Annotated in this window: 49 protein-coding genes (2 of these 49 cut by a window edge); 22 read left to right on the forward strand and 27 right to left on the reverse strand. The window is 70.8% G+C overall.

Annotated features, from left to right (window positions below):
- The 5 genes from G4D86_RS09670 to G4D86_RS09690 form a co-directional block, all read left to right on the forward strand.
- Nucleotides 1-251, forward strand: partial view of a CheR family methyltransferase gene (locus G4D86_RS09670; RefSeq protein WP_163991857.1) — the 3' portion only. 571 nt of this gene lie to the left of the window's left edge; the window shows 251 of its 822 coding nt (coding positions 572-822); its start codon lies off the left edge, out of view; its stop codon occupies nt 249-251.
- Nucleotides 248-1297, forward strand: coding sequence for a chemotaxis-specific protein-glutamate methyltransferase CheB (gene cheB, locus G4D86_RS09675; protein ID WP_163991859.1), 1050 nt, complete (start codon nt 248-250; stop codon nt 1295-1297). The genes G4D86_RS09670 and cheB (G4D86_RS09675) overlap by 4 nt, the downstream gene beginning before the upstream one ends.
- Before the next feature lie 173 nt (nt 1298-1470).
- The gene (locus G4D86_RS09680) at nt 1471-2388 is read left to right on the forward strand and encodes a fatty acid desaturase family protein (RefSeq protein ID WP_240360145.1); all 918 of its coding nucleotides are present in this window, start codon (nt 1471-1473) and stop codon (nt 2386-2388) included.
- Nucleotides 2389-2630: 242 nt separating this feature from the next.
- The gene (locus G4D86_RS53745; RefSeq protein WP_163991861.1) at nt 2631-3758 is read left to right on the forward strand and encodes a PilZ domain-containing protein; all 1128 of its coding nucleotides are present in this window, start codon (nt 2631-2633) and stop codon (nt 3756-3758) included.
- A gap of 14 nt (nt 3759-3772) precedes the next feature.
- Nucleotides 3773-4141 (forward strand): response regulator, encoded by a 369-nt coding sequence (locus G4D86_RS09690; protein ID WP_163991863.1) that lies wholly within the window; start codon nt 3773-3775, stop codon nt 4139-4141.
- Between the two features lie 5 nt (nt 4142-4146).
- On the opposite strand, the gene G4D86_RS09695 is transcribed toward G4D86_RS09690, so the two are convergent.
- The 16 genes from G4D86_RS09695 to G4D86_RS09770 all read right to left on the reverse strand — a co-directional run bounded on the left by G4D86_RS09695 (nt 4147) and on the right by G4D86_RS09770 (nt 25227).
- Nucleotides 4147-5643: a sensor histidine kinase gene (locus tag G4D86_RS09695; RefSeq protein WP_163991865.1), complete on the reverse strand. Its 1497-nt coding sequence runs from the start codon at nt 5641-5643 to the stop codon at nt 4147-4149.
- A gap of 63 nt (nt 5644-5706) precedes the next feature.
- Nucleotides 5707-7116, reverse strand: a complete 1410-nt coding sequence (locus G4D86_RS09700; protein WP_163991868.1) for a glycoside hydrolase family 1 protein — start codon at nt 7114-7116, stop codon at nt 5707-5709.
- Nucleotides 7113-7808 (reverse strand): hypothetical protein, encoded by a 696-nt coding sequence (locus G4D86_RS09705; RefSeq protein WP_163991869.1) that lies wholly within the window; start codon nt 7806-7808, stop codon nt 7113-7115. The genes G4D86_RS09700 and G4D86_RS09705 overlap by 4 nt, the downstream gene beginning before the upstream one ends.
- Nucleotides 7809-7998: 190 nt before the next feature.
- Entirely contained in the window at nt 7999-8760 is a 762-nt protein-coding gene (locus tag G4D86_RS09710) for a hypothetical protein (protein WP_163991871.1), read from the reverse strand.
- 29 nt (nt 8761-8789) lie between these two features.
- Nucleotides 8790-9803 carry a type VI immunity family protein gene (locus G4D86_RS09715; RefSeq protein WP_240360146.1) on the reverse strand — a complete coding sequence of 338 codons (1014 nt, stop codon included), beginning with the start codon at nt 9801-9803 and terminating at the stop codon, nt 8790-8792.
- Nucleotides 9800-11584: a monovalent cation:proton antiporter-2 (CPA2) family protein gene (locus G4D86_RS09720; RefSeq protein WP_163991873.1), complete on the reverse strand. Its 1785-nt coding sequence runs from the start codon at nt 11582-11584 to the stop codon at nt 9800-9802. The genes G4D86_RS09715 and G4D86_RS09720 overlap by 4 nt, the downstream gene beginning before the upstream one ends.
- Nucleotides 11585-11620: 36 nt before the next feature.
- Nucleotides 11621-11995 carry a response regulator gene (locus tag G4D86_RS09725; RefSeq protein WP_163991876.1) on the reverse strand — a complete coding sequence of 125 codons (375 nt, stop codon included), beginning with the start codon at nt 11993-11995 and terminating at the stop codon, nt 11621-11623.
- A gap of 105 nt (nt 11996-12100) precedes the next feature.
- A complete protein-coding gene (locus G4D86_RS09730; RefSeq protein ID WP_163991878.1) occupies nt 12101-13582 on the reverse strand; it encodes a potassium/proton antiporter in 1482 nt (493 codons plus the stop codon).
- Nucleotides 13583-13909: 327 nt separating this feature from the next.
- Entirely contained in the window at nt 13910-15613 is a 1704-nt protein-coding gene (locus G4D86_RS09735) for an ATP-binding protein (RefSeq protein WP_163991880.1), read from the reverse strand.
- A gap of 99 nt (nt 15614-15712) precedes the next feature.
- Nucleotides 15713-16777 (reverse strand): chemotaxis-specific protein-glutamate methyltransferase CheB, encoded by a 1065-nt coding sequence (cheB, locus tag G4D86_RS09740; protein ID WP_163991881.1) that lies wholly within the window; start codon nt 16775-16777, stop codon nt 15713-15715.
- Nucleotides 16774-18933, reverse strand: a complete 2160-nt coding sequence (locus tag G4D86_RS09745; protein WP_163991883.1) for a hybrid sensor histidine kinase/response regulator — start codon at nt 18931-18933, stop codon at nt 16774-16776. Before G4D86_RS09745 ends, cheB (G4D86_RS09740) begins: the two co-directional genes overlap by 4 nt.
- A complete protein-coding gene (locus G4D86_RS09750) occupies nt 18933-20576 on the reverse strand; it encodes a methyl-accepting chemotaxis protein (protein ID WP_163991885.1) in 1644 nt (547 codons plus the stop codon). Before G4D86_RS09750 ends, G4D86_RS09745 begins: the two co-directional genes overlap by 1 nt.
- Nucleotides 20573-21172 carry a chemotaxis protein CheW gene (locus G4D86_RS09755; protein ID WP_163991887.1) on the reverse strand — a complete coding sequence of 200 codons (600 nt, stop codon included), beginning with the start codon at nt 21170-21172 and terminating at the stop codon, nt 20573-20575. The genes G4D86_RS09750 and G4D86_RS09755 overlap by 4 nt, the downstream gene beginning before the upstream one ends.
- Complete coding sequence (locus G4D86_RS09760) at nt 21172-22791, reverse strand: CheR family methyltransferase (protein WP_163991889.1); 1620 nt, start codon at nt 22789-22791, stop codon at nt 21172-21174. The genes G4D86_RS09755 and G4D86_RS09760 overlap by 1 nt, the downstream gene beginning before the upstream one ends.
- Entirely contained in the window at nt 22788-23261 is a 474-nt protein-coding gene (locus G4D86_RS09765) for a chemotaxis protein CheW (protein WP_163991891.1), read from the reverse strand. The genes G4D86_RS09760 and G4D86_RS09765 overlap by 4 nt, the downstream gene beginning before the upstream one ends.
- 136 nt (nt 23262-23397) lie before the next feature.
- Nucleotides 23398-25227 carry a CHASE domain-containing protein gene (locus G4D86_RS09770; RefSeq protein ID WP_240360147.1) on the reverse strand — a complete coding sequence of 610 codons (1830 nt, stop codon included), beginning with the start codon at nt 25225-25227 and terminating at the stop codon, nt 23398-23400.
- Between the two features lie 196 nt (nt 25228-25423).
- Between G4D86_RS09770 and G4D86_RS09775 the strand changes: the two genes are divergently transcribed.
- Nucleotides 25424-26998, forward strand: a complete 1575-nt coding sequence (locus G4D86_RS09775) for a phytoene desaturase family protein (protein ID WP_163991895.1) — start codon at nt 25424-25426, stop codon at nt 26996-26998.
- A 9-nt stretch (nt 26999-27007) separates the two neighbouring features.
- On the opposite strand, the gene G4D86_RS09780 is transcribed toward G4D86_RS09775, so the two are convergent.
- Together G4D86_RS09780 and G4D86_RS52710 are read right to left on the reverse strand one after the other, a co-directional pair.
- Nucleotides 27008-27601 (reverse strand): head protein, encoded by a 594-nt coding sequence (locus G4D86_RS09780; RefSeq protein WP_163991897.1) that lies wholly within the window; start codon nt 27599-27601, stop codon nt 27008-27010.
- Entirely contained in the window at nt 27598-28236 is a 639-nt protein-coding gene (locus tag G4D86_RS52710) for a hypothetical protein (RefSeq protein ID WP_163991899.1), read from the reverse strand. Before G4D86_RS52710 ends, G4D86_RS09780 begins: the two co-directional genes overlap by 4 nt.
- A gap of 151 nt (nt 28237-28387) precedes the next feature.
- On the opposite strand from G4D86_RS52710, the gene G4D86_RS09790 reads away from it, so the two are divergent.
- Nucleotides 28388-29236, forward strand: a complete 849-nt coding sequence (locus G4D86_RS09790; RefSeq protein ID WP_163991901.1) for a hypothetical protein — start codon at nt 28388-28390, stop codon at nt 29234-29236.
- Nucleotides 29237-29279: 43 nt separating this feature from the next.
- On the opposite strand, the gene G4D86_RS09795 is transcribed toward G4D86_RS09790, so the two are convergent.
- Nucleotides 29280-30110 carry an SDR family oxidoreductase gene (locus G4D86_RS09795; RefSeq protein ID WP_163991902.1) on the reverse strand — a complete coding sequence of 277 codons (831 nt, stop codon included), beginning with the start codon at nt 30108-30110 and terminating at the stop codon, nt 29280-29282.
- Between the two features lie 113 nt (nt 30111-30223).
- On the opposite strand from G4D86_RS09795, the gene G4D86_RS09800 reads away from it, so the two are divergent.
- Nucleotides 30224-31135, forward strand: a complete 912-nt coding sequence (locus G4D86_RS09800; RefSeq protein ID WP_163991904.1) for a LysR family transcriptional regulator — start codon at nt 30224-30226, stop codon at nt 31133-31135.
- 12 nt (nt 31136-31147) lie between these two features.
- Here G4D86_RS09800 and G4D86_RS09805 read toward each other — a convergent pair whose 3' ends face one another.
- Nucleotides 31148-32923, reverse strand: a complete 1776-nt coding sequence (locus tag G4D86_RS09805; protein WP_163991906.1) for a methyl-accepting chemotaxis protein — start codon at nt 32921-32923, stop codon at nt 31148-31150.
- Between the two features lie 310 nt (nt 32924-33233).
- On the opposite strand from G4D86_RS09805, the gene G4D86_RS09810 reads away from it, so the two are divergent.
- The 4 genes from G4D86_RS09810 to G4D86_RS09825 all read left to right on the forward strand — a co-directional run bounded on the left by G4D86_RS09810 (nt 33234) and on the right by G4D86_RS09825 (nt 38544).
- Nucleotides 33234-34619 (forward strand): M57 family metalloprotease, encoded by a 1386-nt coding sequence (locus G4D86_RS09810; protein ID WP_163991908.1) that lies wholly within the window; start codon nt 33234-33236, stop codon nt 34617-34619.
- A gap of 105 nt (nt 34620-34724) precedes the next feature.
- On the forward strand, nt 34725-34916 hold the full coding sequence (locus G4D86_RS09815) for a CsbD family protein (RefSeq protein ID WP_163991909.1): 192 nt from the start codon (nt 34725-34727) through the stop codon (nt 34914-34916).
- A 797-nt stretch (nt 34917-35713) separates the two neighbouring features.
- Nucleotides 35714-36652, forward strand: a complete 939-nt coding sequence (locus G4D86_RS53750) for a universal stress protein (protein ID WP_163991911.1) — start codon at nt 35714-35716, stop codon at nt 36650-36652.
- A gap of 35 nt (nt 36653-36687) precedes the next feature.
- Nucleotides 36688-38544 (forward strand): ABC transporter ATP-binding protein, encoded by a 1857-nt coding sequence (locus G4D86_RS09825; protein ID WP_205519512.1) that lies wholly within the window; start codon nt 36688-36690, stop codon nt 38542-38544.
- 4 nt (nt 38545-38548) lie between these two features.
- Here G4D86_RS09825 and G4D86_RS09830 read toward each other — a convergent pair whose 3' ends face one another.
- On the reverse strand, nt 38549-39355 hold the full coding sequence (locus G4D86_RS09830; RefSeq protein ID WP_205519513.1) for a Uma2 family endonuclease: 807 nt from the start codon (nt 39353-39355) through the stop codon (nt 38549-38551).
- A 178-nt stretch (nt 39356-39533) separates the two neighbouring features.
- On the opposite strand from G4D86_RS09830, the gene G4D86_RS09835 reads away from it, so the two are divergent.
- The 3 genes from G4D86_RS09835 (at nt 39534) to G4D86_RS09845 (ending at nt 44561) form a co-directional block, all read left to right on the forward strand.
- On the forward strand, nt 39534-41108 hold the full coding sequence (locus tag G4D86_RS09835) for an ATP-binding protein (protein WP_163991915.1): 1575 nt from the start codon (nt 39534-39536) through the stop codon (nt 41106-41108).
- A gap of 121 nt (nt 41109-41229) precedes the next feature.
- Nucleotides 41230-41601 carry a DUSAM domain-containing protein gene (locus G4D86_RS09840; RefSeq protein WP_275899101.1) on the forward strand — a complete coding sequence of 124 codons (372 nt, stop codon included), beginning with the start codon at nt 41230-41232 and terminating at the stop codon, nt 41599-41601.
- A 5-nt stretch (nt 41602-41606) separates the two neighbouring features.
- Nucleotides 41607-44561, forward strand: coding sequence for an NACHT domain-containing protein (locus tag G4D86_RS09845; RefSeq protein ID WP_163991919.1), 2955 nt, complete (start codon nt 41607-41609; stop codon nt 44559-44561).
- Nucleotides 44562-44570: 9 nt separating this feature from the next.
- On the opposite strand, the gene G4D86_RS09850 is transcribed toward G4D86_RS09845, so the two are convergent.
- Nucleotides 44571-44915 (reverse strand): thioredoxin family protein, encoded by a 345-nt coding sequence (locus G4D86_RS09850; RefSeq protein WP_163991921.1) that lies wholly within the window; start codon nt 44913-44915, stop codon nt 44571-44573.
- Between the two features lie 41 nt (nt 44916-44956).
- Nucleotides 44957-46588 (reverse strand): CotH kinase family protein, encoded by a 1632-nt coding sequence (locus G4D86_RS09855; RefSeq protein ID WP_163991923.1) that lies wholly within the window; start codon nt 46586-46588, stop codon nt 44957-44959.
- 396 nt (nt 46589-46984) lie between these two features.
- On the opposite strand from G4D86_RS09855, the gene G4D86_RS09860 reads away from it, so the two are divergent.
- On the forward strand, nt 46985-48553 hold the full coding sequence (locus G4D86_RS09860; RefSeq protein WP_163991926.1) for an SMI1/KNR4 family protein: 1569 nt from the start codon (nt 46985-46987) through the stop codon (nt 48551-48553).
- A 332-nt stretch (nt 48554-48885) separates the two neighbouring features.
- Here the strand turns inward: G4D86_RS09860 and G4D86_RS09865 are convergent, their stop codons facing one another.
- The 3 genes from G4D86_RS09865 to G4D86_RS09875 all read right to left on the reverse strand — a co-directional run bounded on the left by G4D86_RS09865 (nt 48886) and on the right by G4D86_RS09875 (nt 50421).
- Nucleotides 48886-49158, reverse strand: coding sequence for a hypothetical protein (locus G4D86_RS09865; protein ID WP_163991928.1), 273 nt, complete (start codon nt 49156-49158; stop codon nt 48886-48888).
- Nucleotides 49159-49272: 114 nt separating this feature from the next.
- Nucleotides 49273-49950 carry a SanA/YdcF family protein gene (locus tag G4D86_RS09870; protein WP_163991930.1) on the reverse strand — a complete coding sequence of 226 codons (678 nt, stop codon included), beginning with the start codon at nt 49948-49950 and terminating at the stop codon, nt 49273-49275.
- A gap of 48 nt (nt 49951-49998) precedes the next feature.
- Complete coding sequence (locus tag G4D86_RS09875) at nt 49999-50421, reverse strand: response regulator (RefSeq protein ID WP_163991931.1); 423 nt, start codon at nt 50419-50421, stop codon at nt 49999-50001.
- A 225-nt stretch (nt 50422-50646) separates the two neighbouring features.
- Here G4D86_RS09875 and atpG point away from each other — a divergent pair, with 225 nt between their 5' ends.
- The 4 genes from atpG to G4D86_RS09895 all read left to right on the forward strand — a co-directional run bounded on the left by atpG (nt 50647) and on the right by G4D86_RS09895 (nt 54316).
- Entirely contained in the window at nt 50647-51534 is an 888-nt protein-coding gene (atpG, locus tag G4D86_RS09880; protein ID WP_163991933.1) for an ATP synthase F1 subunit gamma, read from the forward strand.
- Between the two features lie 301 nt (nt 51535-51835).
- On the forward strand, nt 51836-53281 hold the full coding sequence (atpD, locus tag G4D86_RS09885) for a F0F1 ATP synthase subunit beta (protein WP_163991935.1): 1446 nt from the start codon (nt 51836-51838) through the stop codon (nt 53279-53281).
- Nucleotides 53282-53314: 33 nt separating this feature from the next.
- The gene (locus G4D86_RS09890) at nt 53315-53884 is read left to right on the forward strand and encodes a hypothetical protein (RefSeq protein WP_163991937.1); all 570 of its coding nucleotides are present in this window, start codon (nt 53315-53317) and stop codon (nt 53882-53884) included.
- Nucleotides 53885-53905: 21 nt separating this feature from the next.
- A complete protein-coding gene (locus tag G4D86_RS09895; RefSeq protein ID WP_163991940.1) occupies nt 53906-54316 on the forward strand; it encodes a F0F1 ATP synthase subunit epsilon in 411 nt (136 codons plus the stop codon).
- Nucleotides 54317-54331: 15 nt separating this feature from the next.
- Here G4D86_RS09895 and G4D86_RS09900 read toward each other — a convergent pair whose 3' ends face one another.
- A complete protein-coding gene (locus G4D86_RS09900; RefSeq protein WP_163991942.1) occupies nt 54332-55009 on the reverse strand; it encodes an ArsR/SmtB family transcription factor in 678 nt (225 codons plus the stop codon).
- A gap of 86 nt (nt 55010-55095) precedes the next feature.
- On the opposite strand from G4D86_RS09900, the gene G4D86_RS09905 reads away from it, so the two are divergent.
- Both G4D86_RS09905 and G4D86_RS09910 read left to right on the forward strand, forming a co-directional pair.
- The gene (locus G4D86_RS09905; RefSeq protein WP_163991944.1) at nt 55096-55725 is read left to right on the forward strand and encodes a flavin reductase family protein; all 630 of its coding nucleotides are present in this window, start codon (nt 55096-55098) and stop codon (nt 55723-55725) included.
- Between the two features lie 131 nt (nt 55726-55856).
- Nucleotides 55857-56069: the 5' portion of a group I truncated hemoglobin gene (locus G4D86_RS09910; protein WP_240360148.1), read on the forward strand. 171 nt of this gene lie beyond the right edge of the window; 213 of the gene's 384 nt are visible here — the first part of the coding sequence; the start codon lies at nt 55857-55859; its stop codon lies beyond the right edge, outside the window.

The following is a 56069-nucleotide window of genomic DNA, read 5'->3' on the forward strand; positions in this document are numbered from 1 at the left end:
GGCGCCGCGTCAACCTGGTGGACGCGGCGGCGGTGGCGGCGCTCGGCACCTTCGACGCCATCCTCTGCCGCAACGTGCTCATCTACTTCCAGGACGACACCGCGCTGCGGGTGGTGGAGTCGCTCGGCAAGGCCCTGGTGCCCGGTGGCCACCTGGTGGTGGGCACCTCCGAGTCGCTGATGCGCTTCGGCACCGCGCTGACCTGCGAGGAGCGGCGCGGCGCCTTCTTCTACATCAAGGCGGGCCCATGACGGCGACGGCTACCCCCCCCATCCGCGTGCTGGTGGTGGACGACTCCGCCTTCGCGCGCAAGGTGCTGCGGCAGGTCCTCTCCAACGCGGAAGGGCTGGAGGTGGTGGGCACCGCCCGCGACGGCCTGGACGCGCTGGAGAAAATCGCGGAGCTGTCCCCGCACGTGCTCACCCTGGACCTGGTGATGCCCGGCCTGGACGGGCTGGGCGTGCTGCGGGCGCTCGCGTCCAACCCTTCCGCGCCGCGCGTGGTGGTGGTGAGCAGCGCGGGAGAGGAGAGCGAATTGGCGGTGTCCGCGCTCCATGCCGGCGCGGTGGAGTTGGTGAACAAGCCCACCGCGCTCGCCACGGACCGGCTCTACGAGCTGGGCGCGGAGCTGGTGGAGGCGGTGCGCACGGCGGCGGCCGCGGTGCCGCACCCCGCTCCGGACGTCGCCCCGGCCGCCGCGCCCGCGCCGGCGGGGGTGTCCGGGCCGTCCCGGAAGCTGGTGGTGGTGGGCACCTCCACCGGAGGCCCGCAGGCCCTCACCCGGTTGCTGTCGTCGCTGCCCGCGGACTTCCCCGCGCCGCTCGCGCTCGCGCTGCACATCCCCGTGGGCTACACGCTCGCGGTGGCCCGGCGCCTGGACGCGCAATGCGCGCTGGAGGTGCTGGAGGCGGAGGACGGCGTGGAGCTGCGCCCGGGGCGCGTGGTGCTGGCGCGCGCCGGGCACCACCTCAAGGTGGAGCGGCACGGCGCGGTGAGCCTGGCGCGGTTGGACCGGCAGCCGCTGCGCATGCCGCACCACCCCTCGGTGGACGTCCTCTTCGAGAGCGCCGCGAAGGCCTGGGGACCGGACGCGGTGGGCGTGGTGCTCACCGGCATGGGCGAGGACGGCCGCGAAGGCGCGCGCGCCATCCGCGCCGCGGGCGGCACCGTCCTCACCGAGGCCGAGTCCTCCTGCGTGGTCTACGGCATGCCCCGCGCCGTGGAGGAGGCGGGCCTGGCCACCGCCACCGCCCCCCTGGAGAACATGGTGGCGCTGCTGGAGCGCCACCTCCGCTGAGGGCCCGTGTCCTCGGGTGGGTGAGCGGCGCCTGGGGGCCTACACACCAGGCGTCCGGGCGACCCGTCTCCCAAGTCGCCAGGATGTTTTGATCCTTGAACTGCGGCTGGGGCAGTATCCGCCCCATGCTTCGATACTCCGCTGACCGCAGGACCATGCTCTGGTGCCTGGCCATGCCCGTGGTCGCCCTTTCGATGTATGCGGCGCCCGAGCTCATCCCGTTCCTCTGCCCGGTGTCCTGCTACCTGGCGCTGTCCGCGGGAGTCATCGCTCACAACCACAACCACAGCCCCACCTTCCGCAACCGGAAGATGAACGAGGCGATGGGCATGTGGCTGTCGCTCTTCTACGGCTACCCGACGTTCGTGTGGATTCCCACGCACAACCTCAACCACCACAAGTTCGTGAACAAGGCGGGCGACGCGACGATTACGTGGCGCTACTCCAAGAAGCACAACTTCCTGGTGGCCTTCCTCTTCCCGTTCGTCTCCACGTACTGGCAGCAGGAGCCGACCAAGGCCTTCATCGAGAAGGCCAAGGAGCGCAACCGCCCGCTGTTCCGCCAGATTGTCCTCCAGTACATCATCTGGGGCGGCACGCACGCGGTGCTGCTGGGGCTGGCCATGGTGCTGCACGGCGTGGCCGGCGGCGCGCGCATCTGGGCCTTCGCCTTCCTGATTCCGGCGTTCTTCTCGCTGTGGACCATCATGTTCTTCAACTACATCCAGCACGTCCACTCGGACCCCTGGAGCGAGCACGACCACAGCCGCAGCTTCACCGGGAAGCTCATCAACTTCTTCCTCTTCAACAACGGCCTCCACGCCGCGCACCACGAGATGCCGGGCCAGCACTGGAGCCTGCTGCCCGAGGCCCACGCGAAGATTGCGTCCGAAATCCACCCGGACCTCAAGCCGGTGAGCTTCTTCGGCTGGTGCTTCCGCGTGTACGTGCTGGCGCCCTTCTTCCCCCGCTTCGGCACGAAGCAGGTGGGCCGCGCGCCCTACGACCCGCCCACCGGTGAGACGGTGAACGTGGCCTTCGGCGACGAATTGCAGGCCGTGGACTCGGGCATCAACGTCGCCCGCGTCTGAAGTCCGCGGTGCGCGTGCGCGGCGCGCGCGCCCGGTCCGGAAGGCTTGGAGCGGGGGTCCCGGGAGGCGTTCTCCTCCCGACCCCAGGCTCGCCTCCGTGTCCCCCTCTGTGTCGTGTATTCCCCATCTCTCCCTGGAATCGGCCCAGGGGGAGTATTCGTCGTGTGTCTGTTTCTCATATCTCGGAACATCTAAGAGACAGACGGGCGTGCCGGGGGGAAGCAACGACACGGAGGCACCGCATGATGACGGCATCAGGACGCATCCGTCCGCCGCCCGCCGTGGTGACTGCATCGCCGCGCGTGCTGTGGGTGGGGCCCTCGGGTGAGCCGTGGCTGGCGCTGTCCCGGGTGGTGCGGGCGCTGGGCGGTGAGCCCCTGCATGTGTCCTCGCTGGATGCCGCCGTCCCGGAGATGGCGCGCGTGCGCCCGGCGCTGGTGCTGGTGCACTGGCGACTGGTGGCCGATTCGCGAGGCCCCGCGCTGAGCGCGCTGCGGACGCGCTCCGGCGCGGCGCCGGTGGCGGTGGTGGCGGAGTCGAACACGCCGGTCGAGGTGCTGGAGGCGGGCGAGGCCGAGGGCGTGGAGGACTGCCTGCTGGCGCCCCTGCGCCTGCACGAGCTGCGGGCCCGGCTGGCGGTGCTCACCGGTGAGCCGGCAATGGCCCCGGCGCGCCCGGTGGAGCGCTACACCCCCCGGGTGGTGCTGATGGCGGGGTCGAGCGGCCCGCGCGCATGGGGCGGGCTGGGCGCGCTCCTGGAGGCGTGCGGCCACCACCTCATCTACAGCGCCAGCGTGGAGGGCGCGGCGGTGCGGCTGGTGGAGGGCGGCGTGGTGCCGCACCTGGTGCTCGTCTCGGGCGAGGGGCCGCTGGCGGCGCTGAAGCTGCTGTCCACGCTGCGCTCGCGGGCGGTGCTGGAGGGCGTGCCGGCGCTCACCGTGGCGGTGGGGCCGGGGACGCGGGCGCCGGGGCTGGCGGCACTGCTGCCGCGCATCGACGCGCTGTTGGGACGGGACTCGGGCTCGCTGCACGTGGAGGAGCGGGTGCCCTTCTGCTGCCCGGTGGAGTTCGGCGAGGGCGGCTCGCGCGAGACGGAGTGGACGTCCGGCTTCTCCAGCGCGCTGAGCCCCGGAGGCCTCATCATCCGCACGCTGGTGCCCCCGCGGCCGGGGACGCCGGTGCGGCTGCGCATCCTGCTGCCCACCACGCGCGAGCGGCTGGAGACGCACGGCGTGGTGGCGTGGTCCAACCCCTTCGTTCCGCGGACCGGCCTGGCCTTCCCGTATGGCATGGGCGTGCGCTTCCTGGGCATGGGCCCGCCGCGGCTCATGCACCTGCGCCAGCTCTGCCAGCCGGTGGCCTCACTGTGAAGCCGGGAGGCACCATGCGACGCAAGAAAGTGCTGCTCGTCGACGACTCGGCCACCGTGTTGCTGTTGCACCAGGGCATGTTGCTGGAGCTGGGCTACGAGGCCGTCACCGCGCGCAACGGGCTGGAGGCCCTGGCGCGAGCCGAGACGGAGCGGCCGGACCTGGTCTTCCTGGACGTCGTCATGCCGCACCTGGACGGCCTGGAGACGTGCCGGGCGCTGCGCACGCGCGAGCCCACCCGCAACACGCCCATCATCCTCTGCAGCACCCGCGCCGAGCCGCGCAGCGTGCAGGCCGGCTTCGACAGCGGCTGCACGGACTACCTCGCCAAGCCCTTTGACGGCGCGGAGCTGACGGCCCTGTTACGCCGCTACCTGGACTGAGTTGCTCACGGCGGTGGCCGCTGCGGCCCGTTGGGCTTCGTCGGCATCGAGCGGCGCGGCAGCGTCACCGTGAAGGCGGTGCCCTCGTCCTCGCTGGAGGTGACCTCAATCGTCCCTCCGTGCGCCTGGACGATTTCCCGGACGATGTAGAGCCCCAGGCCGTAGCTCATCTTCAGCGTGCGGGCTGTCTGCGGGCCGCGGCGGAAGGGCTCGAAGAGGTGGGGCAGCAGGTTGTCGGGAATGGGGCGGCCGGCGTTGCGCACCTCCAGCACCACCTTGTTGCGCACGCCGCGCACGGCCAGGCGCACCGGCGTCTCCGTCGGGCTGTACTTCAGCGCGTTCTCCACCAGGTTGGACGCCACCTGCCCCAGCCGGTCCGGGTCCCACGTGCCCTGCGTGTTGCCCTTGTGCTCCACCTCCACGAGGCGCTGCGGGAAGGCCACGCGGAACTCGTGGGCCACCTTCGCGGCCAGGTCGTTCAGGTCCATGGCGCGCGGCTCGATGGCCACGCCGCCCACCAGCCGGGTGCGCGTGAAGTCCAGCAGCAGGCGGGTGAGCCGCTCGATTCGCACCGCCGCGGTGGCGATGCGCTTGCTGGTCTGCTTCGCCTCCTCCGCGGTGCCGCTCTCGGCCAGCACGCGGGACCAGTTCATGATGGCGCCCAGCGGGCTGCGGATGTCATGGCTGACGATGCCCATGAGCTGCTCCTGGAACTCCGCGTGCCGGCGCGCTTCCTCTTCCGCCCACTTGCGCTGGGTGATGTCGCGGCTGATGCCGAAGAGGCCGGACACCTTGCCCTCCGGGTCTCTCAGCACGCCCTTGGTGGACAGCCATACGCGCGGGCCCTCGGCGCCCGGCTGCGCGTCCTCGTAGGTGACGGTGCGGCCGAAGGCGAAGACCTCCCGGTCGTTGGCCATGTTGGCGCGCGCCACCTCGGGCGCGAAGAGCTCCGCGTCCGTCTTGCCGATCATCGCCTCCGCCGAGTAGCCCACCGCCTTCGCGCCCGCGGAGTTGATGAGCTGGTACCGGCCCTGGAGGTCCTTGGTGTAGACGGCGTCTGTCGTCCCCTCGAGGATGGAGCGGAAGATTTCGCTGGTGCGCCGCAGCTCGTCGCGCGCCCGGCGCTCGCCGGTGATGTCGCGGCAGTGCACCAGCAGGCCGCCGTCCACCGGGCGCACGCGCACGTCGAAGCACAAATCCCGGTCCGGCCAGCCATGCTCGAAGCGCGCGACGGCCTGCTCGGTGGCGGGGATGTCGAAGCGCAGGTGGCGGCGCAATTCCAGCAGCGTGGGGCACGCGCGGCGCAGGTCGTCACCCGGGCCGCCGCAGCCTCCCAGCAGCTCCGTCATGCGGGGGCTGATGTAGAGGAAGCGCCACCCGGCATCGAGCAGGAAGAAGGCGTCCGGCAGGCCCTCCAGGAGCGCGTGGAGCGGCACGGCGGGCGCCTCGGAGGGGGGCGCGGCCGGGGTGCGCTGGCGCTTCTTGGCGGAGGTGGGAGCCATGCGTCGTCGGTGGGGAGGTGGGCCGGAGGCCCTCAAGGGGTGAACACGGGGTGGGGTGCGCCTTCAGGGCATGGGCGTGAGGCCGAGGTTGCGGGCGACGTCCTGGAAGCTCTCCACGGCGGCGGTGGGGACGCGGGCCTTGTCCGGACTGGCGAAGTCCACGCGGAAGAGGCCGAAGCGGGGCGTGTAGCCCTCGGCCCACTCGAAGTTGTCCATGAGGCTCCAGTGGAAGTAGCCGCGCACGTCCGCCCCCTCTCTGACTGCCTGCTCCACCGCGTACACGTGGCTACGGAAGTACTCCGGCCTCCGGTTTCCTTCCGCGTCCGCCATCCCATTCTCCGTCACCAGGAGGGGGATGCCCAGATCGCGGAAGCGGAGCAGGAAGAGATACAGTCCCTCGGGGTAGATGTCCCAGCCAAGGTCACTCACCGGACGCCCGGAGGGGACGTACTGGTTGGAGAGCGACGCCTCGCGGAAGTCCTGCCGCACGTAGTCACGCGAGTAGTAGTTGAGCCCGAGGTAGTCGCTGGAGCCCTTCAGGTCCGCCACCTCGCGGTCGATGCTCGCGCTGCCGGGCACGGACAGGCGGATGCGGCCGGTGCGCAGTGCCAGGGGGACGCTCTCGTTGAAGAAGGCGTCGGTGAGGCCCGCGGCGGTGACGTCCGCGGTGGAGCCGGTGGCGGGCTGGAAGATGCGCACGTGGTGCGCCAGGCCCACGCGGGTGGCGTGCCCGTCACCGTCGGCGTCCACCGTGTCCAGGGCGCGCAGCTGCCGGGCCGCGCGCGCGTGGCCCTCGATGAGGTGCGACAGCGCGGTGGCCATGGCCTTCGCGTCCTTCTTCCCCGGAGGCCACACGCCGTCGAGGTAGCCGAACACCGCGAGCACGTTGGGCTCGTTGACGGTGCACCACCAGTCCACCTCGCCGCCCAGCTCCGCGGCGACGCGGGAGGCATAGGCCTCGAAGTCGTCGAGCGTGGCGGGGTTCTCCCAGCCGCCCGCGTCGGTGACCCACTGGGGCAGGGTGAAGTGGTACAGCGTGACGAGCGGGGTGATGCCCTGGGTGCGCAGTGCGTGGGCCTGCTCGCGGTAGCGGGCCAGGGCGTCCTCGTCCCACTCGCCGCGCGCGGGCTGGAGGCGGCTCCACTCCAGGCTGAAGCGGTAGGCGTTGGTGCCCAGCTGGCGCATCAGCGCCACGTCGGTGTCGAAGCGCTGCCACGACTGGGCCGCGTCGCCGGACACGCTGCCGTCGTGGATGTGGGGCCGGCCGTCGGGGAAGGAGCCCTGCTCCCACGCGCTCCAGTCGTTGGTGGTGCCGCCCTCAATCTGGTGGCTGGCGGTGGCGGTGCCCAGCAGGAAGCCCTGGGGCAGGCCGGTGCCCAGCGTGGCGCGGCGGATGTCCTCCGCGTCGAAGGCGGGCCTGTCGCTGCACGCGGCCAGCGCCAGCGGGAGGGCGACGAGGGCGTGGCGGCTCATGTCGGGCCTCCGACGCGCTCGGAGGCGGTGGGGCGGCCGACGATGCCCACGGTGACGAGCGACGTGCGCACGTCGCCGTATTGGAAGACGAAGCCCTCCAGGCGCACGCCGGCGCGGGGGGCCAGGGGGATGTCCACGCGCGCACGGCCGCCGAGCGGGAAGACGTACGCGAGGCCCACGGGCCCGTAGGAGGCGCCGAGGTGCGCGGGCACCTGTCCATTCGCATCGAAGATGCCGGCCTCGAGGTCCACGCGGCCCACGCGGTAGAGGCCCTTCACGGAAGGCAGGACCTGGAGGAGCGGCCGGGAGGTGTAGCCGAGGCCGATGACGGCGCCGCCCACGACGCTCCAGCGCTCACCGGTGTAGCCCAGGCGCGCGGTGACGGCGGTGCTGCCGCCGGGGCCACCGCGCTCCAGCGGCAAGAGCGACAGCAGGCCGCCGTCCAGCGTGAAGCCGCCGAGCAGGAAGCGCGCGGAGGAGGTGTTGGCGAGGTACGCGTCCTCCCAGCGTCCACCGTCGAAGGCGTAGCCGCCGGTGAAGAGTCCGACGCTGGTACCCAATTCCGCGGCGAGCGCTCGAGGAGTCTCCACCCCGGACGGAGCCGTGCCCGTCTCGTGCGCGGGGCCGGGCGCGCTGGAGAGTGTGAGGACGAGGAGTGCGGGGAGCGAGAAGCACATCCGGGGCTGAACCATACCCCGCTCCTCGTTCCGCGCGAGGCCGGCCGGTCTCCTGTGCACTGCGCGTCACAGGAGGAAACGCGAGGAGCGGGGCTCGTGCGCCATGGGGTCCACCTGAGACGGAGGAATGCGGCTGGGTTGAATGCGGGGTTCGGTGAAACAGGGATTTCCTGTGCCTCACTCCTCCCTGGCACGGCACGGCTGCTCACTCCCGGTTGATTCCGAGTTGGGGCGTGACGATGGCGGGCGGGCAGTTGCCGCCGAGCTCCTGGTACTTCGCCAGCTGAGCACTCACCCCCGAGCTGCCGAGCGGGTCGCTCTTGTTCGCGGCGGAGCAGGGGAACTTGAAGTCGTAGACGCACTGGATGCGGGTTGGGTCGCGAGCGGCGTGAAGGACGACATCGGGCTTGAGCGAGTCTCGCCACTGCTGGGTGAGCACGTACCGGGCCGTTGCGGAATCCAGTCCGTAACGCGGCTCGATGGAGACGTTGTCCGGGAACAGCTTGAGGATTTCGCGTCGGACGCAGGCAAAGGCCACGTCGTGCTTCATCGTTCCCAGATCCATCCGGCGCAACACGGGCTTGCCATTCTCGTAGCGGACCACCCGTTCGCACTCGGCATCGTCCGGTCTCTTGCCGCGCCCGTACTCGCGCTCGTTGACCTCGAAATCTGCTTCCCGGGCGCACTGCACGAGCAGGTGCTCGATGCGCGCCACCTCCGCGGCCTCCAGTGTTTTCAGGGCGGTCAGGACGGCGCCCGTTGCCCGCGCGGCGCTCGACAGCCAGGGGATGACCGCGTCACTTCCCTCCTGGGTGGCGCAGGCAAGGCTGCGGAGGCAACCACTTGTCGCTGAGTCCAGGCTCTGCTCGTACCGGCCAGGGGTGCCACGTTCGGCATGCGTCGTGGCGCAGGCGATTTGAAGCAGCAGGGGGCCGAGGAAGAACGTCCATCTGGAGAGACGGCTCAAGTGCATCCCGGCGAGAGGAGTGGAACGGCTCAATCGAGGAAGCGGCGCCACCAGCGCCTGACTTCCTCTTCCGTGTACCCCGTCCATGAGCGGGCCTGGCGGGGCTCGAACGCGTTCAGGCGTGACTCCAATGCCCGAGCCAGCTCACGGTATGCGGGAAGGTCTTCGCCCCGGGCTAGGTCTCCTGCTTCGGGCCACGTGCCCAGCGCAACCACCGCTCGCTCGGTCTCCACCGGCTGCACGTGCGTACGTGACGAACCCAGCTGACCCCGCAGTGCCTCCACGCCACCCACCTCGGCCAGTACGGGAGGGCCCAGGAAGTTCAGCCAGTGCACGCCATCGACTCGCGTGCCCAGGTTCGACTCCACGCTGACTTGTGGCAGGTCCATCGCCGGGTATCGGAAGAGCGCCTCGCGAATCAGCGGCAGCGCGCGGCTCCTCCTCCCGTACAGCTCGAACGCCAGCCCGACATGCCCCGAGGAGAAGCTCAGCAACGAGGCCCACTCCATCGCGAGTTCCCGCACCCTGCCCGGGCCGTGTTCCTCCAGATACTCGCAGGGAAGGGTGGCGCTCAGCACGCTCATGCTTCCTGCTGGCGGAGTGCGCCATGGAAGGCGGGCCCGGTAGTTGAACGAGAATCCGTTGGGCTGGGGCTCCAGCCCGATGAGCAGGACGGACGTCTCGTTCTGCGTCTTGAGCTGGGTTCGGAGGAAGGGGGTGTCGTCCTCGCTCGCGAATTCGTCCATGAAGCGGTAGCCCTCGAAGGGGCGCAGCAGGCTCCGGACATGGGACCACCCTTCCTGGCCGAGCGGGAACCGCTCGCCCTCCAGGTCTTCGCCATGCGAGAGGATGCCCGGCGCCGCGCCTACGGCCTGGACGTAGAGGTCGAGCGCGCGGCGGACCTGGGGCGCCAGGTCGTGGTGGTCATGCGGCATGTAGAACGCGAGCCGGACGACCTCCCGGACGAGCAGCCCCGCGCCGTCGGCCTCGGATGCATGGTGGCGGATTCGCGGGACGTGCTCGCCCATGTTGGGGCCGCTCATGCGGACTTGGACTGCTCCTTGTCATCCTGCTCGAAGAGGCTCTCCAGCTCCTTGCGCGCCTTGGCGGCCATCTCGACGAGCTTCGCCTCGTCCGTGTGGAACTTCGCCGTCTCGCGCAGCAACTCCTCGTCGTGGTCCCTCAGTCGCTCCAGCGCGCGGTGGCTCTCCGAATAGGTGAGTCCCATGACCATGAGCACGTCCTGCGCCATCTCCAGGCTGCCGGCGAACGTCTCGCGCATCACCCGCTGGATGCCCATGTCCAGCAGCCGGTATGCATGCACGCGGTTGCGCGCGCGGGCGAAGATGGTCAGGTGCGGGAAGTGCTCCTTCACCGCCTGTGCCGTGCGCACCGACGCCTCGATGTCGTCGATGGCGAGCACGAACACCTTCGCCTTGTCCGCGCGCGCGGCCCGCAGCAGGTCCAGCCGTGACGCGTCGCCGTAGAAGATCTTGCTCCCGAAGCGCTTCATGAAGTCGATGTGCTCGGGGCTCGCGTCAATCGCCGTGAAGCCGATGCGCTTCACACGCAAGAGGCGGCCCACCACCTGACCCACGCGCCCGAAGCCGGCGATGATGACCGGGTTGTCCTCCTCGGGCGCCACGTCGAACTCGCGCGCCGCCGCCTTCTTCGCGAAGCGCGGCCGCAGCCACCGCTCGTGCGCGGCGTACAAGAGCGGCGTGGTCGCCATCGACAGGCCCACCACCACCACGAGCAGGTCCGCGAGCGCGCGGTCCATGACGCGGAAGGAGACGGCGAGCGCGAAGAGGACGAAGGCGAACTCGCCGCCCTGGGAGATGACGACGCCCAGGCTGAGCGCGGGCTCGTCCTGCTTCAGGCTGAAGCGGCCCAGCCCGTACAGCACCGCGCCCTTCACCACCACCAGCGCCACCACCAGCCCGCCCACCAGCAGCGGCTTCTCCACGATGAGCCCCAGGCTCACCGACATGCCCACCGCGATGAAGAACAGGCCCAGCAACAGGCCCTTGAAGGGCTCGATGTCCGCCTCCAGCTCGTGGCGGTACTCGGACTCGGCGAGCAGCACGCCGGCGAGGAACGCGCCCAGCGCCATGGACAGCCCCACCGCGCTGACCAGCGAAGCGGTGCCCACCACCATGAGCAGCGCGGTGGCGGTGAACAGCTCCTGGCTGTGGAAGGACGCCACCGCGCGGAACACCGGGCGCATGAGGTAGCGGCCCGCCACCACCACGCCCACCAGCACACCCACGACCTTGAGGCCCGTGAGCCAGCCCGGCTCCGTGGAGACGCTGGCGCCGTCACCCAGCAGCGGCAGCAGCGCGAGCAGCGGAATCACCGCCAGGTCCTGGAAGAGGAGGATGCCGAAGGCCAGCCGCCCGTAGCCCGTGGTGAGCTGGTTGCGCTCGGCGAGGAGTTGGAGCGCGAAGGCGGTGGAGGACAGCGACAGGCCGAAGCCGGCGATGATGGCCGCGCCCGGCCTCAAGCCGAGGGCCATGGCCACGCCGGCCAGCACCGCGCCGGTGATGAGCACCTGGGCGCCGCCCATGCCGAACACCGAGCGGCGCAGCTCCCACAGGCGCGAGGGCCGCAGCTCCAGGCCGATGACGAACAGCAGCAGCACCACGCCCAGCTCGGACACGTGGAGGATGTTCTCCACGTCGGTGACGAGCTTCGCGCCCCACGGTCCGATGACCGCGCCCGCCGTGAGGTAGCCCAGCACGGACCCCAGCCCGAGCTTCTTGAAGAGGGGCACCGCCACCACCGCCGCGGCGAGGAAGACCAGCGCCTGATGCAGGAAGGACATGGCCCTTCCTCGCATGGACGGCGCGGCGGCGGCAAATCAGGTGTGAGTGCAGAAGCGCGCCACCGCCTGGAGCAGGTGCGTCATCTCCACCGGCTTGCGCAACAGCCCCACGGCGCCGTTGGGCAGCTCCGTGACGTGGCTGGCCGTCATGATGAGCACCGGCACCAGGGACTGGGCGCCGGTGATGCGCAGGCGCTCCAGGAACTCGTAGCCCGTCAGCACCGGCATCATCAAATCGAGCAGGACGAGACAGGGCTGGCGGAGGGTCGCCAGGACGTTGAGTCCTTCCTGACCGTTGCTGGCGCTGGAGACGGCGTAGCCCTCCAGCTCGAGCAGCTCGGCGACCGCTTCACGAATGTCCTGGTCATCCTCGACCACGAGGATGGAGTGCTGAGCGTGCTCGCGGCGCATGTTCCCACCCTAACCGGGCCGAGAGGTTGAGGCCTTGAATGTACCTCCATTCCGGGGGCTCTGTCCTGCGTAGCACCCTGGTCCTCCGGGCCCGAAGCGCAAGGGCTACTCGTCCTCTTGCTGGCCGAAGAGCAGGCGCAGCAGTGGCAGGTCCTCGGAGTGGCAGAAGACGTAGACGTGGTCTCCCGTCTGGAAGACGGTGTCGCCGCGGGGCGCCATCAGCTCCTGTCCGCGCACGAGCAGCATGGCGGCGGAGCCGGGAGGGAAGGGCAAATCGGAGATGCGCTCACCGGCCACGGCCGAGGCCGAGCCGATGTAGAAGGCGCTCAGCTCGCCATTGAGGAGCTGGGTGGAGGCAATCTCCAGCACGGCGGGGGGAGGCTCGGGCGCGTTGGAGGCCAGCCCCAGCCGGCGCGTCACCCAGGGCACGGTGGCGCCGGGGATGAGCCCGTTCACCACCACGATGAAGAAGACGATGGTGAAGACCTCGCGCGCGCCGTGCGTGCCGGATAGGACGGGGAAGGTGGCGAGGATGATGGGCACCGCGCCGCGCAGGCCCACCCAGCCGGTGAAGAGGATTTCCCGCGCGGGAAAGCGGAAGGGCCACAGGCACAGCAGCGCCGCCAGGGGGCGCGCGATGAAGGCGAGCACCAGCGCCAGCCCCAGTCCCTCCCACGCCACGTCGAGCAGCCGCCGGGGGAAGACGAGCAGCCCCAGCACGAGGAACATGCCCACCTGGGACAGCCACGCCAGCGCGTCGTGGATGCGCAAGAGGCCCGTGCGGTAGCGGATGGTCTCATTGCCCAGGGCGATGCCCACGATGTACACGGCGAGGAAGCCGCTGCCGTGCAGGAGCGTGGGCAGGCCGTAGGCGAGCAGCGCGAGCGACAGCGTCATCACCGGGTAGAGGCCGGCGACGCGCAGGCGCAGGCGCTTGAGCAGCATCCGCCCCGCCCACCCGAGGCCCAGGCCGAGCCCCGCGCCCACCGCCATCTGCACCACGGCCTCCCACAGCAATTCCCAGCCGGGGGGCTTGCCGCTCGCCACGCTGTGCGTGAGGGCGGTGGTGAGGATGACGGCCATGGGGTCATTGAGGCCGGACTCCAGCTCCAGCGTGGTGCCCACGCGCCGCTTGAGGGTGAGGCCGCTGCCGCGCAGCACGGCGAAGACGGCGGCCGCGTCCGTGGAGGAGACGATGGCGCCGAGCAGCAGGGCCTCCGTCCACGCGAAGCCGAAGAGCAGGTGCGCGGCCGCGCCCACGATGGCCGCGGTGGCGACCACGCCCACCGTGGCCAGCACGGCCGCGGGGCGCAGCGCGTGCTGGATGGCGTGCAGCGGCGTGTTGAGGCCACCGTCGAAGAGGATGAGGACGAGCGCCACCGTGCCCAGCCGGAAGGCGAAGCCGTAGTCGCTGAACTCGATGCCGCCCGGGCCGTCGGTGCCGGCCGCCATGCCGACGCCGAGGAAGAGCAGCGCCACGGGGACGCCGAAGCGGCCCGTGGCCCGGCTGAACAGCACGCTCAGCGCCAGCAGGACGCCGCAGAGGGTCAACAAGAAGGCGGTGGGGAGCGGCTCCGCGCTGAGCATGACTGCGCGGGACTCTACCGGGCCCCGGCGCCGCGTCCTCCGGCTGTTACGGCTCCTTCCCGCGCAGTGTCCGCCACCACATGCGGAACAGGCCCGGGCCGTCGCCAGGACGCGCGGGCGGAGGACGGCAGTCGTGCGCGGGGTGTCAGGTGTTGAGTACCGGGCGACGGCGGCGCGGGGGCGGTGTCACGTGAGTGTTTCGTGAGTCACCGCGCGGACGGAGGCGGGCCGGCAAGGACCGCGTCGTTGGCGGCGCGGGGGAGTCAGCCGTGGGGGGCCGCGCGCGGACGGCGGTGCGGGCCGTGCCGGAGGCGAAGCCCGTGTGCCTCAGTCGTGAGACACCGCGCGCGCGCCCGGCGTCGCCGACGCCATGACGGCGCCGGTGGAAGCGGGCAGCGTGAAGGTGAAGGTGCTGCCCTCGCCCAGGGTGCTCTGCGCCTGGATGGTGCCCCCGTGCGCCTCCACCAGGCCCTTGGCGATGGCGAGCCCCAGGCCGGTGCCCCGGCTGGCCGCGTCGCGCGCCTGCCAGTAGCGGTCGAAGATGTGCGGCAGTGCTTCGGGGGCGATGCCGGCGCCGGTGTCGCGCACGTGGAAGGCCACCGCGAGGCCCCGCGTCCGCGCACCCACCGCCAGCTCTCCGCCGGCCCCGGTGAACTTCACCGCGTTGCCGAGCAGGTTCCCCAGCACCTGGAGCACCCGCACCCGGTCGCACCGCGTGCGCACGTCGCCCGCGGGCAGCTCCACGTTCAGGTGCAGCCCCTTGGCCTCGGCCAGCGGGCGGATGGACTCCACCGCCTCGGTGAGGAGCGCCGCCACGGTGTGCTCGCCCAGCTCCAGCGGCAGCCCGCCCGCCTCCAGCCGGCCCCAGTCCAGCAGGTCCGAGATGAGCCGCGACATCCGCTCCGTCGCGTCCTGGATGCGCGTGGCCTGCTTCGCCACGCTCTCTCCACCGGGCTTGCTCCCCGCGCCGCGCAGGAGCAGCGCGGCGCCCAACTGCACCACGCCCAGCGGGTTCTTCAAGTCGTGCGAGACGACGGCCAGCAAATCCTCGCGAGCCCGGGCGGCGCGGCGGGACTCGCCCACCAGCCGCGCGTTGTCGATGGCGAGGCTGGCCCGCAGGCACAGGTCCTCCGCCAGCGCCAGGTCATCCGGCCCGTAGCGGCGCCCGGAGCCGGACGCCACGAAGGTGACGGCGCCCAGCGTGTGCCCGCGCGCGCGCAGCGGGACAATCATGTACGAGCGCGCCTGCAGGGCCCGTAGCAGCGCGGGGTGCGCGGGCTCGGCGGCGGCGGCGCGCAGCAGCGAGTCCGTCACCGCGGGCACCAGCTCCGACTCGCCGGTGCGCAGCACGCGCAGCAGGCCCACTGGCGCGTCGTCACGCAGCTCCGTGCGCGTGGGGAGCGAGCCCGCGCGCTCCTGCTGCATCGGGTCCAGGCACGCCGTCGCCATGCGCGACACCCACGGGCCCTGCTCCAGCGCGTCCACCAGGCACCAGTCCGCCAGGTCGGGCACGGCCAGGTGCGCCAGCAGCGTGTACATGCCCTGCGGGTCCGGCGGATGGGTGAACAGCGTCGTCATCGCCTGGTAGAGGAACGAGCGCCGCCGCTCGGCCTGCTCCACCTCCGAGCGCGCCGCCTGCTCCAACTCCAGCGCGCGCGAGTACACCGCCTCCGCTTCGATGAGGGGCCGCGCCGTCACCAGCACGGTCGCCGCGCGCCCCCCTTCCGCAGGCAGCGGGGTGAGCACCAGCACATGCCGGCGCGGGCCCAGGTCCGTGGGCCAGGACAGCTCCATCGTGTCCGTGACGCCGGTGCTCAGCACGCGGGCGCGCGCCGCCTCCAGCAGGGCCACGTCCTGCGCGGCCACGCCCAGCTCACCCCAGGACCTGCCCGTCAGCTCGGCGGGAGTGCGCTCCAGCGCTCGCGCGCCCGCGACGCTACAGGCGTGCACCCGCCCCAGGCCGTCCAGGACATAGGTGGGCTCGGGGAGGGCGGTGAAGGCGGCGGCGAGTGAGGGGGAGAGGGCTTCCATGCGGAGCTGGGCGGGGCCCGCATGATGACACGCGGGGCGCGGCGGACCATTCCAGGAGGGCGGCCCGCCAGGGGAGTTTTCAGTAGCCGATATTGTGGTTCATGCAATGGAGCTACCGGCCCCCCGGACGCTCTGGAGGAGCCGTGCGGCGATGGAGGGCAGGGGCACCACCTCGTGCGCCAGGCCCGCGCCCACCACGACGCCCGGCATTCCGTAGACGACGGAGCTGGGCTCGTCCTGGGCCAGCACGTAGCCACCCGCCTCGCGCAGCTCGCGCACGCCCTCCAGCCCGTCCTGTCCCATGCCGGTGAGGACGACGGCGAGCGAGCGGGGGCCATGCGCGCGGGCCACCGAGCGGAACAGCCACGTGGCGGACGGCCGGAAGCCATGCACCGGCGCCCCACGGGACACCTCCGCGCGCCCCTCGCCGTAGAGGCCCAGGTGGCGATCATCTGGCGCGAGGTACACGTGGCCGGGCAAAAGCGCCTCGCCGTCCTCGGCCACCTTCACCGGCAGCGGACCAGCGGTGCCCAGCCAGGTGGCGAAGCCCTGGCTGAAGCCGAGGGCGATGTGCTGCACCACCAGCAGCGGCACGGGGAAGTCCGCGGGCAGCTCGGACAGCACCCGGTGGAGGGCGGCCGGGCCTCCGGTGGACGCGGCCAGCGCCACCACCGCCGGGCGCTGCACGACGGGCGTCGGCACGGGCACGAGCGGCGGCGACGGAGAGGCCGTGCGCTCCGGCCAGCGGCGCACCACCTTCACCTCCGCCATGGCCTTGAGCGTGTCGCGCAGGCGGCGGCTCTCCGCGTCGAAGTCGGGCGACTCCGGGCCCACCGGCTTCTGGAGCACCGCGAGCGCTCCGGCGCGCAGCGCGGCCATGGACGTCTGGATGTCGCGCTCCACCAGGGTGGACACGACGACGACGGGCGTGGGCACCTCCGTCATGATGCGGCGGGTGGCGTCCAGGCCGTCCATGCGCGGCATCTGGATGTCCATCGTCACCAGGTCCGGCCGCAGCCGCTGCACCAGCTCCACCGCCTCCACGCCGTCCTTCGCCTCGCCCGCCACCGCCAGGGCGGGGTCGGCGCGCAGGATTTCCACCAGCAGGCGCCGGGCGGTGGGCGAGTCCTCGGCCACCACGATTCGCAACGGGTCGGTCCTCATAGCAGTCGCCTCAGCGTCTCCAGCAGGCTCGTCGGGTCGAATGCGCTCTTCACCAGGTACGCGCTGGCACCGGCCTGGAGGCCGCGCGCCTTGTCCTCGGGCTTGCCGCGCGCGGTGACGAGCACCACCGGCAGCCGCGAGTAGCGCGGGGAGGCGCGCACGGCCTCGGTGAGCGCGAAGCCGTCCATGCGCGGCATCTCCACGTCCAGCACCAGCGCGTCCGCGCCGCCCGCCTGGAGCCGCTCCCAGGCCTCGGCGCCGTCCGCGCACGCCACCACCTCGTACCCCGCGCCCTCGAGGATGCTCTGCTCCAACGCGCGCGTGGTGGGCGAGTCGTCCGCCAGCACCACGCGCCGCCTCGCCCGCTGGGCCGCCGGGGCGGGGAACAGCGCCGTGGAGGGCCGGCCTCCGGCCGCGCGCACCAGGGCCAGGGGGTTGAGCAGCAGCGACAGCCGCCCGTCCGGCAGCACCGCCGCGGCGGACACGTGGCGGGCCCGGCGCACGCGCTCGCCGAGCGAGCGCACCAGCGCCTCCTGCTCGGACAGCACCTCGTCCACCACCAGCAGGGCGCGCGCGGTGCCAGTGGCGAGCAGCACCGCGCCCCGCCGCGCGCGGGGAGGCCCGGGGGGCAGGCCCAGCACATCCGCCAGCGAGGCCAGCGGCACCAGCGCGTCCCCGGCGGCCCAGGTGGGGCGGCCCTCCACCTCGCGAATGTCGCCGGGCGCCACGCGGACCAGCCGCGCCACGCTCTCGCTGGCCAGCGCCAGCGTCTGCCCGCCCGCGGACACCAGCAGCACGCGCAGCGTGCTCAGCGTGAGGGGCACATCCAGGAGGAAGGCGGTGCCCTGGCCCGGATGCGTGGACACCTCCACCGTGCCGCGCAGCGCCTCCACCTGCGTGCGCACCACGTCCAGGCCCACGCCGCGGCCCGACACGCGTGTCACCTCCGTCGCGGTGGACAGGCCGGGCAGGAAGGCGAGCCGCGCGGCGTCCGCGTCGTCCTCCGGCTCATCGAGGCCCCGGGCCCGCGCCCGCGCGCGCAGCGCGTCCAGGTCCAGGCCCCGTCCGTCGTCCTCCACCGTCACCTGCACGCGGCTGCCCCGCAGGCGCGCCGAGAGGACGACGCGGCCCTCCTCCGGCTTGCTCGCGGCGCGGCGCGCTTCCGGCGCCTCCAGCCCGTGCGCCACCGCGTTGCGCACCAGGTGCAGCAGCGGCTCGCGCAGGGCCTGGAGCAGCGAGCGGTCCAGCTCCAGTGCTCCGCCGTGCACCTCCAGCCGCACCGCGCGGCCCAGGCTGCGCGCCACGTCGCGCGCGGCGCGCTCCAGGCCCTCGCAGCCCTCGAAGAAGGACAGGGTGCGCGCGCGGCGGACCTCGTCGTCCAGGCCGGTGGCCACGCCGCCCAGGGCACGCCGGTCCGACGCCAGCTCGCGCGCCACGCGCGACAGCTCCGTCTCCGCGCGCCGCAGCGCCGCCTCACCCGCCGTCCCGCGCACCGCCTCGCGGGCCTGGGCCAGCGACTCGCGCACGGACTCCAGTGCTTCGGCCCTGCCGTCCAGCCGCAGCGTCGCCACCCGCAGCTCGCCACTGCGCGCCAATAGCGCGTCCAGCTTCTGCGCGGACACGCGCACCGGCAGTGTCTCGGCCCCGAGGGGGCCGGGTGACGGAAGCTCCGGTGGCGGAGACTCCGGGAGGTCCGTGCCGCGAGCCGGCGCGGAGGTGTCGCGAGCGGGTGCGCTGGTCGTCGTCGAAGTCGTGTCGCGTCTGGCGGCGCGCTCCAACTGGGGCAGCAGCGCGTCCAGCGGAGAGCCGGCGAGGTCTTGCTTCGCGGCCAGCCGCCGGCCCGCGTCGTCCAGCGCGTCCACGGTGGTGAAGCACAGCTCGAACACCTCCGGGGCGCCGGCGCCCTCGTCGCGCACGCGCTCCAGCACTTCTTCCATGCGGTGGCACGCCGTCTCCACCAGGGTGGCGCTGGCCGCGCGCGCCGCGCCCTTCACGCTGTGCAGGATGCGCAGCAGCGAGGCCACGTGCTCCGCCGCGCGCGCCGGTGCCCGCTCGCGCTCCAGGGCGAGCAGCTCGCGGTTGAGCGAGGCCACATGTCCCTCGAGCTCCTCGAGGAACGTGGCCAGCAGTGCCTGGGCCAGCCGGTCCCGGTCCATCAGCGCCCGTACTCTCCCAGCAGCCCCTTGAGCTTCTGGCCCATGCTGTTGACGTCCTGCATGGCGCGCTCGGTCTGCCGCGAGGACTGGAGGGCCTGCTGCGTGGCCTGATTCACGTCATGCATCGCCTGACGAATCTGCGCGATGCCCGTGGCCTGCTGGTTGGCGGAGGCGGCAATCTGCGCCGCGGTCAGCGACGCCTGGGTGAGCAGGTCGGACAGCGTCTGGATGTTGGAGCCCGCCTCGGACACCACGCGGGTGGCGGCGGCCACGCTCTTGGTGCCCTCCTCGGTGGTCATCACCGCGCCGTGGGTGGCCTTCTGGATTTGTCCCAGAATCTGCCGCACCTGGCCGGTGGCCTTCTTGGACTGGTCCGCCAGCGCCTTCACCTCGGCGGCCACCACCGCGAAGCCGCGGCCCTGCTCTCCGGCGCGGCTGGCCTCGATGGAGGCGTTGAGGGCCAGCATGTGCGTCTGCTCGGAGATGTCGTTGACGGTGGTGATGATGTCGCCGATGGCCTGCGCCTGCTCGGCGAGGGCGAGGATGCGCGAGGCGATGGACTCCACCTGCTCGCGCACGACGCCCATGGAGGACACGGCCTCCTCCACCGCGCGCCGGCCGCCGCGGCCCACCTCCTCCGCGTGACGGGCGGAGTCGCTCACCGCGCGGGCGCGGCCGGCGGCCTCCTCGGACGTCTTGGTGATTTCCTCGATGGTGCTCACCGTCTCCGTCACCGCGCTGCCCTGCTCCTGCGCGCCGGCCACCTGCTCGGTGGTGCTGGCGAGAATCTGCGCGCTGGCCCCGGCGAGCTGGTTGACGAACTCGGCCACCGTCTTCAGCGTGTGCTCGCGCTGCTCGGACTGCTTCGCGAGCTGGGCCTCCGTCTGCCGGCGGCGCTCGGCCATCTCGTTGAAGGCGCGCGCCAGCTCCGCCGCCTCGTCGCTGCCCCGCACTTCGATGCGGTGCTCCAGCTGGCCGCGGCCGAGCTGCTCGGCGCCGACCATCAGCTTCTGCAGCGGAACGGTGATGCTCCGGGTGATGAGGTAGCTGCCCACCGCGACGATGGCCATGCCCAGCAGTGCGCACACGGCCAGCACCCACATGAGGCGCTGGGCCATGGCCGTGGCGTCCTCCGAGTGGTCCTCCCAGCGCTGCTGCTCGGCCGCGAGCATCTCGTCACTGATGCTCTTCACCTGGCTCATGAGCCGCTCGCCCTGGCCCACCTTGATGTACTTCGAGCCGCCTTCCAGGCCCTGCTCACGGCGCACGCGAATGCCCTCCGCCAGCCGCTCCAGCCGCTCCGTCACGGCGGGCTCCAGCTGGTTCAGCCGTGCCCGTTGCTCGGGGTTGGACGCCAAGGCGTCGCGGAGCCGCGTCGTGTCGTCCTTCAGCAGGGCCATGGCCCGCTGGTACGGCGCCAGATACGGGTCCTCGCCGGTGAGGAGGAAGCCGCGCTGGCTGGACTCCGCTTCCATCAGCAGCGTGCGCACGTCGCTGATGACGCGGATGTTCTCCTGCGTCTTCAACAAGCCCGTGGTGCTCTCCGTGAGCTGGTTGGCGCCCTGGAAGGCCACACCCGCCAGCACCAGCAGCACCAGCAGGGACAGTCCGAAGCCGAGTGCGATGCGGTTCCCGATGCTCATACAACTCCTTCGTCGGACAAATCGAACACGAGGCGACTGTCACCCAGCAGCGCCTCTCCCTCCAGCACGAGCGTGCCGTCCTCTTCAGCGGCGGACACCAGCGAAGTGTCCACGGTGGAGGGTGGGGGCAGCAGCGTGCGCCCCCGCAGCAGGGTGACCTCTTCGACTTCTTCGGTGCGCAGGCCCAGCTCGGGCCGTCCCGCGCCGATGACGAGCAGCGGGCCCGCGGCCTCCGACGGCGCGCGGCCGAAGAGAGGGGCCAGCTCCACGACGGGGAGCACCTCGCCGTGCAGCAGTGTGAGGCCGCGCAGCGCGGGCGGGGCGCCCGGCAGGGGGACGACCTCGGCGGCGCGCACGACTTCCAGCACGAAGCGCGACTCCAACGCGTACCGTTGGCCGGCGGTGCGGAAGTGGACGGCCTCGCGCAGCGTGCCGGTCTCCGCTTCGACGCCAGGCTCGCGCGCCAGGGCCCGGGCGCGGGCGTCCAGGACGGCCAGGGCCTCGGCGGGCGAGAGGGCGTCCTCCGCCTGCGCGGCGGCCGCCAGCCGGGCGAGTCGGGCGCGTGCCGCGTCCCAATCGATTCCAGACCCCGGCATCAGGTTTTCTCCTCACCGGCAGCCAGGGCTGCCTCCAGTCGTGTCCGCTCGCCGTGCGCGACGTCCGCCAGCCCGCGCGCGCGCTCGCCGTCCGCGAGGGGGACGGGGGCGTCCGGGGGAAGCACGGCGCACAGCGACTCCGCCTCGCGCCAGGCCTTGAGGGCCCCAGCCGTGTCGCCACGGCGTCGCAGCACGCGGCCCAGCACGAGCCACGCCACCACCAGCGAGGGCTCCAGGTACAGCGCCTGCCGGGCGGAGCGCTCGGCGTCGGCGAGCCGGCCCTGGCCGAGGAGCAACAGGGACTCCAGGTAGCGCAGCCCGGCGACGAGCGGATGGCGCGCGGCGGCCTCCGCGCAGGCGTCCACGGCGGCGTGGGCGTCCAGGTTGGCGAGCGCGTGCACCGCCGCCATGGCGATGGCCGGGTCCTCGTCGAGCGTGCCGAGCCGCCGGGCCGCATCGCGCCAGTCGCCACGCGCCAGGGCCCGCCGCGCCGCCGCGAGCGCCTCCGCGTCCGGCGCGCGCGCCGTGCTTCGTGACGGAGGTGGGACGCTCGTCGAGGTGGAGCGCTCGGACGCCGCGCCCACGTCACGTCCGGAAGTCGCGCCCACGTCACGCCCGGAGGAAGCGCCACCGAAGCGTCCCGGCACGGCGTCCGTCATGCCACCGTCCCGCGTTGCCGCCGAGCCCGTCTCCGTCAGCAGTCCGGAGCCGGTACCCGTGGCACCCCGTGCGGCCGGGGCCACCTCAACCGGGACACGGTGCACCTCATGCGCTCTCACGGACACGGTGGCGCCGTGCAGGGGCCGGCGGTAGATGACGCCCCACTCGGTGAGGACGGACTCCAGCGGGGCCAGGTCTCCGAGCGGCGGGTCCGACGGGCCGGTGAAGAGGTAGCCCCCTTCCGCGAGCGCATCATGGAGCCTGCGCGCCACGGCCTCGATGGTGGCGCGGTTGAAGTAGATGAGGACGTTGCGGCAGAAGATGATGTCCAGCTTCCAGATGCCGCTGTCGGGCGAGGGCCACGTGTCGAGCGCGAGGTTGAGGTAGCTGAAGCGCACGCGCTGCTGCACGTCCGGGGACAGGACATACCGGCGGCCCTCGACGCGCAGGTGGGGCCGCATGCGGTCCGCCCAGGGGCCGCGCAGGGACCACTCGCCGTACGTCGCCTGCCGGGCGCGGGCGAGCGCGCCGCGCGACACGTCGGTGGCGTACACGGCCATGTGCTCGCCCCAGCCCTCTGCCTGGAGCAGCACCGCAAGCGAGTAGGGCTCCTCACCGGAAGAGCACGCCGCGCTCCACATGCGGACGGTGTGCTCGGGCCCGAGCCGCTCGCGCACCTCGGGCAGCACGACGCGGCGCAGGTGCTCGAAGTGCTCGGGGGTGCGGAAGAAGTACGTCTCGCCGACGGTGAGCTCGATGAGCAGGTCATCGAGCGCGGCGGAGTCCTCGGCGAGGCGGGCGCGGTAGGCGTCGAAATCGGAGAGGCCGGCGCGGGCCATGGCGCGGGAGATGGCCTCCTCGGCGGCGGCGGGGCAGCTCGGCGCGGAGAGCCCCGCGCGCTCCTCCACCAGCGCGAGCACGGCCGCGAAGCCGGGGTGGCTCCAGGCGCCCCAGCTCACGGCGTCTCCGCCGGCGAGCCCAGCGCGGCGTCCAGCTGCAGGCCTTCCGCCTCGGAGAGGAACGAGCGCAGGTCATGGACGAGCACGAGCCCGTCCGACAGCTTCGCGGCGCCGGCCACGTAGCCCACGCCGGGCAGCTCGCGGGGTGTGGCGTCCCACTCACCGGGGGCGAGCACGCGCAGGCCCTCGGCGCGGTCCACGCGCAGCACGACGTGGCGCGTCCCCGCGCGGGCGACGATGAAGTGGTCCAGGGGGGACAGCGCGCGGGGCGGGTGGCGGAAGCGGCGGCGCAGGTCGAGGACGGGGAGCAAATCTCCGCGCAGGTTGAGGAGGCCCTCCACCACGTCGGGGGCGCGCGGCAGGGGCGTCAGGCGCGCGGCGCGCACCAGCTCCCTGATGTCCTCGGCGGGCAGTCCGTAGCGCTGGCCGTCCAGGGTGAACAGCAGCACCTCGCGCGGTGCGGGCTCCATGACGTGGGACATAGACACGGACGTGCGGGCTGTCGAACACTCATGTGTGCCCGAGTGCAGGGTGTCCACCAGTGCCCAGTCAGTACCGGGTGTCTTCGCCATGCCGGGACGGGCGGTGTGGCCCGGCTCCCGCCGCTCAGTGCAGCGGCGCCCGGGGCGGCTCGGAAGCGGGAGCCGTGCCCTCCGCCTCCTCCCCCGGCCCCGTCACGGGCAGGCGCACGGTGAAGGTGGACCCCTGCCCGGGGAGGCTCACCACGGCGATGCTCCCCCCGAGCGCCTCCACGAGCTGCCGCGTGATGAAGAGCCCCAGCCCCAGTCCCCCGTAGTGCCGGCTCGACACCGCCCGCTCGAAGCGGTCGAAGATGCGCTCCGCGTCCTCCCGCGCAATCCCAATCCCCTGGTCCCGCACCTCCAGGAACGCCGCGCTCCCGTCACCGCGCACGCGCACGTCCACCGGCGCGCCCTGGCCGTACTTGAGCGCGTTGGAGACCAGGTTCGTCAGCACCTGCTCCAGTCGCAGCCGGTCCCACCGGCCCTGCACCGGCAGGGGCGCGTCCACCGTCAGCCGCACGCCCGCAGACTGCGCATCCGTCTCGAAGCGCCGCACCAGCTCGCGCGTCACCTCTCCCAACTCCAGCGCCTCCAGCCGCAGCTCCATGCGTCCGTGCATCAGCCGCGACACGTCCAGCAGGCTGTCCACCAGCTGCGACAGCCGCGTCGTCTGCCGCTCGCAGGACTCCACCCCGCGCTCCACCCGCTCCGCGTCCAGCGGCCCGGGCTGGCGCAGCTGCCGGTACAGCAGCTGGAGCTGGAGCTTGAGCGACGTGAGCGGCGTGCGCAGCTCGTGCGCGGCGACGCCGAGGAACTCGTCGCGCACCCGCACCGCCGTGCGTGCCTCGCTCGCCAGCCGCTGCTGCTCCGCGCTGGCGGCCTCGGCGGCGGCGCGGGCGTTGACCTGTGCGCGTGTCATCAGGAACAGGAGCAGCGTCACCAGCAGGCCGCTGATGAGCACCGTGCCCAGCTGCAGCTGGCTGTTCCGCTCGATGAAGGACTCCCGCGCGGCGAACACCAGCGTCCACCGCCGGCCGGCCACGGACAGCGGCACCTCCCGGTACAGGCCCAGCCGCGCCCCCTCCTCCCACGGCCCCTCCTGTCGCGAGGTGAAGAGCAGGGCCTCCGGGCCGGTCTCCGCGCCGTCATGAATCTCCAGGTCCACGGTGCCCTGGAAGCCCGGGAAGCGCAGGCCCTCCACCAGGTCCCCCATGCGGAACGGCGCATAGACGAAGCCCCGCAGGTGGGCCCGGCGGTCCTCGGGCGTGGTGGGCTGCGTGCCGTTGTAGACGGGCACGTAGATGAGGAAGCCCGCCTGGGCCCGGGTGTCCGCCTCGTCCTCCTGGACCAGCCGGACCTTCCCGCTGGCCGCCGGCAGCGCCGTCTCCATGGCCCGCCGCATGGCCTCCTGGCGGGTGGGCTCGGAGAACATGTCGAAGCCGATGGCGCGGCGGTTGCGCGCGTCGAGCGGCTCCAGGAAGACGATGGCGGTGTACTCCGCGCGCTCGCCCTCCGGCCACACGTGGTAGTCCGGGAGGCCCTCCGCGCCTACCTCGGCCTCGTGCGCCTCGAGCTCCCCGGGCCTCAGCCACTGCGAGAAGCCGATGCCCTGGATGCCGGGGTAGCGCCGGGGCAGCTCCAGGCTCTCCACGTAGGCGTGGAACTCGTCGCGCTCCACCTGCTGGCTGCTGCTGAACAGCCCGCGCGTGCCCAGCAGCATGGCCTGGTACATGTCCATGCGCTGCTGGAGCCCCAGCGTGCCCTCGCGGACGGCCTCGTCGAAGCGCCGGTTGCGCCGCTCGTCGATACCGCGCTGCACATACAGCGCGGCCACTCCTGTCACGGCCAGGCCGACCAGCAGCGCGCAGTACGCGGAGGCGTGACGGCGCAGGTGGGAAGACAGGAGGGCAGGCACGGTGTCGCGAAGAACACGAAGCGCGGGCCCCTGAATAGGGTCCACCAAGGCGATACACAGGATGCTAGGCGCCCGGGAGCCCCACTTCCCATACGGGCAGGTACGCATGTCCGGCAGGAGAAAGGGGCGGAGGGCGTCCGTCCGCCCGTGTACCGACAGGAGTGCAACCTCCCGGGCGTTCAGGCATCAATGCGTCATGGTGCGTCACGTCATCGTCGTGGGAGCCGGGCCCGGGGGGCTGTCGGCCGCCATCAACCTGGCCGGGCAGGGGCTGCGCGTCACCGTGGTGGAGAAGGACGCGGTGCCCGGGGGGCGGATGAAGGGGCTGAAGCTCGGCGCCGCGGGCGAGTACGCGCTCGACACCGGGCCGTCCATCCTCCAGCTCCCGGGCGTGCTGGAGCAGATCTTCCGGCGCGCGGGCCGGCGCATCGACGACTACGTGAAGCTGGTTCCCCTGGACGTGAACACGCGGGTGCACTTCTGGGACGGCACGCACCTGGACACGTCACGGGACATGGCGCGGATGGAGGGGGAGGTGGCGAAGTACGGCCCGGACAAGGCCGTGGCGCTGCGCCGGTGGATGGAGGAGGGGCGCGAGAAGTACGCCATCGCCTACGAGAAGTTCATCTGCACGAATGCGGGCAGCCTCGCGTACTACGCGCCGTGGCGGCTGGCGCCGACGCTGCGCTTCAAGCCGTGGCAGACGCTGTACCGGCAGCTCGACTCCTTCTTCCACGATGACCGGATTACGTACGCGCTGGCGTACCCGTCGAAGTACCTGGGGCTGCACCCGACGACGTGCTCGTCGGTGTTCAGCGTGATTCCGTTCCTGGAATTGGCCTTCGGCGTCTGGCACGTGGAGGGCGGCTTCCGCGAGCTGGCGCGGGGGATGATGCGCTGTGCGCAGGACCTGGGCGCCACCTTCCGCATGGGCACGGCGGTGGAGCAGGTGCGCGTGGAGGCGGGGCGGGCGGTGGGCGTGAAGCTGGCCAACGGCGAGGTGCTGGACGCGGACGCGGTGGTGGTGAACGCGGACCTGGCGTACGCGGCGACGAAGCTGCTGCCGGCCCAGGCGCGCGAGGGCTCGCGGCTGACGGACGCGGCGCTGGAGAAGGCGAAGTACTCGTGCAGCACGTTCATGGCGTACTACGGGCTGGACACGGTGTACTCGGACCTGCCGCACCACCTCATCTACCTGTCGGAGGCCGCGCGGCGCACGGACCGGGACGCGCTGGAGGACAGGCACGTGGACGTGGACGACCCGCCCTTCTACGTGTGCAACCCGTCGGTGACGGACGCGTCCGGTGCGCCGAAGGGGCACTCCACGCTGTATGTGCTGGTGCCCACGCCGAACACGGCGCGGGACGTGGACTGGGCCGCGACGGAGGCGAAGCTGCGCGAGCGCATCCCGGCGATGCTGGAGAAGGTGGGCCTGAAGGGTGTGCGGCAGCACATCCGCGAGGAGCGCTACTTCACGGCGGAGACGTGGCGGGACGACTTCAACGTGTTCCGCGGCGCGGTGTTCAACCTGTCGCACACGTGGCTGCAATTGGGGCCGCTGCGGCCGAAGGTGAAGAACCGCGATGTGGAGGGGCTCTACTGGGTGGGCGGAGGCACGCACCCGGGCAGCGGGCTGTTGACCATCATGGAGAGCGCCAACATCGCGGCGGACTACCTCACGCGCGAGGCCGGCAAGGGCCCGCTGCCGGGCTGGCCGTACGTGCCGCCGCTGGACGGGGACGATGCGGAGCCCCGGGCTCGCGCGGGCTGAAGCGTGGGGCTACTCGGGCTCCACGGTGTAGTTGATGGAGCCTGGGGGCGCGGCCCGTGAGAGCGGGTAGATGGCGCGGAGGCCGACCTTGTAGTGGTACGCGACGAGGTGGGGCTCGCCTGCAATCGTGATGATGACCTGGCGGGGTGGCTCGGGCTGGCTGTCGACCCAGGTCTTGGCCTCTTCCAGGGTGTCGAACGTGGCCAATGGTGGGGGGAGCCCTCCGTCAATCATCTCTCGGAGGTAGTACTCCAGCGAGCGGCCCCGAGGCAGATGGCGGTGCTTGAGAGCGTCGTCGCAGAAGACGTGGTGGTATTCGCCATCAATCAGCACCTTGGCGCCGCCCGGTGGGTTGGGGTGGCTCTTGAGCCAGGCTTCGGCACGCTCCTTCGTGTCGAACGTCGCGATGACGAGGGGGGGCGCGTCGTCCTTGATGCTCTCGCGATAGGCCTCGAAGTCGTGGAACTGGCCGGACTGCGAGATGAAGTCGAGCGCGTCCATGGCCGTACTGAGGTACTCCTTGTCTTCCTCGGACGTGGACTCCTCCCAGAGCCGTCCCAGGAGGTTCTGGACGCGAGAAGGAAATAGCCAGTCCTTGCTCACGGTGAGACCTCCGCCATCCAGGGCTCGGCGGCGGTCGCCGGCTCGGCCAGGAGTACGGCGGGCGCGAGGACGACGAGCCCCGCACCGGCGGAGAGCACCACGAAGGCGACGCCCGCCACGACAACCACGCTTCCCACCAGGACCGCCTTGCGGTTGCGCTTCAGCCAGTCCACCGCGCTGTCGATGGCCGCGAACTCCTGGGGCTTCAATCTCTGTAGCTCGATGCAGTCTTGATAGGGCTGCCTGCATTCCTTGTCACAGTGTTCCTTCTTCCCGCCCTTCTTTCGCCCGCCTGAGGTGATGTGCCCGTATCCCCGGGCGAGCGGGCGTGACATGCACTTGTCGAAGCACTCCCGGTTCTCCTCGTCGCAGTCCCGAGGACGGGCCACCACGGGCACGATGTTCCGGGGCCTATATCGCGAGCGAGACAGGGCCCTGTACTCAGCCAGGTTCACCTCTTCAGCGCGTTGCCAGGAATGGGTGACGGTGCCGTCGGGTAGTTCCCGGATGAAGAGCACGAAGCGGGTGAGCTCGCTGGCATTGGCTGGAGCGACGTAACGTGTGGTGCCGCAGGCCCCGAGAAGGACGCTGAGGAGTGTCGCCGTGACGCTTGTGGGCGTCGTGCTGCTTCGCATGAATGAGGGGCCGTTCCCGGTGGGGTTCGCCCCAGGCTAGCAGGCGCTCGGAACGGCGGGCTGATTGGCTGACGACCAGGCGACAGCCCGGTTGTATCGAGCGGGCAATGAGGGTGCGATGCTGACACCCTTCTCCAGAGGAGAAACACGCATGCCCTTCTTCATCCCATTCGCGATGGGTGGCCTGGTGCTGACGGCGCTGGGGCTCGGCGTGAAGCGGGTCCTGGAGGAGGGTGAACCCCGGACGCCCGAGGAGGCGAGGGTGCGCGGCGCACGCGCGCGCCACCGCGAGGCCCTGGCGACCCTCAAGGCGGCCCGGCTGCGCGTGAGGGACGGTGTCACGGCCTGGGGTGAGCTCCAGTCGCGCGCGCACGCGGAGGGCGTGGTGCCCTTCCGCGCGCTATTGGAACGGCTGGAGCGCTGGGAGCAAGCGCGCGAGGACGATGTCCTCGAGCCCGGCGCGCGAGAGGCGCTGCGGGCTCTCCCCATGGAGCCACTGCCGCGCGCCGCGAGGCGGCCGTGGCCGCTGCTGGGCGCGGGCACGGAAGCGCCTCCCGCCCTGGAACCCGTGCTGACGTGGCTGGATCGTGGCTGGCTGGACGAGGACGCGCCGCCGGTGGTGGTGGACGGCGCATCGCTGTTCGAGGCCGCGGCACCCTGGGCCGCCACCATGCCGGGCACGGAGCCGGACGCACGGGTCCGCGCGCTGGACGAGGCCGCAGGCGCACTGTCTCAAGCGACGGTGTTCCTCGGAGCCCTGCACGCGAAGCTGGAAGCGCGAACGACACGGATGGCCGGGGTGTACGGCCGGGCCTCGGCGCAGCTCGCGTACCTGGACCCGGCCAGCTTCGAAGAGGGCGGCCCGGAGCCACGCGAGCGACTGCGGCGGCTGGCCGAGCTGATGGGCGAGGTGGCCGTGCTGCTCCGCGCGCCGGTGCTGACGCCGGACGGGCGGCTCGCGCCGGAACTGCCCGGCGACAAGACCGCGACTCAGGCGTAGCGCATCACCCGTCGCGACACTTGACGCCCTCCGCTGACGTCCGTCACCGCCCGAACATGAACCGCGAGCGCATGAACGCGATGTACTCCGGCTCGGACGTCTCGCGGCGCGCTTTGACGAGGGGCTCGATGTCCTTCGTGGCCACGTAGCGCAACTGGTCCGTGCCATCGGTGGCGGCGCGGAAGATGACCTCCGCGACTTCCTCCGACGTCGCCAGCCGTCCCGCCCGGAGCCCCGCGAAGACAGTCTCCGCGCCAGCGAGGAACTTCGCATAGTCCTCGGGCGGCGCGGCCCGGGACGCCTCCGCGCCGCTCCGCTTCCCGAAGTCGGTGCTGAGCACGCCGCCCGGCTCGACAATCTTCACGACGATGTTCTGCGAGGCCAGCTCGTAGGAGAGCGCCTCGGAGAACCCCTCCAGGGCGAACTTGCTCGCGCAGTACGCCGAGCTCATGGGCAGCGCGAAGACGCCGGCCCCCGAGCTGATGTTGATGACGAGCCCGCTCCGCTGCTTCCGGAAGTGCGGCAGGACGGCCCGGGTGACGTCCATGACGCCGAAGACGTTGACGTCGAACTGCTCCTGCAGCTTCTCGCGAGACAGGCTCTCGAAGACGCCGAACAGGCCGAAGCCGGCGTTGTTGACCAGCGCGTCGATTCTTCCGAAGCGGGCGAGGCCCGCCGCGAGCGCCTGCTCGATGCTGCCGCGGTCCTGCACGTCGAGCCGCGTGACGAGCACGTTGTCCAGCCGGGCCAGCTCATCCCCCGCGTCGGGGGAGCGCATCGTCGCGATGACATTCCACCCTTCGCGGGCGAACAGGAGGGCGGCGGACCTGCCGAAGCCGGTCGAGGTGCCGGTGATGAGGACGGTCTTCTTCATGGGGTGCGCTTCGCTTTCGTCGATGGGACTTCGTGACGGAAGCGAAGGTAGCGTCCACGAATTGTTGAGACTATCAGCTCAAAGCAGGATGACTTGATGCAGGACTTCGAACAATGCGCAAAGCCGGTCTCCTCGAACTGAATGCCGTCGTGGCGGTGGCGCAGCACCGGAGCTTCCGTGCGGCGGCAGCCGAGCTGGGCCTCTCCCCGTCGGCGCTGAGCCACGCCATCTCCACGCTGGAGCAGCGGATGGGCGTGCGGCTCTTCAACCGCACGACGCGGAGCGTGGCCCTGTCGGAAGCGGGCGAGCGGTTCCTCTCTCTCGTCCGGCCGGCGCTCCGCGAGATTTCCGACGCCATGGAGGTCATCAACGAGTTCAAGGACAAGCCCACGGGCACGCTCCGCCTCAACACGTCCGAGGGCGCGGCGCGGCTCGTGGTGATGCCGCTGGTGACGGAGTTCCTCCGGCGCTACCCGGAGATGCAGGTCGAGCTCACCACCGAGGACCGGCTCATCGACATCGTCGCCGAGGGCTTCGACGCCGGGGTGCGGCTCGCGGAGGCGGTGCCCCAGGACATGGTCGCCGTCCCGTGCAGTCCGAAGGTGAGCTTCGCCGTCGTCGGCGCTCCGCGCTACTTCAAGGGCCGCACGCCGCCGGCCACGCCGGGAGACCTCCTCGCCCACAACTGCATCCGCCATCGGAGGCGCAGCGGTGGCTACTTCCGGTGGGAGTTCGAGAAGCGCGGCAAGGAGGTCGTCGTCGACGTCAAAGGCTCGCTGGCGCTCGACAACGACACCCTCATGCTCCAGGCCGCGCTGAAGGGCACGGGGCTGGCGTACGTGAGCGACTGGGCCGCGGCCGCGGACGTCGCGGCGGGGCGGCTGGTCCGTGTGCTCGAGGACTGGACGCCGTCCTATCCCGGCCTCTGCCTCTACTACCCCGGCCACCGCCACGTACCGGCGGGCCTGAAGGCCTTCATCGGCATCATCCGCGAGGCCCGCTCCCGTCGCGCGGAAGCGGACTGAGGGACTCGCGCTTCAGACGTACCGCTCCGCCAGTTGCGACACCTGCCCGGTGGCCTGGGTGACGGCGGTGGCGGCCTGCTGGGCGGTGTCCAGGTGGCGCAGCGTGTCCGTCGTCAGCTCGTCCAATTCGCGCACGGCGGCGAAGAGCTGGTCCACGCCCTGGTGTTGCTGGGCCACCGCCTCCGTAATCTGGCGCACCGCCGTCGCGGACTCCTGGGACAGCGCGGCCAGCTCGCGCAGCCGCTCGCCGCTGGTGCGCAGCGGGGCCAGCGCCGTCTCCACGCCCTCCGCGCCCCGGTCCGACATCGCCGTGGCCTGGTGCGTGGCGGTGGTCATGGTCTCCAGCATGCCGCGCACCTGGTTGGTGGCTTGAATCGACTGGTCCGCCAGGTCGCGCATCTGCCGCGCCACCACGCCAAAGCCCTTGCCGTGCTCGCCCGCGCGCGTGGCTTCAATCGCCGCGTTGATGGCGAGCATGTGCGACTGGTCCGCCAGCGCCTTCACCATCTCGGACACGCGGCCCACCTCACGGGCGCGCTGCTCCAAATCGAGCATCTGCTCGTGCAGGCCGGAGGCGATTTCGCGGATGGAGGCGAGCCCCTTCTCGGTGCCGGCCAGCGACTCCTCGCCCAGCTTGCCCACGGCGGCGGCGCGCTCGGCCACGCGGAGGATGCTGGTGGCGCGCGACGACGTGACGTGGGAGGCCTGCTGGATTTCCTGCGCGGTGGCGCGCGCCTGGTGCAGCGCCGCGGCCTGCCGTGACAGCGTCTGGTTCTGCTGGGTGCTGGCCTGTGACAGCCGGTGTCCGGCCACGGCCAGGTCCCCGGCGGAGGAGCGCAGCGAGCGCGGCAGCTCTTGGAGCCGCTGGTAGAGCTGCCATGTGTTGGCCGCGAGGTCCCCCAGCTCGTCCGAGGACACCCACTGCGGCGGCGCTGCGCGCCCGTCCACCAGCGCCTCCAGCGAGGCGCCCACCGCGCGCGAGCCCTTCGCCAGCCGGCGGGCCGCCCAGGCGGCGGTGATGATGGAGCCCAGCGCCGCGTAGCCGCCGAGCATCACCAACGGCACCACCAGATCCTCCTGGAGCGGGCGGACGGTGGCCTTCACGCGCTCCGCCGCGACCAGGTCACCGCGGGCCTTCATGTCGGACGCGAGCGCGCCCAGCCCGCGCTCCAGCCGCAGGTTCAGCGTGACGATGCTGGTGAGGCAGGTGACGAGCAGCGCGGAGACGACGGTGGCCGGCAGCAGCCAGAGCTGGCGCGGCGCGAAGCCGTCACCCGCGGGCCTCGCGGTGGGCGCCTGCCGGTAGGCGTCCAGCACCGTGGGCATCATCACCCGCTCGAAGGCCATGAACATCAGCGGGCAGCTGAAGAGGCCCGCGCTGACCGCCACCGCCACGCCCACGAAGACCACCGAGGCCGGCCTGTCCAGCAGCACCGCCACCCCGCCGTTGAACAGGATGCCGCCCACCGTCCACGACACCATCGCCTCGCCGAAGGCCAGCGTCGCGGGGATGCGGATCAGCCGCTGCACCCGGAGCGCGCCTTCCGAGCGCAGCGCGCGCCGCAGCAGCCACGGCGTCACCACCAGCGGCTGGGCCACCGCGCACAGCCCCAGCACCAGCGGGGTGATGACGCCCAGGAAGATGCGCAGCTCGCGCTCTCCCTCCAGCGCCAGCAGCTGCATGTCCACGTAGAGGGCCGGGGTGAAGGCCACGGTGGTGATGATGGACCGGAGCAGATACAGCCGCCGCAGCAGCGCGCCAGGGGTCGGGAGCGAGGTGGTCGACATCGAAGCTGAGACTCCGGGGTGGCAGTGACCCCAGCGTGCGGTGCGAAACGCCCTGCGTCAATGTCCGGGTTTACTACCCGTTAGAGCTGTTTCTCTCGGAATCGCAGGGCAATGGGGGCGGCGGGCCCCGCGGCCATCTCATTCCCTGAGCTGAAATACAAATTAAACATGAATTACCCGGCTGGTTCTGGAGTGCGCGCCGAGGGGATGGCTTGCTGCCGGCCGTGCTCCGGGAGGCGCCGCGACGAGCGGCCCGGAGCGCGCTGAACCCCGGGGCGCAGTGCCCCCCATTGAACAAAGGAAGGCATCCATGAAGCGGTCTTCGTACGAGGCCCCGCGCAACGCGCGTCTGCTGTGGGCGGCGGGCCTGGTGTCGCTGGGGCTGGTGGGCTGCGGTGAGGCGCTGGACGCGTCCGCGTCCGAGCGTCCCGAGTCGGTGCTCACCTATGAGGAGTTCCGCGCGCAGGCGTGGCGCGAGCCGGACTCGGACATCTACATCGTCGACGGTGACACGCCGGTGGTGGGCGAAGAGGGGCTGAGTGAGCTGTACCAGGACTACGTCCGGGACGCGCAGGGCGGCTCGGAGCCGGGCACGGAGCGCGCGCCGCTCATCGTCAACCGCGTCAACAACGCGGACGACCGCTGGGACTACCGGCGCCAGCGCAACGTCACGTACTGCGTGAGCACGGCCTTCGGCTCCAACTACAACACGGTGGTGCAGGCCATGGCACAGGCCACGGCCGCGTGGCAGCAGGTCAACGTGCGCTTCCAGCACCGGGGCGATCAGGACGGCGCCTGCAACGCCACCAACAACAATGTCATCTTCGACGTGCGTCCCGTGAGTGGCCAGCCGTACCTCGCGCGCGCCTTCTTCCCCGCCCAGGCCCGCGCCACCCGCAACGTGCTCATCGACGCGACGTCCTTCGGCAACAACGCGCCGTGGACGCTCACCGGCATCCTCCGTCATGAGCTGGGGCACACGCTCGGCTTCCGTCACGAGCACACCCGGCCCGAGGCGCGCACCTGCTTCGAGGACAACAACTGGCGCGCGCTGACGGCGTATGACGCCGCCTCGGTGATGCACTACCCGCAGTGCAATGGCTCCAACCGCGGGGACCTGAACCTCACCGGCGCGGACGTGAATGGCGCGTACTCACTCTACGGCCCGCTCGCGGACCGGGACGTCGACGTCGCGTTCTACCTCCTCAACCACTACGACCTCACCAACGCCTTCGGCGCCACGGGCTGGGACGCGGCGCGCAACCACTGGCTGGGCGCGGGCATCCCCGAGGGGCGGCGCGGCGCGTCCCACTTCGACGTGCGCTTCTACCTGGCCACCTACGGTGACCTCCAGGCGGCGTTCGGCCCGACGAACTGGGCGGCGGCGAGAGACCACTGGCTCAACGCGGGCATCTCCGAGGGCCGCCGCGGCTCGCTGGAGTTCGACGTGGGCTACTACCTGGCCGCCAACCCGGACCTCGCGGCGGCGTTCGGCACCAACTACGCCGCGGCGTTGGACCACTGGCGCACCGCGGGCCTCTACGAGGGCCGCCGCGCCTCCGCGGACTTCGACGTGCAGTACTACCTGGCCACCAACCCGGACGTGGCGGCGGCCTGGGGCGCGACCAACTACCCGGCTGCGCTGGAGCACTGGATTTTCGCCGGCCGCGCGGAAGGCCGTCGCGGCGCACCCTGACGTCCCACGCCCGGCAGGCAGGCGTGCGGGCCACCGTCGCCTGCACGCCGCCGCCCGGGTGCTCACTTTTCTGGAGCTGATGGCTTGAGCGAAAGGAGCCCGGACATGGGTGAGTGGACCGACAAGGCCAAGGGTCGCATCAAGGAAACCGCGGGTGTTGCCACTGGCGACCGTGAGCTGGAGGCCGAGGGCAAGAAGGACACGGCCAAGGGTGAAATCAAGGGCAAGGTCGAGGACGCGAAGCGCGTCATCAAGGATGCGCTGGACCCCGACAAGCCGCGCAGGGACGAGCCGTAGTCGCCTGCCGCATTGAAACCGAAGTGTGTTTGGTGTTGGTGCGGGCCGCGGGGAGGACTTCCTCCCGCGGCCCGTGTCGCATTCTAACGCTTGGTCACCGGCGGGCAGGCCACCTCGAGAAACGTGGTGGACTTCCCGCTGAGCATGACCCACAGACAACGCAGAACGCAGCTGGCACCGAACTCCCGGTAGATGAGCCCCAGGTTGGCGACCACCTCTCGTCCGGTGATGACCCCGCGCATTGGTACGACCCCCTTCTTCCTCTTCCCGTCCGACCCGCCGCCCACTGCACCGAGCGCCGCCGCCGCACCTCTTCTGCAAACCTTCGGCCGTGCTTCGTGTGGCCGTCCGGAGTCGCTCTGTCGCCCTTCGGACGTGCCAAGCACGCCAACCGCCGTTCGCCGATGCACGGCCAGCTGCGCCCAGGTGTGATACGCGCGCCCCGGCGCTGGAGATTTTTCAGGGTGCCCGTCCACAGCAAGACGCACGTGGCAGACCCGCGGTGAATCTCCGCGTCGCGCGCGGACGCATCGCGCCACGTTTCAGGGCGTGTCGGAAACTGTTCCCGTGACGCGTGGGGCCAACCTGCCCGGCCGCGCTGTCACCGACTCGGCGGGCCTCGTGGCACATCCGCCCGGCCGCCTGAATCTTCTGCCCACGGGGCCCTTCATGTCAGGGGTGCGGCGGCTGCTCGTGGAGCGGCGGCCCGCCCGAGGCCTCCCTCCGCGAGAACCGTTGTCACCCACGCGGGAGCGCGGACACTAAACAATTGAGGAAGGCGGAAGGAGGGACGTGAGATGAGAACCCAGGAGCTTTCACAGCGAGCCCTGCCCCTGCTGGCGGCGGGGCACTTTCGCGGCCAGCGCGGCGTGTCGCGGCTCATCGTCGGAACGGACTTCTCCCTGCGCTCCGAGTTCGCGCTCGCGCGGGCGCTGCGTCTGCCTTTGGGCCAGGGCGGCGTCTTCGCGGTGATGCACGCGGGGCCGCCACTGGATGGCCAGGACGGGCCCGCGGGCGCGGTGTCCGGGGAGCGCTGCCTGCGCAAGGCGGTGTCCTCCGTGTGCCGGCGGCTGCGGCACCGGGTGGACGTGGAGGTGCAGGAGGTGCTGCGCCTGGGCGACCCGGTGGAGGCAGCGAACGCCGTGTCGCGCGAGCTGGGGGCGGAGCTGGTGGTGCTGGGCCGGCCGCTGGTGACGTACCCGGTGCGGGAGCTGGCGGAGGACTCGATGGTGCGGCGCATGGTGCTGAGGCTGGGCGCCTCGGTGCTGGTGGTGGTGCCGCACCCGGTGCGGCCGTACGCGAGGCCGCTGGTGGCGGTGGACTTCTCGCGCGAGTCCCGGCGGGCGCTGGAGCTGACGCTGCGGCTGTGCCCTTCGCCCACGCCGGTGGACGTGCTGCACGTGGTGGACACGCGCGAGGAGGAAGCGGCGCTGCGCGCGTCGGGCGCGCCCGCGGAGCGGTGGTTGCTCCTCCGGCAGGAAGCGGAGCGCGGGGCGCGGGTGGCGCTCGGGCGGTTCCTCGCTCCCTACCGGGAGACGGGGCGCGAGCTGGAGGTGCGGGTGCGCAGCGGCGAGCCGGCAGAGGGCATCCTCGGCGAGGCGGCGGAGCGCGGCTCGGACGTGCTGGCGGTGGCCATGTCGGGCGCGGAGGCCCGCACGCCGCTGACGGAGCGGGTGCTGGCGCGGGCCGGCTGCGACGTGCTGGTGGCGAGACACACGACGCCAGCCTCCTCTTGAGCGCGGACGGCGGGTCCGCGTTATGAACGCGGACCGTGTCCCCTCGCCCGCCCGCTTCCCCTGTCCCGCCGTCCCTCCTGGCCCGCCTGAAGAGCACGGGCAGCCTCGTCCAGCAGCTCCCCGGCACCTTCCGCCTCTTCTGGCAGGCAAGCCCCCGCATGGCGGTGCTGCTGGGCGTGCTGACGCTGGTGGCGGCGGTGCTGCCCGCGGGCATCGCCTGGGTGGGGAAGCTGATTGTGGACACGGTGGTGGCGGCGGCGCAGGGCTCGCTGGAGGCGCGCTCGCGCGTCTACGGCCTGGTGGGGCTGGAGTTCGGGCTGATGCTGGGCTCGGCGGTGGTGGAGCGCGGGCTGAACCTGACGCGCGAGCTCTTGCGCGCCAACCTGGGCAACCTGCTCAACGAGCGGATTCTGCAGAAGGCGCTGGATTTGGAGCTGCGCCACTTCGAGGACTCCGAGACCTACGACAAGATGCAGAACGCGCGGCGCGAGGCGAACAGCCGGCCGCTGTCGTTGGTGATGGGGGCGTTCTCGATTGTGCGCAACGGAATCACCTTGGGCACCTTCGCGGCGCTGTTGGTAGCGCTGTCGCCGTGGAGCGTGGTGGTGCTGGTGGCGGCGTCGATTCCGGCGTTCATCGCCGAGGCGCGGCTGGCGGCGGAGGGCTTCCGGCTGTACTCGTGGCGGGCGCCGGAGGGGCGCAAGCTGAACTACCTGGAGTGGATTCTCACGCGGGACAGCCACGTGAAGGAGGTGAAGCTGTTCGGGTTGGGGCCGCTGGTGTTGGGGCGCTACCGGACGCTCTTCCAGAAGTTCTTCACGGAGGACCGGGCGCTGGCCTTCAAGCGGATGGCGTGGGGGTTGGGGCTGGGGTTGTTGTCGCTGGCGGCGTTCTACGCCTGCTACCTGTACGTGGCGGGGCGCGCGGCGGGCGGGGCGATTTCGGTGGGCGACATGGTGCTGTACCTGGGCGTGTTCCGTCAGGGGCAGGCGGCGTTCCAGGGCATCCTGACGAGCATCGGCTCCATGTACGAGGACGCGCTCTTCATGAGCAACCTCTTCACGTACCTGGACATCCCCACGGGCGGCGAGACGACGCGGGTGATGCCGGCGAAGTCACCGCCGCGCGGGCCCGGCAACGCGATTGAGTTCCGGGACGTGTCCTTCCGCTATCCGGGGAAGGATGCGTGGGCGCTCAAGGGCGTGAATCTGACGTTGAGGCCGGGGCAGAAGCTGGCGCTGGTGGGGGAGAACGGGGCGGGGAAGAGCACGCTGGTGAAGCTGCTGCTGCGCCTGTACGAGCCGTCGGAGGGGGAGATTCTCTACGGCGGGGTGAATCTGAAGGACATGGACGTGGAGGACCTGCGCAGCCGCTTCGGGGCGGTGTTCCAGGACTTCGTGCGCTACCAGTTCAACGTGGCGGAGAACATCGGGTTGGGGCACGTGCCGGCGCTGGAGGACCGGACGCGGATCGTGAAGGCGGCGGAGGAGGGTGGGGCGAGCACGGTGATTGCGGCGCTGCCGAACCAGTACGACACGATGCTGGGAGGCTGGTTCGAGAAGGGGCAGGAGCTGTCGTCGGGGCAGTGGCAGAAGCTGGCGGTGGCGCGAGCGTTCATGCGGGACGACGCGGAGGTGCTGATTCTGGACGAGCCGACGGCGAGCATCGACGCGGAAGCGGAGCATGCGCTGTTCGAGCGCTTCCAGGCGCTGGCGGCGGACCGGATTGCGATTGTGATTTCGCACCGCTTCTCCACGGTGCGCATGGCGGACCAGATTGCCGTGCTCCACAACGGGCAGGTGGAGGAGCTGGGGAGCCACGACGAGCTGATGGCGAAGGACGGGCGCTACGCGCACCTGTTCCGGCTGCAGGCGCGGGGGTACAGGGACTGAGGCTTCAGCGAGGCCCGCCGCGCAGCCGCTCCAGCTCGGCGAGGGCTTCGGCAAGACGGCGCTCGGCGTCCTCGCGGCGTTGGGTCTCTTCCGCGCGCAGGCGTGCCTCCTCGACGAGTTGCTGCTCCAGCTCGGCGCGGCTGGCCTCTCGTTGCTCCACCATTCGTTCGAGTCTGGCAATCGTCTCTCGTGAATCAGGCAGGGCCGCGCCGCCCTTGTAGAAGCGCAGTTGCTTCTGCTCGACCTGCAACTCCAGGCCAAGCACCTCTGAGCGGTAGGACCCATGCTGCGGGAGGATGGGACGATACGCGCGTCGGCCTTCCTCCAACCGCCAGCCACTCAGCCGCAGTCGGCCGAAGTCGAAGACGAAGTACTCACGGATGCCCAGCCGGGCGTAGCGCTCCACATTGCGCTCCAAGCGCTTTCGCCGTTCGCCCGTGCCATGCACCTCCAGTGCAAAGTCCACGCCCTTGCCCTCGGCGCTCACCATCCAGCGCATGCGCGATTGGGGCTCGACGTCCACCACGGCGATGACATCCGGGGCGAACAGGGGCTCACCCGGGTAGTGCACGGGAAGCTCGCAGGCCAGGTACACCTTGCGGCCAATGCGCGAGAAGAAGCTGCCGAGCACCTCACGGGCGCGTGACCTGGCTTCGTAGTGAGGGTCGCCCTCGGGGGGAGTCGCCTCGGAGACAGGGAACTCGAAGGGCAGGCTGTCAACGACCTGGGCTCGTTCCTCGGGCGAAAGCTGCTCCCAGATTTCCTGAGGCGGCGCGCGCGGGTCATCCGGATTGATGCGGTAGGGAGACATGAGGCCGACCCTGAGAGTAGGGCGTCCAGCAGAAGTGGCCAAGAGCCCTGATAGAGGTGTTTCGCCTGGTATGCGGCCGACCGCCGCAGAGTGAGTGGACTCGTCAACAGGCACAGTGCGGAACCTGCCAGCCCCGTGCTTCCTTGCGCTGACTCTCTGCTCGGTGCAGGTTGTGTCCATGCCGCGCCGCTTCAACATCGCGGGCCCCTGCCGTCCGGATTGGCACTACATGATTCCCGCCGAGCGCCGACTTCCCGAGGCGCCGGGGCTGGTCGAGCAGCTCGGCTACTTCATGGTCCGCGCGCCCCGGCAGACGGGGAAGACGACGGCGCTCCGGGCTCTGGCGGAGCAGCTGACTGCCTCCAGCCGCTACGCCGCGCTCTACTTCTCCTGCGAGGTCGGTGAGGCAGCCGGTGACGACTTCGGTGAGGCGCAGCGGGCCATCTTGGCGAACCTGCGTCTCGGTGCCGGGCACTTCCTTCCGCCCGAGCTCCAGCCGCCTCCCTTCCCTGAAGCTCCCGACAGCCTGCTCCTGGGCACGGCGCTGTCAGCCTGGGCGAGCGTCTGTCCGCGCCCGCTGGTGCTGTTCCTCGATGAGATTGATGCTTTGCGAGGGCAGAGCCTCATCAGCGTGCTGCGTCAGTTGCGGAGCGGTTTCCCCAACAGGCCCCACGCCTTCCCCGCGTCCGTCGTCCTGTGTGGTCTGCGGGATGTTCGCGACTACAAGGCCGCCAGCGGAGGCGATGCCGACCGGCTCGGCACCGCGAGTCCCTTCAACATCAAGCTCGCCTCGCTCCGGTTGGGGGACTTCGACGCGGAGGAAGTGGCGGAGCTGTATCGACAGCACACCGCGGACACCGGCCAGGTCTTCACCGAGCCGGCGATGGCGCGTGCCTTCGAGCTGACCGCCGGCCAGCCCTGGCTCGTCAATGCCCTCGCCCGGGAAGTCATCGAGGAGCTGCGGGTGCCCGTGGGTGAGCCCATCACCGGCGAGCATGTGGAGTCCGCCAAGGAGCGGCTCATCTACACGCGGGTCACGCATCTCGACTCGCTGGTGGCGCGCCTGCACGAGCCGCGCATCCGCCGAGTGCTCGAGCCCGTGCTCGCGGGAACGCTGACATCTGGAGACAGCTACCAGGATGACGTGCAGTACGCGCGGGACCTGGGGCTGCTCGCGCCGGACAACCCGGTGCGAATCGCGAATCCCATCTACCGCGAGGTGATTGCCCGGGTGCTCGCGGGAGACGCCGAACTGCAGGTGCAGGCCGAGCCGCGCAGCTTCGTCCTGCCGGACGGCCGGCTGGACTTCGACCGGCTGCTGCGCGAGTTCGCCGCCTTCTGGCGCGAGCACGGAGAGGTGCTGACCGCCGGACTCTCGTACCACGAGGTCGCGCCGCAACTGGTGCTCATGGCCTTCCTCCACCGGGTCGTCAACGGCGGCGGCTTCGTGGACCGGGAGTACGGCGTGGGCCGGGGCCGCATCGACCTGCTGGTGCGCTGGCCCTATACCGAGGCTGGCCAGCGCCGCTGGCAGCGCCAGGCGATGGAGCTGAAGGTGTGGCGGGACGGGGAGAAGGACCCGCTGGCGAAGGGGCTCGCCCAGCTCGATGAGTACCTGGAGCGGCTGAGCCTCGACACGGGCGTACTCGTCATCTTCGACCGGCGCAGGGAGGCGGGGGACGCCGACTCACGCACGCGCTTCGAGCAGGCGCAGGCGCCCTCGGGCCGTAAGGTCACCGTGCTGCGGGCGTGAGTCGCACCTGACTCCATCGCTGTCTGTCCATCACGGGTGGACTGTGTCTGTGCATTCTCGCGTTAGGCTGCTGGCGCCATATTGGCAAGCCGCTGGGGTGCTGGCTTCACCGGGGGGCAAAGTGAGACCGCGAGTACCTGCATGGGAAAACGTCATTGAGATGGAGCGGTGGATCTCTCCGGAAGGCAGGCTGGAGCTTCCCGGTGAGGACCGCGCGCAGGTGCAATCCGTCGCGCTGCAGATGACGATTGCCGAGGCGGAGGTCTACACCTCCTTGCGGACGCCCGAGGGTACAGCGGCGCTGGTGCGGGAAGTCCATCGCCGGGTCAGGGAAGGCGGGAAGCGGTACTCCAGTACGCTCGCTGATGTGCGCGACCTCCAAGAGGCGGGAGACGCCGATGGCGCGCGCAAGGTGCTGGCGGAGTACATCGCGAGCGAGCCCATTCCCCGTTACCGGGAGTGGGCCGAGACGGAGCTGAAGGAGCTGGAGTGAGGGGGATGTCCATGTTCGACGCGCTCGGTTCCATCAAGGTCCTCAGCAAGCTGCTGCAGATGGGGATGGCCGCATGGGATGCCTTCAAGGAAGAGGGCATCAGCAGCAAGGAAATCACTGCGATACGTCTGGCGACGGACCTGCTGGGAGACCTGGGAGGAAAGAGCTCCGGGCAGCTCTCGGACATGGCGGCCCTGCACTTCGGCGTCATCACGCAGTGCTTCGGCCATGCGCTCGGACGGCAGTGGGCGTTCAACAAGCAGTTGGTGCCTCGTGGGTTCCGGCGCTTCATGGGCAGGGAGCAGCGTGAGCGGGCGGAGGAGATTGACCTCCGAGTGAAGCTCGCCGTCGGTTCGCTTCCGAAGTTCGGGGGCCCCTCCCTGTTACAGCCGGGAGACCTGCCCGCGAGCGTGGCGGGCGTGAGGGACGCAGCCGTCATCGACGAGCCCCTCGCGACTCCGTACTACCGGGCGCTCTGGGAGGCCTTCTCCAACCCGAAGCTCGACGAGGGGGACGAAGGAAGAATCCCGCTGCTCGACTTGGAGAAGGGACGGCTGGCGTTCGAGCGTGACTTCCTCCTCGCCTATCAGCAGGTGCTGGCGTCTCCAGAAGGTCAGAAGCTTCAGCAGTATGTGGCCGGCGTGGCTGGCGATTACCGCGCACGCATGCTGCGCGAGCTGCTCCTGCGGGACATGGCCGAATGGGGCGAGCGCCATACCTTCGGCAATCTGGAGCGGCGTGACAGGTCCGCGGATGACCCCATTCCGTTCATGCCGCTCGCGAAGATGTACGTCGAGCCTGACGCCTGCCTCGCGAAGAAGGTGCGGCGGGAAAACGAGCCACGGGAGCCGGTGCTCGCCCTGATTGAACAGTGGCTCGGCGCTTCGAAGACGAATGTCGTCGTTGTCCGTGCAGACTTTGGAATGGGGAAGTCACTCACTGCGCGGTCGCTGGCGCAGCGGCTCGCTCAGAGGTACCTGGACGCACGAACCCCGTCCCCAGAAATGGAGATACCGGTCTTCATCCGGTGCGCCGAAGACTTGACCGAGGAAGGATTTGATCTCGACGAGTTCGTGCGTAGAGCGTGGAAGCGTGAAGCCGGCGAGCTGGATTTGAAGTTGAAGCTCGACGACCCCGCCCTCGCATCCCCAAACCGTACCCAGCGAGCCCTCTTCATTCTCGACGGACTGGACGAGGTCATCCTCGGGGAGCGACGGCTGGAGTCGTTCTTCCTGCGCATCAAGGACGAGGCTTCGGAGCACCACCGCTTCATCATCTTCTCTCGTCCGGGGGCCCTTCCCGCGGAGCAGGAACTGCAAGGCATTCCGGTACTCGAGATCCTGCCGTGGACCGAACCCCAGCTTGCCTCGTGGCTCGAAGCATGGCGCGGCTTGAACGGAGGTGAAGGGCCGACGCCTCAAGAGCTGGAGTCGAAGCAACTGGCCGAGTTGGCCAGGACCCCCATTCTCCTCTTCATGGTCGCGCAGACCTGGAAGGGCCAGCCCCGTGAAGTTGGCACAAGCCGCGCCGCCCTTTACGAGGAGTTCTTCTGGCAGATCGCGCGGGGAAAACATGAGGCGGACCGCAGGCATCATAAGAACGTCTACGAGGCGTCCGCCGAGCTTCATCGACACTTGATGGGTAGAGGGATGGTGGCGCAGGGGACCGAGCCGCCGGATGCTATGCTCTGGCTCATGAGCCGAGTGGCCTGGGAGGCCACGAAGCTCGATCAGCGTCAGATGATTGAGCCCTCGCGGAAGCCGGAAGTGCTCACGAAGCACGGCATCACGAGCCTTCTCGTCCATGAGTTGCAGGTGGATGGTAGTGCGTCCGAGACCACCGAAGCGATCCAGGTGGGATTGCTCCTGACGCTCCAGGCCCACTTGCGCTCCGGGGCCGCAAGCCAGCTTCTCTTTGGCCACAAGTCCTTCCGCGAGTTCCTGGTGGCGCGCTACTGGGCGGACAGGCTGAAGACAATTGCCCGTGCGACCTCACGGAGTTGGGAGGACATCGAGGCTCCGTTGCTGGGAGGAAGGCTACTCAGCCGCGAGGATCGAACGTTTGAGTTCCTGCTGGAGATGCTGGACGGAGAGCCGCATCCACGACGTTCGGCGGCTCCCTTCAGCTTGAGCGAATCCGAGCGTCGCTCCCTGTTGGACTGGGCCCAGGCACGTTTCGAGTCGGAAGAGCCCGAGGTACCGACAGACTACGCTCGCGGCGGACGTAGTCGTGAGTTGTCACTGCGAGAGGACAGGCGGCCCTGGCTGCGCGAAGCGGTGCTAGCCATCGGGAGCTCTCTCCGGGGCAGCCCCGGCATGAAGCAGCGTGACAAGCTGACCATGAGGTCGATGCTCGCCTGGTTTTGGCTGATGCGTATCGGGCCCATCATCTGCGCGCGTAAGGCGTACCTCGTGGGGGCCTCGATGCCGGATCAAACAATTCGAGGCGCTGACTTCAGCGAAGCTAACCTGCAGGAGGCCGACTTCTCACGGACCACCTTGAGGTCGGGGAGTAATCCGTCCGCGGAAACCCCCTTCACAAATTTCTCTCGAGCCATTCTCGACCGAGCCCGGTTGATAAACGCCGACCTGTCAGAATGCTACTTCGACGAGACCTCCCTACGAGGTGCACTGCTCATTGGGTCGGGGATCCGCGGCTCACTTTTCGCTGAGGCAAAGCTCGACGACGCGATGATGCAGCAGGTAGATGGGGTTGACGCGACGTTCGATAGGGCGAGCCTGACTGCCGCCAACTTGAACGGGGCTCGGCTGAGGGGGGCATCGTTCGTAGGTGCCAACCTGAAGGGAGCTTCATTGCAAGCGGCCCAGTTGCATGGCGTCAACTTCAGGGATGCGGTGCTTGAAGGCGCCTCGCTACACGCGGCCGGTTACGATGATGAGACCCGTTGGCCTGACGGCTTCGACCCCGTCGCCGCCGGGGCCGTGCGTGACACAAACTAAAACGTCGGCTCACGCCTTCGGCAAATGGTCCCTCACCACGCCGAGCCAGTACTCCTTCCCGTAGTACTGGCTCATCTTCCCGAGCAGCTTCCCGTCGCGGAACAGCAGGAACGTCGGAATCCCGAAGAGGCCGAAGCGCTTCGCCAGGTCCTCGTACTGGTACGCGTTCACCTTCACCACGCGCATCGGCGCGCCGTCGAGCTCCGACAGCAGCATGGGCTCGGCGGCCGCGTAGATGTCGCAGTTCGGGCAGCCGTCGCCCCAGAAGTCCACCACAACCAGCTCGCCCTTCGGCTCCATGACCAGCTGGTCGAAGTTCTCCGCCGTCCCCTCGTAGCTCACGGGATGTGCCATGGCGTCCTGCCTAACGGTCTCTCACTCCGCCTTCAACCTGCTCACGGAGCTCGCCGCTCGAAGTCCTCGCTGGCTCCGCCGCTCTTGCGCCCGTACACCGTGCCAGCGGGCAGCGGCCCGTACCAGACCGCGTCCTCCGGCCCGTGCAGCACCGGCCTTCCCGTCGCCTCCGAGCGCCGCGCCCCGTCGAACACCCCCACCTCGCCCCCGTCGCTCGACAGCGTGAAGGGCGGGTGCAGCCGCACCGCCTGCCCCGGCCCCAGCGTGCCCGCCTCCAGCCGGTGCCGCGCCGTCGCCCGCAGGTCGTTCGTCACCTCGTAGCTCCCCAGCTCCAGCGCCTGGGTGCCACGGTTGTACAGCTCCACGTACCCCGCGCCTCCCGTCGTCACCTCGCGGATGACCAGCGGCCCGCCCCCGTGTGCCCTCAGCGCCTCCAGCTCCTTCGCCAGGTACCCACGCCTTCCGCGCACGTAGTCCTGGAGGAACCGACGCGCGCGCTGCACGTGCTCGGCGGACGCGTACGGGTCGTTCTTCAGCTCTGGCTCCACCACCGTCCACAGCGCGTCGATATGGGCCAGGGCCTGCTCCTCGGAGAACGGCCCCGCGAGCGCCGCCTCCAGCTTCGCGAGCACCCGCGCCCGCAGCGCCGGCCGGTCCCACACGCGCGTGGCGAGCACGCTCCACGTGGGCCGCTGCTCGGGCCGCGCCGCCACGCGCGTCTCGAACAGGTCCTGCACCTCCGGGTCATACAGCGTGAAGGACTGCGGCCACCGGTCCACCACGGGCCCGGCCTCCGGACTCCTCGTGCGCCAGTAGAGCATCCGCGCGTTGTTCAAATCCCACGGCACGTACGTCCACCGGTCCGCGTGCAGCGCATGCACCCAGTAGCCGCGCGAGTCCTCGATGAGCGTGTTCGAGATGAGCGCGTCCGCCGCGAGGTTGCCCAGGTACGCCTCCACGTCCACCCGGCGCTCCAACTCCTCCTCGAAACGCGTGTCGTCGCTCCGGTTCACCCAGTCCAGGAACGCGGTCAGGTCCTCGCGGCCGGTGTCCTCGTTCGTCTTCTTCTCGAAGCTGCCCTGGTACGGGCCGGGCCCGAGCGTCAGCTCGCAGTTGCGGTGGCCGCAGCGGTAGATGGACGCGTCGCGCTCGTGGCCGTGGAGCTTCAGCCAGTCCTTCCCCACGTGCTCCATGTCCAGGTAGAGCCCCTGGGGCTCGCCATTCACGTGGACCCGCGCGTAGCGGGCGCTCGGCACCGGCAGCCCGAGCGCCTGGTACAGGTCCACCGCGAACTTCTCCGTCAACTTTCCGCCGTCGAGCCAGCTCGCGAGCAGCTCGAAGTGGTCCCGGTCCTCCAATTCCTGTCCCGGGTCCAGCTCGATTTTGTAGCTCTTCTGCGGCAAGTCCCGCGTGCTCGCGCCCCGGTAGCGCACGCGCCCCGTCGCCCTCACGCCTTCCAGCATCACCGTGCAGGGAACGGACGCGTCGGAGGTCGGGTCCGCCTCCAGCTTCTGCATGTCGGCCGGAGCCACCTCCAGCGCGAAGGTCGGCACGCTCGACTGCACCGTCGGGTACGGGTCCACGGGCCCGGGTGGTGGGCTCGCGGGGGCTCCCGGCCCGCACGCCAGCAGGCCCACGAGTCCCGCCACCCACCATCCCGCTCCACGACCCATGTTGCCTCCGCGCACGGCTGGCGGAGGCTATGCACTGTCCTGGAGATTGCCCGCCCTTCCTCCAGGCTCGGTCGGAGGCAGGGCGGCCGGCCTGGGGAGGCCCCATTCCGAGGCCCGGTGGATCAGGTGTGTCGCGGGGCCACGGTGCGCCGGGCAGCGTGCCGGGCCGGTGCCCGTCCCATGAGGGCTGAAGCCGGGCCCGTCCTCCGTGGGAGGTAGGGATGGGGAGGCCGCGCGCCAGGGGTTTTGCCTATATCCGCTCGGGAGGCATCACGGTGTCAGCCCGTGGGGGTTGGATCATCTGTGGCGGGCTGTCATCAAAAGCCAACACCCGCACTGCGCAGGAGGGCACAGCCGCCGTAAGGTTGTGTCACTGCTGGATGTCGTGGAGGGGTCATGCACGAGTGGTTGGAGGCACTGCGGAAGTCGGCGAAGGCATCGTCACCCGGTGTCCCCGCGGAAGAGGTCCGCCGGGCGGAGACGGAGTGCGGCGTCCCATTCCCCGAGGAGCTGGGTGCCCTCTATCAGGCCCTCAATGGCGGGGAGCTCAACGGTGACGTGCACCTGTTCCAACTGCACGGGCCGGAAGGGTCCGCGAGTGTCCTGGAGAAGTCCCGGCTCAAGCTGGTGGGCCTGCCCGCGGCGGGCGTGTGGCGCATCGGCCTGAAGGGGCTCCACCGTCACCTGTTCACCGCGCGCAAGTCCGCGATGGTCGAGCAGGGGGACGGGGGAGGGCCGCTGCCCGGCTGGATGGACCCGCTCGGTGACGAGGACTGGGTGTACGGCACGTGGGACGGCGAGAAGCAGGAGCTGCGGCTGTACCGCACGCTGAAGGACATGCTCGACGTGCTGGTGCCGCCCGCGGAGGTGGAGAGCTTCGGTGAGCGCACGTTCGCTCGCGCGATGAACGCCGTGCTGCAGGGGGCGCTGTCCGGTGCGGAGGCGGACGAGGAGGAGGGCAGCGAGGCCGACAGTGCCGCGACGGAGGCTGAAGCGGTCGAAGCGGCCGAGGCGGAGGACCTGGGCGAGGAGGTTCGCGAGCTCGCGTACGAGTACGACGATGACTCGCGCCGCAGGCGCGACGAGGAGCGGCCCTTCGCTGGGAAGAAGCCCAAGCCGGAGCCCAAGAAGCCGGCGCGCCCGGTAGGGATGGGCGCCAGCAAGGCGAAGGAGAAGCCCGTGGGGCGCGCGGAGCCCCGGTCCCCGGACACCGGAGGGGCGGGAGTCCTGCTCCCTCGAGCCGCGAGCGGGACGGGTGAGGCCACGGCGCCCGCGGCGGGTGACGCGGGGGCAGCCGGGGGGACGGAGACCGCTGGAGCCGAGACTCCCGCTGCCGCGCCCGCGCCGAAGAAGGCCGCGAAGAAGGCCCGCGCCGAAGCGGCTCCCGCCACGGAGGCTCCTGGAGAGCCCGCTGCCGCACCTGTGGCCCCCGAGGTGAAGGGGGCTGAGGTGATTGCCGCCGCGAAGAAGAGGGTGGCGAAGAAGGCGGTTACGGAGCCCACCGTCACCGCGCCTCCCGCCGTGACACTGGCTCCGACGGAGCGTCCCGCCGCGAAGAAGGCGGCCGCCGGGAAGCCCGTGGCCGCTAAGAAGGCTGCCGCCGCACCTGCCTCCAAGCAGCCCGCTGCGGCGAAGAAGGCTCCCGCGAAGAAGGCTGCCGCCAAGAAGGCAGCGGCGGCAACGAAGCCCGTCGCGAAGAAGGGAGCAGCGGCGAAGAAGCCCGTCGCGAAGAAGGCTCCCGCGAAGAAGGCCGCCGCGAAGAAGGCTCCCGCGAAGAAGGCCGCCGCGAAGAAGGCCGCCGCGAAGAAGGCTCCTGTGAAGAAGGGAGCAGCGGCGAAGAAGGTCGCCGCGAAGAAGGTCGCCGCGAAGAAGGCTCCCGCGAAGAAAGCGGCCGCGAAGAAGGCGCCCGTCCGCAAGGGAGCCGCGAAGAAGGCCGCCGCGAAGAAGGGGACTCGCGGTCGTTGAACGAAATAGCAGGGGCCGGGCGCTGCGGTGAGGCCCGGCCTCGCATCCCAGGCCGGGCGTCGCGATGAGGCTTGGCCTCGCATCGTGGCTCCGGCGGCCCAATGAAGCCCGGCCCCGGCCTCGCTTCACTGCTCCCGAGCAGGACGCGAAAGAGGCCGGGCACCCCATCGGTGCTCGGCCCCACCCAAAGCCCTCACATCACCAGCGCCTGGCGCTCCACAGCCCGCGCACCTCAACCTCCAGCGCACGGGCCCGGCGCGACGCCCAGGTCCTCACTCCCACGGAGCCGCGCACCCGCGCCGTTGCCGGCACGGGCAGCGAGCCCGTGGTTGCTACCCCTCCGGGAGCTGGTCGCGGCGGATGGGGCGGATGCGCTCGTCGGGCTGGGCGGTCAGCTCCGGCCCTTCCTCTTCCTCGTCGCCCCGGCGGAACTCGTGAATCTGGTCCGGTAGGATGTCGCGGAAGTCCGGCTCGTCCTCCAGCGGCGGAGTCGCCGCCATGTCCTGGTCGGAGATGTTGATCTCCTCCTCACCGGTATCCGGGTTCATGTGACGCAGCGAGGTCGACTCGCCCACGTCCTCCGAACCGAGCTTCTTGAATCGCATGGCATCTCCTTCGAGAAAGCGCGGTGGGTCGGCTGCCTTCGGGTCAACAATGAGAACCGGCCGGGTTCGCCGCAATTCTCGCCGCCCGCCTGCCTGCCCTCGCTCGCTCGGGACTCAGCGCTCCGGGAGCGCTGCGCGGCCCGCGGGGTAGACGGGCTCCACCTCCAGCAGCACCATGGCCAGCGCCAGCACGCGCGACAGCGTCTCGCGCACCGTGTACCGCCAGGGCGTCGAGCGCCCCTCGTCCGCCGCCACGCCCCACGCGTCGATTCCCACGGAATTGGCGATGAACAGCGCCCGCGACAGGTGGAAGCGCTGCGTGACGAGCAGCGCCCGCTTCGCCCCGAACACCGTGTACGCGCGCAGGCAGCTGTCGTACGTGGACAGCCCCGCCTCGTCCCCCTGCACCGCCGCCTCCGGCACCCCGCGCTCCAGCAGGTAGCGCCGCATGGCCCGCGTCTCGTGGTGGAAGGGCTTCGTCTGGTCCCCGCTCACCAGCACCGCCTGCACCTTCCCCTGCTTCCACAGGGCAATCGCCGCATCCAGGCGCTGGGCGAGCACGGGAGACGGCACCGCGCCCGGCGCCAGCCCCGCGCCGAACACCAGCGCCACCGGGGCCTCCGGCGCCGTCGCGAGGGGCACGATGCGGTCCTCGTAGCTCATCCGCACGAGGTGCGAGAGGGCAAGCAGCCCCAGGCCGAACACGACCAGCGCGAGGAGGCCTCTGCGCACCCACACCCTGCTCGCACCGCCTAGCTTCATGGACCCCGAGAACACCCGTGGAGGGGCCATTGTGTTCCGGCCGCCTGCCTGCGGAAAGGGCCGTGAAGCCCCACCGTGTCACGGAGACGTGCCCGCCTGGGCTCCGGACGACTTCAGTGCGTAGCGCTCGATGACCTCCAGCAGCTGTCGGGGCTCCACCGGCTTCTTCAGGAAGGCCGCCACGTCGTAGTTGGACGCGTACACGGCCCTGTCGCGTGGGTTCATTGCCGCCATGCCCGCGGACAGGATGATGACGGGCACCTCGGCCAGGGCGCTGTGCGCCTTGCGCGTCGTCAGCACCCGGTGGCCGTCCATGACGGGCAGGGCCATGTCGAGCAGGATGAGCGCGGGGCGGGGCGGCGTCTCCAGGTACTCGAGCGCCTCCTTCCCGTTGCTCGCCGCGCGCACCACGTAGCCCTGGAGCTCCAGGTAGCCCTGGAGGGCCTCACGGATGTCCGCATCGTCCTCGACGATGAGCAGGGGACCGTTGGCAGCTGGCATGGGGTACTCCGCGCGGGGTGTGAGCACCCTTCGAAGGTAAGTCGGCCACCCACCACGGGGAGCCAGCCCGGGATGCCCGCCCGCCTGCCCCACCCGGGTCCGCGCCAGGGTCCGACATGCCGCCGTTGACCGGCCCCCGGCCCGCCTATATAGGGGGCCCGCCGCCGTCCCCTGCTCTTACATGGGCGACGCGGGCTGAACGTCCCACAGGAGCTTCCCCGTCCCATGGCGTCCCTTCGTGACATTCGCAAGCGCATCCGCTCGGTGAAGAACACTCGGCAGATCACCAAGGCGATGAAGATGGTGTCCGCCGCGAAGCTCCGGAAGGCGCAGGACGCCATCCTCGCCGCGCGGCCCTACGCGACGATGCTGGACCAGATCATCGCGGACCTGTCGGCGCGCTCCGGTGATGAGAACCTCACCCACCCGCTGCTCGCGGCCCGCCCGGTGAAGAAGGTGGAGCTGGTCCTCCTCACCTCGGACCGCGGCCTCGCCGGCGGCTTCAACTCCAACGTCATCCGCCGCGCCAACCGGTTCCTCTACGAGAACACCGCGCTGGAGAGCATCCGGCTCGCCACGGTGGGCCGCAAGGGCAACGACTTCTTCCGCAACCGCGGCCAGGCCATCCGCAAGGACTTCGGCGGCCTGTACCAGCGCCTGAACTACCGCTCCGCCGCGGACGTGGCCGGGGAGCTGGTCGCCAGCTACCTCAATGGCGAGGTGGACGCGGTCCACATCGTCTACAACGAGTTCGTCTCCGCCATCGCCCAGAAGGTCACCGTCACGCAGCTGCTGCCGCTGCAGACGCTCGGCGCCGAGGGCAAGGCTCCCCCCGTCGAGGGCGCCACCACCCTGGTGGACTTCAAGTACGAGCCGGACCGTCAGGCCGTGCTGAACCGGCTGGTGCCCCAGGCGGTCAACATCAAGCTCTACCGCGCGCTGCTGGAGAGCGTGGCCAGCGAGCACGGCGCCCGCATGAGCGCCATGGAGAACGCCACCTCCAACGCGTCGGACATGATCGGCAGCCTGACGCTGACCTACAACCGCACCCGCCAGGCGGTCATCACCAAGGAGCTGATGGAGATCGTCTCCGGCGCCGAGGCGCTGAAGTAGTCTTCGCCTCCAGGCATGTGGCTCCGCAGGGCCCGCTCCGTGTCATCGGGGTGGGCCCTTTGCTTTTCCGAAAAGGCCCTCCGGCAGCCCCCAGGGCGGCCGGCCACGGGGCTGGCGGACGAAGGTGGGGCAAGAGGGTGGCGTCTGGCGCTTGGGTCCGCTAAGCCCGCCTTACTTCAAAGTGCCCGGGAGGCTTGACCCTACGGGATGCCCCCGGTAAAGGGGGCGCGCCCTCCCACCCGGGCCGAATTCTAAAAGGGGGCGGCGTCCGGCCGCTCCCCCCGCGAGGAAGACGAATTCCATGAGCGCTCAAGTTCCGACGGCAGGCAAGGTCATCCAGGTCCTCGGCCCCGTGGTCGACGTCGAGTTCCCGCCCGGCGGGCTTCCCGAGGTCTACACGGCCCTGAAGGTCACCAACCCCAACCTGGGTGCCGAGGCGGACAACCTCACCCTCGAGGTGGCGCAGCACCTGGGCGAGAACACGGTGCGCACCATCGCCATGGACTCCACCGAGGGCCTCGGCCGTGGCATGGCCGTGCGCAACACGGGCACCCCCATCCAGGTTCCGGTCGGCAAGGCCACCCTGGGCCGCATCCTCAACGTCACCGGTGAGCCGGTGGACGAGATGGGCCCCGTGAAGGCGACGGAGTACTGGTCCATCCACCGCGCGCCTCCGCCCTTCACGGAGCAGGACGTGCGCGTGCAGATGTTCGAGACCGGCATCAAGGTCATCGACCTGCTCGCCCCCTACACCCGTGGCGGCAAGATTGGCCTCTTCGGCGGCGCCGGCGTGGGCAAGACGGTGCTCCTGCAGGAGCTCATCCGCAACGTGGCCGTGGAGCGCGGTGGCTTCTCCGTGTTCGCCGGCGTGGGCGAGCGCACCCGCGAGGGCAACGACCTGTACCACGAGATGCAGGAGACCAAGGTCATCCAGACGGACAACCTGGAGGCCTCGCAGGCCGTCCTCGTGTACGGCCAGATGAACGAGCCGCCCGGTGCCCGCGCCCGCGTGGCCCTCTCCGCGCTGACCATGGCCGAGTACTTCCGCGACGTGGAGGGCCGTGACGTGCTCCTCTTCGTGGACAACATCTTCCGCTTCACCCAGGCCGGCTCGGAAGTGTCCGCCCTCCTGGGCCGCATCCCCAGCGCCGTGGGTTACCAGCCCACGCTGTCCACGGAGATGGGCGGTCTGCAGGAGCGCATCACCTCCACCACCAAGGGCTCCATCACGTCCGTGCAGGCCATCTACGTGCCCGCCGACGACCTGACGGACCCGGCGCCCGCCACCGCGTTCGCCCACCTGGACGCGACGACGGTGCTCAACCGCTCCATCGCCGAGCTCGCCATCTTCCCGGCCGTGGACCCGCTGGACTCCACCAGCCGCATCCTGGACCCGGGCGTCATCGGCCAGGACCACTACGCGGTGGCCCGCAAGGTCCAGGGCGTGCTCCAGCGGTACAAGGAGCTGCAGGACATCATCGCCATCCTCGGCATGGACGAGCTCTCCGAGGAGGACAAGCTGGTGGTGGCCCGCGCCCGCAAGATTCAGCGCTTCCTGTCGCAGCCCTTCTTCGTGGCCAAGGTCTTCACGGGCAAGGACGGCCGCTACGTGAAGCTGGCGGACACCATCCAGGGCTTCAAGGAAATCGTCGAGGGCAAGCACGACGACATCCCCGAGGGCGCCTTCTACATGACGGGCTCCATCGACGAGGTGGTGGAGAACGCCCGGAAGATGGCGGCCTCCTAGTCGTCCCGCTTCGCCTCACCTCCCGAGGTGACCATGCGTTGCCGCGCGCTTGTCCTGGCCCTGCTGTTCCTGGCGCTCCCCGCCCTGGCGGAGGAGCGCAAGGGGAGGACCCGGGTGAGCGCCAACGGGCTCTTCAGCGTGTTCCTGGTGGAGGTCGCACCGGGGCAGTGCCGGCTGGAGGTGACGAAGGAGAGCGGACCCGTCTGGCAGCTTCCGCAGTGCCTGGGGACGGTGGACGACTTCTTCTTCGTCTCCAACGACGGCGAGCGCGTCTGGGTGCTGTGGCCGCTGGTGGAGAAGGGCAAGCCGCCCCCTCCGCCGCCGAAGGTGAAGGGCAAGAAGCAGAAGCGGCCCAAGGGTCCGCCCGCGTGGGCCAACGTGGCGGTGGCGGCGCAGTACGACAGCAAGGGCAACCGGCTCCAGGAGAAGCGGCTGACGGAGCTGCTCAACACGCGGCAGCTCTCCGAGGTGCGCCAGCTCACCCACCACTTCAAGTGGCTGGAGGGCACGCTCGGCATCCCCGGCACGGGGCCCCGGCTGACGGATGCCGGGGTGGTGGAGTTCGAGCCCGTGGGTGGAACCACCCAACGGCTCACGTTCTGATGCGGTAGTGCGAGGAGCCTCATGGCCAAGCTGACTGTGGAGATTGTCACCCCCGAGAAGCGCATCCTGTCGGTGCAGGCCGACGAGGCCATCGTCCCCGGCGGCCTGGGCCTGTTCGGCGTGCGCCCGGGCCACACCCCGTTCCTGTCGCTGATGGAGCCGGGCCCGCTGACGCTCATCGACGCCGGCCGGCGCGAGTCCTACTTCGTCGCGGGCGGCTTCGTGGAGGTGGGCAACGACAAGGTGCTGGTGCTCGCCGACGCGGCCGAGCCCGTGGCCGGCATCGACGTGGAGGGCGCCCGCCGCCGCATGGCCGAGGCGCAGGAGCGCATGAAGGGCCTGTCCGCCGAGGACGCGCGCTTCGAGCTGGAGCAGGCCACGGTGCGCCGCGAGGCGGCCCGCATCGGCGCCGCCGGCATGCCGCGCGGCTAGTCCTCCCGCTTCACCTCACGGCCAGGACAGTCCCAGCTCCCGGTCGAAGCCGCGCCGGCCTTCCACGGTGAGCCGCACCCCGCGGCCCTCCGTGCGGCGCGCAATCCAGCGCAGCGCGAAGAGGCGCTCCGCCAGCGCGGCGCCCAGGGCCCCACCCACGTGGGCCCGGCGCTCGCTCCAGTCCAGGCAGCGGCGCGCGAAGGCCCTGCGTCCCCGGGACAGCGCGCCGGCTTCCACGCCCAGCCGCTCCAGGAAGTGCTCCCCCGCCGGGGTGAGCGCCCACGTCTCCTCGGACGCCTCCAGGTAGCCGCGCCCCTCCAGCGCCTCCGCCAGGTCCACGCCGAGCTTCCCCGCCAGGTGGTCGTAGCACGTGCGCGCGAAGCGCAGCGGCGAGGGCACCTTCACCGGCGCCGCGCGCGTGGGCGCGAGCAGGCTCAGTGCCTCCAGCGCGCGCGCTACGTCCGGCCCGGCGAGGCGGTAGTAGCGGTGGCGGCCCTGCGCCTCCACGCGCACGAGTCCTCCCTCGAGCAGCTGCGACAGGTGCCCGCTCACCGTCTGCGGCGACAGGCCCACCTCGCGCGCCAGTTCGCCCGCGGTGCGCGCGGGGCCTTCGAGGAGGCGCGAGAGCATCCCCGCGCGGGCGGGCTCGCCGATGAGGTGGGCAATCAGCGCGAGGTCGAGCGGGTGGGCCATGGCTCCGAAGCGTGGGGGACGCGGGCGCGCGGACGTTTCGGCGCGCGCCGAACCATTCCCCGCGCGCGGCCCGTAGGGAAGGGGGCATGAACGAGCTGCCGAAGCACCGCGTGATTGCTCCCCGCATCCTCTACTTCGGAACGCCGGTGGCGCTCCTCAGCACCCTGCATGCCGACGGCACACCCAACCTCTCGCCGCTGTCGTCCGTGTGGGCGCTGGATGACCGGCTGGTGCTGGGGCTGGGACGGCTGGGGCAGGGGCTCGCCAACCTGGAGCGCACGCGCGAGGCGGTGGTGAACCTGCCCTCCGCGGCGCTCTGGCCCCAGGTGGAGCAGCTGGCTCCCACCACGGGGCGCAACCCCGTGCCGGAGGCGAAGCGCGACATGGGCTACGTCTTCGAGCCTCGCAAGTTCGAGCGCGCGGGCCTCACCCCGCTGCCGTCGGACACCGTGGCCCCGCCCCGCGTGGGCGAGTGTCCGCTGCAATTGGAGGCCGTGCTGCTGGACGTGCGCCCCGCCGCCGCCACGCCCGAGCAGCCCGAGCCCTCCTTCTGCATCGCCGAGGTGCGCGTCACCCGCGTCCACGCGCACGAGGACATCACCGTGCCCGGCACCTCGTACGTCGACGTGACGCGCTGGCAGCCGCTCCTCTACGTGTTCCGCCACTACGCCGGCACCGGGCCGGGCCTCGGGCGCAACTTCCGCGCGGAGACCTGACGCGCGCGCAGCTTCTGCGCATGGACAGCCTGCTTGCTCCAGGCTCCACCGTCGGGTTGACGGCGCGGCATTTAAAATGCATTTGGTATGCATCATTTAGCGCCCCAGCCGGGCGCGAAGGAGCGAATGACATGGACACGGCGGCGGCGATGAAGAGCGTCTACGAGCAGATTGGCGGGGAGCCGGCGATGGCGGCGGCGGTGGAGGTCTTCTACCGGAAGGTCCTCACGGACGACCGCATCAGCCACTTCTTCGAGGACGTGGACATGGAGCGCCAGGCGGCCAAGCAGAAGGCGTTCCTCACCATGGTGACGGGTGGGCCGTCGAGCTACTCGGGCCGGGAC

The organism is Pyxidicoccus caerfyrddinensis (assembly GCF_010894405.1).
GTDB classification, from domain to species: domain Bacteria; phylum Myxococcota; class Myxococcia; order Myxococcales; family Myxococcaceae; genus Myxococcus; species Myxococcus caerfyrddinensis.

Bases quoted from the DNA above. Each gene is read 5' to 3' on its own strand.
- G4D86_RS09730 (WP_163991878.1), bottom strand. From the start codon at position 13,582: ATGCTCAGCGCGGAGCCGCTCCCCACCGCCTTCTTGTTGACCCTCTGC.
- G4D86_RS09775 (WP_163991895.1), top strand. From the start codon at position 25,424: ATGGTGCGTCACGTCATCGTCGTGGGAGCCGGGCCCGGGGGGCTGTCG.
- G4D86_RS09870 (WP_163991930.1), bottom strand. From the start codon at position 49,950: ATGGCCCCTCCACGGGTGTTCTCGGGGTCCATGAAGCTAGGCGGTGCG.
- G4D86_RS09800 (WP_163991904.1), top strand. From the start codon at position 30,224: ATGCGCAAAGCCGGTCTCCTCGAACTGAATGCCGTCGTGGCGGTGGCG.
- G4D86_RS53745 (WP_163991861.1), top strand. From the start codon at position 2,631: ATGATGACGGCATCAGGACGCATCCGTCCGCCGCCCGCCGTGGTGACT.
- G4D86_RS09850 (WP_163991921.1), bottom strand. From the start codon at position 44,915: ATGGCACATCCCGTGAGCTACGAGGGGACGGCGGAGAACTTCGACCAG.
- G4D86_RS09810 (WP_163991908.1), top strand. From the start codon at position 33,234: ATGAAGCGGTCTTCGTACGAGGCCCCGCGCAACGCGCGTCTGCTGTGG.
- G4D86_RS09895 (WP_163991940.1), top strand. From the start codon at position 53,906: ATGGCCAAGCTGACTGTGGAGATTGTCACCCCCGAGAAGCGCATCCTG.
- cheB (WP_163991881.1), bottom strand. From the start codon at position 16,777: ATGAGGACCGACCCGTTGCGAATCGTGGTGGCCGAGGACTCGCCCACC.
- G4D86_RS09745 (WP_163991883.1), bottom strand. From the start codon at position 18,933: ATGGACCGGGACCGGCTGGCCCAGGCACTGCTGGCCACGTTCCTCGAG.
- atpD (WP_163991935.1), top strand. From the start codon at position 51,836: ATGAGCGCTCAAGTTCCGACGGCAGGCAAGGTCATCCAGGTCCTCGGC.
- G4D86_RS09815 (WP_163991909.1), top strand. From the start codon at position 34,725: ATGGGTGAGTGGACCGACAAGGCCAAGGGTCGCATCAAGGAAACCGCG.
- G4D86_RS09890 (WP_163991937.1), top strand. From the start codon at position 53,315: ATGCGTTGCCGCGCGCTTGTCCTGGCCCTGCTGTTCCTGGCGCTCCCC.
- G4D86_RS09865 (WP_163991928.1), bottom strand. From the start codon at position 49,158: ATGCGATTCAAGAAGCTCGGTTCGGAGGACGTGGGCGAGTCGACCTCG.
- G4D86_RS09900 (WP_163991942.1), bottom strand. From the start codon at position 55,009: ATGGCCCACCCGCTCGACCTCGCGCTGATTGCCCACCTCATCGGCGAG.
- G4D86_RS09720 (WP_163991873.1), bottom strand. From the start codon at position 11,584: ATGTCCTTCCTGCATCAGGCGCTGGTCTTCCTCGCCGCGGCGGTGGTG.
- G4D86_RS09695 (WP_163991865.1), bottom strand. From the start codon at position 5,643: ATGGCTCCCACCTCCGCCAAGAAGCGCCAGCGCACCCCGGCCGCGCCC.
- G4D86_RS09875 (WP_163991931.1), bottom strand. From the start codon at position 50,421: ATGCCAGCTGCCAACGGTCCCCTGCTCATCGTCGAGGACGATGCGGAC.
- G4D86_RS09905 (WP_163991944.1), top strand. From the start codon at position 55,096: ATGAACGAGCTGCCGAAGCACCGCGTGATTGCTCCCCGCATCCTCTAC.
- G4D86_RS09830 (WP_205519513.1), bottom strand. From the start codon at position 39,355: ATGTCTCCCTACCGCATCAATCCGGATGACCCGCGCGCGCCGCCTCAG.
- G4D86_RS09700 (WP_163991868.1), bottom strand. From the start codon at position 7,116: ATGAGCCGCCACGCCCTCGTCGCCCTCCCGCTGGCGCTGGCCGCGTGC.
- G4D86_RS09835 (WP_163991915.1), top strand. From the start codon at position 39,534: ATGCCGCGCCGCTTCAACATCGCGGGCCCCTGCCGTCCGGATTGGCAC.
- G4D86_RS09790 (WP_163991901.1), top strand. From the start codon at position 28,388: ATGCCCTTCTTCATCCCATTCGCGATGGGTGGCCTGGTGCTGACGGCG.
- G4D86_RS09690 (WP_163991863.1), top strand. From the start codon at position 3,773: ATGCGACGCAAGAAAGTGCTGCTCGTCGACGACTCGGCCACCGTGTTG.
- G4D86_RS09735 (WP_163991880.1), bottom strand. From the start codon at position 15,613: ATGGAAGCCCTCTCCCCCTCACTCGCCGCCGCCTTCACCGCCCTCCCC.
- G4D86_RS09755 (WP_163991887.1), bottom strand. From the start codon at position 21,172: ATGCCGGGGTCTGGAATCGATTGGGACGCGGCACGCGCCCGACTCGCC.
- G4D86_RS53750 (WP_163991911.1), top strand. From the start codon at position 35,714: ATGAGAACCCAGGAGCTTTCACAGCGAGCCCTGCCCCTGCTGGCGGCG.
- cheB (WP_163991859.1), top strand. From the start codon at position 248: ATGACGGCGACGGCTACCCCCCCCATCCGCGTGCTGGTGGTGGACGAC.
- G4D86_RS09845 (WP_163991919.1), top strand. From the start codon at position 41,607: ATGTCCATGTTCGACGCGCTCGGTTCCATCAAGGTCCTCAGCAAGCTG.
- G4D86_RS09725 (WP_163991876.1), bottom strand. From the start codon at position 11,995: ATGCGCCGCGAGCACGCTCAGCACTCCATCCTCGTGGTCGAGGATGAC.
- G4D86_RS09795 (WP_163991902.1), bottom strand. From the start codon at position 30,110: ATGAAGAAGACCGTCCTCATCACCGGCACCTCGACCGGCTTCGGCAGG.
- atpG (WP_163991933.1), top strand. From the start codon at position 50,647: ATGGCGTCCCTTCGTGACATTCGCAAGCGCATCCGCTCGGTGAAGAAC.
- G4D86_RS09715 (WP_240360146.1), bottom strand. From the start codon at position 9,803: ATGAGCGGCCCCAACATGGGCGAGCACGTCCCGCGAATCCGCCACCAT.
- G4D86_RS09765 (WP_163991891.1), bottom strand. From the start codon at position 23,261: ATGGAGCCCGCACCGCGCGAGGTGCTGCTGTTCACCCTGGACGGCCAG.
- G4D86_RS09680 (WP_240360145.1), top strand. From the start codon at position 1,471: ATGCCCGTGGTCGCCCTTTCGATGTATGCGGCGCCCGAGCTCATCCCG.
- G4D86_RS09855 (WP_163991923.1), bottom strand. From the start codon at position 46,588: ATGGGTCGTGGAGCGGGATGGTGGGTGGCGGGACTCGTGGGCCTGCTG.
- G4D86_RS09750 (WP_163991885.1), bottom strand. From the start codon at position 20,576: ATGAGCATCGGGAACCGCATCGCACTCGGCTTCGGACTGTCCCTGCTG.
- G4D86_RS09705 (WP_163991869.1), bottom strand. From the start codon at position 7,808: ATGGTTCAGCCCCGGATGTGCTTCTCGCTCCCCGCACTCCTCGTCCTC.
- G4D86_RS09860 (WP_163991926.1), top strand. From the start codon at position 46,985: ATGCACGAGTGGTTGGAGGCACTGCGGAAGTCGGCGAAGGCATCGTCA.
- G4D86_RS09805 (WP_163991906.1), bottom strand. From the start codon at position 32,923: ATGTCGACCACCTCGCTCCCGACCCCTGGCGCGCTGCTGCGGCGGCTG.
- G4D86_RS52710 (WP_163991899.1), bottom strand. From the start codon at position 28,236: ATGCGAAGCAGCACGACGCCCACAAGCGTCACGGCGACACTCCTCAGC.